Origin of the sequence: Rheinheimera riviphila, assembly GCF_004005945.1 — a bacterium.
Taxonomy (GTDB): domain Bacteria; phylum Pseudomonadota; class Gammaproteobacteria; order Enterobacterales; family Alteromonadaceae; genus Pararheinheimera; species Pararheinheimera riviphila.
Window position 1 is genome coordinate 57,672 of sequence record NZ_SACS01000009.1, and the last position, 57,671, is coordinate 115,342.

A 57,671-nucleotide genomic window follows, 5' to 3' on the forward strand; every position below is an offset into this window, starting at 1 on the left:
GGACACTGCGAGACGTCTTAGATAAGCACGCATTTCGCTTTGATAACTGTGCTCTTCGCTGTCGGTAATAAAAGGACTGGCCTGATAACCCAACTTGCTGATTTTTTGCAGTAAGTCACTGAGTTTGGCTTGCGCCGGATCCCAGCTGATCACGCAGCGCGAAGTGCCGGAATTTACTGACACTCTGCCAACGGCAGGGTGCTGGCGTAGTTGTTTTTCAATCAACCAGGCGCAGGCGGCGCAGCTCATGCCGGTAATGGATAATTCGATTTGTTGTAAGCCATCAATGTTGGCCGACAAGTCGCTTAATACTTCGTCGTTGTCATAGCTGGTTTGATTTTGTAGTTGTTCCGGTACTAACGAAGCTTTGGCGGCAGGGGCGGTGCGAAAGCGGTAATAATCGGCGAGGCCTTGGCTGATAATGGTATCAGCAACTGCCACACAGCCCGGGCAGCAAAAATTGCGCGCCGAGCCTTCAAACGACAACACAAAGTTGCTGCCTTCCGGCACCGCTTCAGCGCAATGAAAACAACGATTTAACATGCAGACCTGTCAGTAGGTTAGTTTGATGGCTTCTGCCTGAGGCAGAATAAAAGTCGCGCGTAATTTCCATTGTTCGGTCGGGTCATCGACCAGCAGATTCCATTTACCGGTCAGTGTTAACGGCAGTTCGGCAATATATAAATTTTCACCGCTGCGTTCTGCCATCACCTCAAAATCCTGCGCGGCCACCGTGTTATGCACAAAACGTAGTTTCAGCTTGGCGTCGAGAATAGGATTAGATTCGAATTTGACGATGGCTTTGTTGGCGGCAATCAGAATGCTGGCTTGTAGGTTACGGCTGGCGGCCTCGCGGTATTTCGCCAGATTCATATTAATGGCTTTACCTTCGGCATAATAGTCGTCAACCACCAGATCCGGGCTTTGTTGGTTCATCAGATAAATCGAGTGCACCGCTTTGAACATGGTGACGACTGGAATGGCGATCAGGATCCAGGGCCAGACTTGTTTATACCAGGGTTTAACTAACATGGTGTTCCTCTTTCTGCCCTGTTTCTGATAACAATAAGCCCCGCTGGCGGGGCTTATTACAGCATACTGCACCGGTACAATTCAGCTGAACTGTACCAGTTTAATCCGATGACTATTTGGTATCGTCCGGACGTGACAACCGATAGACATAAGCGGCGATGACGTGGATTTTATCTTCACCTAAGGTATCTTTAAACGCTGGCATCTGACCGTTACGGCCTTTTAATAAAGACTGTTCGATAGTGCCGGCAGAACCGCCATATAACCAGGTGTTGTCGGTCAGATTAGGTGCGCCAAATGGCAGGTTATGGGCAAGGCTGCCTTTACCGTCTGCGCCGTGACAGGCCGCACACATGCCAAACTTGGCTTTACCTGCTGCAGCGTCGTTGTCGTTGACCTTACGGCCAGACAGACTTAACACATAAGCGGTCATTTCTTTGACGCCTTGCTCGCCTAAAGCTTCGCCCCAGGCTGGCATCGCGGCTTTACGTCCATACAGCAGCGTTTCTTTAATCTTGTCGACAGTACCACCATACAGCCAGTCATTGTCAGTCAGATTTGGGAAACCACGTTGACCACGGGCATCTGAGCCATGGCACTGTGAACAGTTTTGCAGGAATAACCGTTGGCCAACTTTTAAAGCTTCCACGTCATACGCCAGCTCTTCAATCGGACGGCTGGTGTATTTTGCGAACTCTTTACCAAAGGTTTCATTAGCATGCATATATTCGCGGTCCAGCTGTGACGGCGTACCGGCAGCTTTTTGCGCTTCAATCGCCGCTTTTGATTCCGCCAGCGAAGTAATGCCCTGATTCGAGCTGGTCCAGCCTAATAAGCCTTTCCAGTTACCAAGGCCAGGGTAGGCGGCAAAGTAAAACACCGACCAGACGATGGTGGCGTAGAACATGATGGTCCACCACTTCGGCAGTGGGTTATTGATTTCTTCGATGCCATCAAATTCATGACCGGTCGGTTCCCCTTCCGGTACACCAACGTGGTTTGTCAGGTTCCAGGTTAATAACACCGTACACAGTACAATACATGCGATGGTTAAAATAATGATCCAAGCACTCCAAAAGCTACTCATGATCCGACTCCTGTTGTTGTTTTTGTTTGGGCTTTTGTTCATCCGCGAAAATCGCGTTGGCGGCCTGATCAAAATCTGGTTTGCGTTTAATCACAAACAGCCAGATCACCAGGCCGATAAAAGCCGCAAAAATAATCACGGTGTAAAAGCTATGAATGGTTGCAAAGTCCATAAGGCTTACTTCAACGCTGTGCCGAGTGATTGCAGGTAAGCAATCAGGGCTTCCATTTCTTTTTTCCCTTTGACCGCAGCTTCAGCACCGGCGATATCTTCGTCAGTGTAAGGCACGCCAAAAGACCGGAATATTTCGAGCTTCTTCGCCGTTAACTTGCCATCTAATACGTTTTCTTCCAGCCAAGGATAACCGGGCATATTAGATTGCGGTACAACAGAACGTGGATCCATTAAGTGCGCGTAGTGCCAGTCATCGCTGTAACGACCGCCAACCCGGGCTAAATCCGGACCTGTCCGCTTGGAACCCCATAAAAATGGGTGTTCCCAGATACTTTCGCCAGCAACCGAATAGTGACCATAACGCTCAACTTCATGGCGGAATGGACGGATCATCTGGCTGTGGCAGTTGGTACAACCTTCGCGGATGAAAATATCACGGCCTTCCATCTGCAGTGCAGTGTAAGGCTTCAGACCATCCACCGGTGTGGTGGTGTCTTTGATAAACATCAGCGGCGTGATTTCTACCAGGGTACCGAAGCTGATGGCGACAACCGTCAGGATTGCCAGCCAGCCAGCGCTTTTTTCAATTTTTTCATGGTAATTCTTAGACACGATAAGCTCCTTATGCCGCTTCTGGTACCGGCTCTAACACGCCTTCTTTCGCCCGGACAGTTTTGATCACGTTGTATGCCATCACTAACATACCGGTCACCACAAAACAGCCACCAATAAAGCGCATTAAGTAAAACGGATAAGAGGCTTCCAGCGACTGTACAAAGCTGTAAGTCAGGGTGCCGTCAGTGTTCACTGCACGCCACATCATGCCTTGCATAATACCGCTGATCCACATAGCTACGATATAAAGCACGACGCCGGTGGTGTGTAACCAGAAGTGGGTGTTAATCAACTTGATGCTGTACATCCGGCCTTGGCCGAAGACGTTCGGGATCACATGATACAAGGCACCAATTGAAACCATCGCGACCCAGCCTAAAGCGCCAGAGTGCACGTGACCAACGGTCCAGTCAGTGTAATGCGACAGGGCATTTACAGATTTGATCGCCATCATCGGGCCTTCGAACGTCGACATGCCGTAGAAAGACAAAGAAACGATCAGGAAGCGTAAAATCGGGTCAGTTTTCAGCTTATGCCAGGCACCGGACAACGTCATGATACCGTTGATCATACCGCCCCAGCTTGGCACAAATAGAATCACTGACATCACCATACCAACGGACTGGGTCCAATCTGGCAGGGCAGTGTAGTGTAAGTGGTGTGAACCAGCCCAGATATACAGCGCAATCAGCGCCCAGAAGTGCACGACTGACAAACGGTACGAATACACCGGACGACCGGCTTGTTTTGGTACGAAGTAGTACATCATCCCAAGGAAACCCGCGGTGAGCAGGAAACCAACGGCGTTGTGGCCATACCACCACTGCACCATCGCATCCACAGCACCGCCGTAGATAGAATAAGATTTGGTCAGGGAAACTGGGATCACCATGCTGTTGACGATATGCAGTGCAGCAACTGTGATAATGAAACCGCCGTAGAACCAGTTCGCCACATAAATATGGCTGGTGGTACGCTTAATCATGGTACCGAAGAACACCACAGCGTAGCTGATCCAGACGATGGCAATCAGCACGTCGATTGGCCATTCCAGTTCAGCATATTCTTTACTCTGACTGATGCCCTGCGGCAGCGTAATTGCAGCAGCGATAATCACTACTTGCCAGCCGATAAAGGTAAACATCGCCAGTTTTTCAGCGTAGAGCCGGACCTGACAGGTACGCTGAACGACGTAATAAGAAGTCGCGAATAACGCACTGGTACCAAAGGCGAAAATAACCGCATTGGTGTGAAGAGGACGAAGACGGCTATAAGTCAGCCAGGCAGTATCAAAGTTCAGAGCGGGCCAATATAATTGTGCCGCTAGTAAAACACCCACGCTCATGCCAACTATACCCCACAACACCGTTGTGAGAGCAAAGAGGCGGACAACCGTGTAGTTGTAGTCAACATTTAACGATTTGGTCTGGCTCATGTTGAGTTCCGCTGCAGTTTTTTGCAAGTTAGTAAAAATTACACCCTTGGGGGTGACCCTTCTTATAATAGACCGAAAGTTTAGCAAGGTTTTTCTGATATGACCTTGTCTTAGCTATCAATCTTTGGGCGCGATAATACGAGTTTTGCCCCTGAAAAGATAGGCGGACTCACCGGTTTTATGATGTAGAACAAGGTTGCTGCGCAGTTTTTAACCGGTCTGGGCTGTTTTGCGCAGAAAGGTACCGCAGGGTGTACAACATGAAGGAAAGTGGTTTGTTAAAAAGATGTTTTTCGATTGTCGCTATGCTGCTATTCGTTGTTGGGATCGGCGGCTGTGAAGGCAAAAAAGAACCTGCTGCAGCGATTGCTGATTGGCAGATTGCGCTTGGTGATATTCAGCTCACGATTAGCCCTGGTCAAATACCGGTTGAGACATTATTAAGATTGCAATTACGCAGTGAACAACCTTTGCAACTGGTATCGGCAGAAATGACCGGTGTGAGTATGTATATGGGAAAAATTCCGCTGCGTTTTACATTCGATGCCGCGACCGGACTCTGGAGCAGCGACTTTATGTTAGGTGCTTGTTCAGATCCAAAGATGATCTGGCAATTACAACTGCAATTAACTGATAGCAGTGGCACTGTCCGCCAGCTGTCGACGCAATTGCAGTCGAGCTGGCGCTGAGCACGTAAACACCGACGCTTAAATTTGCGGCTGAATGATTTGCACTAAAGCTAACGGCGCCGCCGTAACAGACAACTTTGCCGATTCGACACAAACAAAATCTGACCATTGATCTGCTGGAATATCGGCAGAAGTCGCGGCTTTCGCAGCGGCCGGGTTCCACAATACTGAGGCATCATGGCCTTGTTGGGAAATTTGTACCCTTGTCGTGCTATCAACAAGCATCAACGAATCGGCTGTTGACGGATAGACCCGGTCGATTTCACCAACGAAGTGCAACACATCGCTGCTGCTATGCTGCTGGCTGTCGCTGACTTTGTCGTAAAACTCCAATGGCAGCGGTTGCACTTGCGTCTGCCTGCTATCGGCAACGGTAAAATAACTATGCAGCGCGGCTTGCTGGGCAATTGCGGTGTCGCAACTTAAGGTCAAAGTTAATTGATGATCAAGCCGGATTTGATAACGCAGCGTTACGGTTTCGCTGGTCCAGGGCAGATCATTCACACTGATACTCAATTCAAGCATCACTGCATCGGCGGTGATTTGCTGCTCAGTTATTTGCCAGAATCGGGTGCGGACTAAACCGTGATTCGGCAATTTTAGCGTGGCTAAAGTGGCAGGGGGGATATCGGCAATCAGCCGCGCATCCACTTTACCAAACCAGGGCCAGCAAATCGGTACGCCACCACGAATGGGTTGTTGATTCTGCCAGACCGCTTTGGGCGATAGCCACAACACCGCAGGTTGTTGCTCAGCAGCTGCGTAATGCAACACATGCGCGCCATAACTGCTCACCACCACAGTGGCGCCGGCATGGCGAAGCTGCCAGCAAGGTAAATCAGTCAAATGGCCAAAGCCGGTTATTTCGGTGATCGAGGAAGTCATAGGTTTTGCTCAGCGAAAGTCAAAAATATGCGATAGCCCAAGCTTATCATTAGCTATGGATTTTAAGATCAACAAAGGCGACAGAAGTCGCCTTTGTTGCATAGTGTTCAATAGTGAAAAGTAGCAATCAGCTGTTTTTCATCATTTGCACTGTGTTATCCAGCATCCGGTTACTGAAACCCCATTCATTGTCGTACCAAGCCAGTACTTTGACTAACCGACCGTTGACGCGGGTTTCGGTGGCGTCAAAAATCGATGACATTGGATTGTGATTAAAATCAACAGAGACCAGCGGTAAATCGTTGACAGCAAGGACCTGATTCATCGGGAATTCGGCAGCCGCTTTACGAATGATACTATTTACTTCTTCAACAGTAGTGTTACGACCAGCGATAAAGGTTAAATCGACCAATGACACGTTCAGTACCGGAACCCGCACCGCTAAACCGTCAAATTTACCTTTGAGCTCAGGAACCACCAAACCAACAGCTGCTGCTGCGCCGGTTTTGGTTGGGATCATCGACATCGCCGCCGCACGGGCACGACGCACATCGGTATGATACACGTCACTTAAGCGTTGATCGTTGGTGTACGCATGAATAGTGGTCATCAGACCTGACTCAATGCCCAGCACGTCATTCAGTGGCTTGGCAATCGGTGATAAACAGTTGGTGGTACAAGAAGCATTAGAAATGATGGTCATTTCCGGGGTGATCACATCGTGGTTCACACCGTACACCACAGTCGCGTCAACGCCGCTGGCTGGGGCAGAAATAATGACTTTTTTCGCACCGGCGGTTAAATGCGCGCCAGCACTTGGACGGTCGGTGAACAGGCCGGTACATTCCAGCACCACATCAACCTGCAACTCAGCCCATGGCAAATTGGCCGGGCTACGTTCGCTTAAAGTGCGGATTTCGTCGCCGTTGACGAAAATTGCTTTGTCAGAATGTTCGACTTCAGCCGCAAAAATACCGTGGGCGGTATCGTACTTCAGTAAGTGAGCATTGATGGCGGCATCGCCTAAATCATTAATCGCGACAATTTTAATGTCGTATGACTTCTTGCTTTCATATAAAGCGCGTAAAACATTGCGGCCAATGCGGCCAAAACCATTGATTGCGACACGAATTGTCATGACTCACCCCGGATGTTTGCAAATTGTGTAGTAAACTTACATGTTTTTTGCCATTTTTCAAGCATAAAAAGCTTATGCAATCGTATTTATGTAATTTAATGACATAAAGCCGCATTTAGCCATCGTAACTAATTTATTAAGTCGTATACTGCTGTTTCAGAGCCGGACTGTGCCATTTACACACTCATAAAATAACCGGTAACGACAATATGACGCACCTGATACGGAGCCTTTATGGACAAAACACTTCTCGCTGATTTAATCCGGTTTAATGGCATTGAAACGGCTTTCACCGACGCCTGGGGCAACCCAACCACGGTGGCGGAGCAGGATCAGATTAAATTACTCAAAGCGCTGGGGTTTGATGTCGAAGACGACGCCTTGGCGCAAAGTCAGCTGGAAGAGCGGCAGAAGTTACATTGGCTGGAGCCGATTGACCCGGTGTCCGTACAAAGCCACTCCGCACAAAATGGGACCGGACAATACAATCTGCAGGTGCGGTTGCCGATTGATGAAGTGCATGCAGTGCTCACCGTCACCATCACCACTGAACAAGGTGAGTCACATCAATTTACTTTTAGCGCCATTGATGCTGAGCTCAGCGGTGTGACAGTACTGGACGGCGCTTTAGATCACGAACAAAGCGGTACTGAAATTCAACAATATGATTGGTCATTTCAGGCTGATTTACCCCTTGGCTACCACAAACTGCAATTAGCCGTGGCAGGGGATGAAGATGTCTTCGAACAATCTTTGATCATCACGCCGGACAAGTGTTTTCAGCCGGCAGATTTTAACCAGCAAAAGCAGTGGGGCGTTTCTGTTCAGCTGTATGGTGTCAAGTCTGAAACTAACTGGGGCATTGGTGATTTCGCTGACCTCGCGCGTCTGGTCAGCCATTTAGCCAAACAAGGTGCGGATTTTGTCGGGTTAAACCCAATTCATGCTTTGTATCCAGCGATGCCGGAATCGGCCAGTCCGTATAGCCCTTCTTCTCGTCGCTGGCTCAATCTGATTTATTTAAGTGTGCCGTTGCTGCCGGGTTTTGGCCAGTGTCAACAAACCGCCCATTTAGTACAAGCGCCTGGTTTTGTTGAGAAACTGGCAGCGCAGCGCGCGAAAGACTGGGTTGATTACAGCGGTGTGATGCAGCTGAAGTTACCGGTGCTGAAAACCCTGTTTCACTGGTTTAGCGAGCATCAGCAACAAGTGCCGGAACTTGTAACAGCCTTTGAAAACTTTAAACAGCAGGGCGGTGATAGTCTGCGTCAACTGGCTTTGTATGACGCATTACATCTGCAGTTGATTGCACAGAACCCGGATGCCTGGGGCTGGCCAAACTGGCCTGAGCAATATCGCAGTGCGGACAGCGAAGCGGTCAAAGCTTTTGCTGCTGAACATCAGGACGACATTGAATTTTTCAGTTACCTGCAATTTTGCGCGCAGCAACAGCTGGCGACGGTGCAACAACAAGCCAAAGACTGCGGCATGTTGCTGGGCTTATACCGCGATTTAGCGGTGGGTGTCAGCGAAGCGTCCACCGAAATTTGGGCTAATCCGGATCTGTATTGCCGTAACGCCAGTGTTGGCGCGCCGCCGGATATTCTGGGGCCAAAAGGTCAAAACTGGGGTTTGCCGCCGATGTTGCCGTATCAGTTGTTCCGTCAGGCTTATCGGCCAATGATCGAACTGTTTCGCGCCAATATGCAGGACTCCGGCGCGCTGCGTATCGACCACGTGATGGCGTTGCTGCGGTTGTGGTGGGTACCGAAAGGTGCTAAATCGGCCGGCGAAGGTGCTTATATGTATTATCCGATCATGGATTTACTCGGCATTCTGGCGCTGGAAAGTCAGCGCCAGCAGGCGGTGGTAATCGGCGAAGACCTGGGCACAGTGCCGGATGGTATTTTTGAATTACTGCAACAGTTTGGCATGTATTCGTACCGGATTTTTTTCTTTGAACAAGCTGAAGACGGCGGTTTTATTTCACCGGCGCATTACCCGGTGCAAGCGATGGCAGCGTTGACGACCCATGATATGCCAACGCTCATCGGTTTCTGGCATTGTTCAGACTTAAAATTAGGGTTGGATCTTGGCCTTTACACCGAAGACATTTTGCCAGGGCTATATCAGGACAGGCATAAAGCCAAACAGCAAATTTTGGATTCGCTCCATGGCCATCAAGCGTTGCCAGCAGATTTTGGCCGGGTGATTGACAGCATGGGCATGTCGCGGACCTTAAGTTTTGCCATGCAGCAGCACTTAGCCAAAGGCAGCTGTCAGTTATTGTGTCTGCAACTGGAAGACTGGATGGAAATGACAGAGCCAGTGAATGTACCTGGCACGAGCGAAGAATATCCAAACTGGCGGCGCAAGCTCAGCATGACGCTGGAGCAGCTTGAAGTACAACCGCATATCAATCAACATCTGCAAAATTTGACAGCGAACCGTCGTTCAGGCTTATATTCATAGAAATACCCGTCATCCTTGAAGTCGCAGGGGTGTTGGCCGCGCGATTCTCGCCCCAGTCACATAGGACAACTATGCTCCTGGGGTCGAGAACACTTGCCGCCTACCTGCAACATCAATGATTTAGGGTATTAAAAGCGCCGCGTTACTGCAACGATACAGTTCAAAGGATATGTTATGAGTCTTGCGTTATTGCCTGAAGTCCGTTGTGCCCATCCGTTTGCCTGGTTAGGTTGGCAAAAAGCCGATAAAGGCTTGTTAATTCGGGTGTATTTGCCCAAAGCTACCGCAGTAGAAGTTTTTACTTTCGCCGATGGCTTGCCAATGGGAACGATGGAGGCGCATCCCGAGATCCCGGGTGTATTTGAATTACAGCTGCCGCGCAAACGCAAACCCGAAGCTTATAAATTGCAAGTCAATCATGGCCACTATCAGTTTGAGCTGATTGACCCTTATCTGTTTAAAGACGAAGCTTTTTACGCTGTGCATTACGTCAATCTGCGTCCAGAAAATTTGTACCAGCAACTTGGTGCCCAAATCGTCACTTTGCAGGTGGGTAAAACCCAGCTCAAAGCAACCCGCTTTGCGGTCTATGCGCCACACGCCAGCAGTGTCAGTTTAATTGGCGATATGAATGAGTGGGACGGCCGTTGTCACCCGATGGAGCGCACCGAATGTGGCCATTGGGTATTAGTGGTGCCGCAAATTGCCGCCGGTGTTCGGTACAAGTTTGAAATTAAAGATGCGACCGGTCATTTACTGCCGCACAAATCCGACCCGTTAGCCTTCGCGGCTGAACAGTTCCCATCCCATGCGTCGTTGGTGTTTGATCATAGTAAATATCAATGGCAAGACAGCGCCTGGTCGCAACGCGTCCATCGGCCGTATCGCAGTGCGATGAGCATTTATGAGCTGCATGCCGGTTGCTGGCGCACCCACGCTGACGGTACGCCGTTGACCTATCCGGAACTTGCTGAGCAGTTGATCCCGTACATCAAAGACATGGGTTACACCCATATTGAATTGTTGCCAGTGATGGAACACCCGTATAGCGGCTCCTGGGGTTATCAACCTTTGGGGCTGTTTGCGGCGACCTCGCGTTATGGCACGCCTGACCAATTCAAAGCTTTTGTTGATGCCTGCCATCAGGCCGAGATTGGCGTGATCCTCGATTGGGTACCGGCACATTTCCCGGAAGATGGCCATGGTCTGGCCCGTTTTGACGGCGGCCATTTGTATGAATATGCCGATCCGCGCCGTGGTTGGCATCCAGACTGGAATTCCTGTATTTACGATTATGGCAAAGATTATGTACGGCAGTTTTTAGTCGCCAGTGCGTTGTTCTGGCTGGATCATTTCCATATCGATGGTTTGCGGGTCGATGCTGTGGCCTCGATGCTGTATTTAGATTATTCGCGCGAACATGGCGAATGGATCCCCAATGTCGATGGCGGCAATCATAATTATGAAGCCATCAGCTTACTGAAATGGCTGAACCAGGAAGTGTACGCGCAATTCCCGAAAGCGATGATGATTGCCGAAGAGTCCACCTCATTTAACGGCGTCAGCCGGCCGATTGATGCCGGTGGTCTTGGTTTTGGTTTTAAATGGAATATGGGCTGGATGAATGACAGCCTGCGTTATTTCAGTAAAGATCCGGCCTATCGCAAGTTCCACCACAATGATCTGACATTCTCGATGGTGTATGCCTTTAACGAGAATTTTATTTTGCCGTTGTCGCATGACGAAGTGGTGCACGGTAAAGGCAGTATTCTGAATAAAATGCCGGGTGATGAATGGCAACAAGCCGCTAATTTGCGTGCTTACTACGCCTTTATGTTTGCCCATCCGGGTAAAAAACTGAATTTTATGGGCAATGAATTTGGCCAGGGCACCGAGTGGAATCACAACCAATCTTTACCATGGTTTTTACTGGATTTTGAAAAACACCGGGGAATTCAGCAGCTGTTCCGCGATTTAAACCACACCTATCGTAAATGTACGCCGCTGCATCAACTTGATCACGATCCGGCTGGTTTTCGCTGGATTGACCATCAGGATGCCGATCACAGCACCTTGTCGTTTAAGCGTTATGACTGCCAGGGCGATGCCATTTATGTAGTCAGCAATTTCACACCAGTGCCACGAAACGGTTTTATATTGGCGGTGGAACAGGCTGGTGATTACGAAATTATTCTGAACACTGACAGCAGTTATTACTGGGGCAGTAATTTTGACGTTGGCATGGCGATGGCAGCCCATCAACAGCAAGGTCATGGTAACTGGTTGTTACAGCTTGATTTACCACCATTATCAACTTTGTACCTGAGAAGGCGCGTGCAGGCATGAGTGCAGGTTCGACCGGGAATTCCAACAGTGCTGCTGCTTTGATCAATACGCAAAGTGGCACTTCTGACTCTGCTGCGACAAAATATCTGAGTCTGGTCGGCACCCCGCAGCCAATGGGCCCGCATCTTCGTGGCCATCAACAGTGGAATTTTGCGGTATTTGCGCCTGATGCGACAGCACTATGGTTATGTTTGTATTGTCCGGATACTGAAGAATTGCTGGCTGAATTGCCCTTTATTGGCCGGACCGGCGAAATCTGGCATCTGCTGGTGTGTGGCATCAGCGATGGCACCTTGTATGGTTTAAAAGCCCAGGGGCCACTGTTACCAGAACAAGGCATGGTGTTTGAAGCGGATCGGTTGTTGATTGACCCTTATTGTCGTCAGCTCAACCGCGCTCAGGTGTACAACGAGCGGCTTTATCATAGTCGCAGCCATTATATGATGGCGAAAGGGGTGCTAAAGCCATTGGATTTTGACTGGCAAGGCACGGTAAAACCTTCTATTGCGCGCGAAAAAACCATTATTTATGAAGCCCATGTCAAAGGCATGACTGCACTCCATCCGGATGTACCGCTGCATCACCGCGGCACTTATGTCGGGATGGCGCATCCCAGCGTGGTGCGGCATTTAATGGAACTTGGCATTACCACAGTGCAGTTATTACCGGTTGCAGCTTTTATGAGCGAACCGCGGTTAGAAAAGCTGAAACTCAGTAACTACTGGGGTTACAACCCGGTGAACTTTTTTGCACCGGATCCACGGTATCAGGTGGAAGACGCGGTACTGGAATTTAAACAGCTGGTTCGCACTTACCATCAGCATGGATTGGAAGTGATCCTCGATGTGGTCTTTAACCACAGCGCTGAAGCCGGCGGTTATCACTTGAGTTTTCGCGGCCTCGCTAACCGCCATTATTATCTATTTGAAAACCATGCTGATTTAACTGATTTTCAGCACTACACCAATTACAGCGGCTGCGGTAATACCTTAAATGTGGCACAGCCAATGACGCAAAAACTGGTGCTGGACGCCTTGCGGTATTGGGTGACCGAGATGCAGGTGGATGGTTTCCGCTTTGATTTGGCGGTCACGTTAGCGCGTGAGCATAAAAGATTTAATCCTTATGCGACATTCCTGCAAATCGTGGCGCAGGATCCGGTGTTGTCGACCACCAAGCTTATCGCCGAGCCTTGGGATATTGGCCCTTATGGCTACCAGTTGGGACAATTTCCGGCGTTATGGTCAGAACTAAACGATAAATTCCGTGATTCGATGCGCAGCTTTTGGCGTGGCGATATGGGCACCTTGGGCGAATTTACCACCCGGTTGTTAGGTTCACGTGATATTTTCCAAAAACATCATAAACCGGCCTGCTGTTCAGTGAATTACCTGACTTATCACGACGGTTTCACCTTACAAGACGCCGTGAGCTATCAGCATAAGCATAACTGGTTGAATGGCGAGCAAAACCGCGATGGTCATGATCACAATTTAACGGTGAATTATGGCGTCGAAGGGCCTACCAGTTCAGCAGAAGTGCTGGCAAAACGCTTTTTACACAAACGTAATCTGGTGGCATGTTTGATGCTCAGCCAAGGCATGATCCACTGGCTCGGCGGGGACGAGCTTAGTCATAGTCAACAAGGTAACAACAATGCTTATTGTCAGGACAACGAACTGACCTGGCTGCATTGGAATTTAGATTACCATGCCACCCAGTTTCTGAATTTCGTCAAACAAATGATTCAGTTGCGTCAGCAATATAGCTGCCTGCAGCAGTTGTCGCTGTTGGATGACCAATACCAGAGCCATGGTGATAAACACCAGATTGAATGGTATTTGCCCAGCGGCAAAGTGAAAGCGGAAGCCGACTGGTATGACACGTCCGTCGGGCATTGCATTTTTATCATCCGCAATACCAGCACCCATCATCAGTTGTTGGTCAGTATTAATGCTGGTGGCACTGCAATTGAAATCACTTTGCCATCAAGTCAGTGGCAATGTGTGATGGATACGGCGATTGAACAGGGCTTAACGTCGGTGCTGCATGACCGCAGCCAAAGTTACCAGCAGCAGCCAGGTTCGTTGTCGATATGGCTGGAGCAGGGCGCCTATTAACATTGGGTTGGTTGTAACGCTGCTGCTTCATTTTTTAGCAAGCAGCCGCGAGCGTTTCAACAATGGTCGGAACAGCAACTTCTTTTGCCGGTACAGCTGCCTTCGCGCCCCCTTTTCCAGTATAATCACCGGCATTTTGCCGTACCGGTGTTTCGGAGAAAGCTTGAATGACAGATCTAACAGTACAATGTGATATTGGTTTTGTCGGTGCAGGGGTGATGGGGAAAAATTTAATTCTCAACCTGGCTGACCATGGTTACCGCGTAGCGGCATTTGATCTGGACCACAAAAAGCTTGAATCAGTCATTCAACAAGACCAGGCCGAAAACAACGGCAAAGCGGGTCGGGTGGTCGCCTGTAGTTCTTACACCGAGTTGTTAGCAAAGTTATCCTCCCCGCATTTAATTATCCTGTCTGTACCTGCCGGTCGTCCGGTCGATGATGTGTGTTCCAAACTGATTGATGCCGGCATTAAAGCCGATGACATTATTGTCGACACCGGCAACAGCCTGTGGACCGACACCGTGCGGCGCGAAAAAGATTACGAAGGCAAGTTTATTTTCTTCAGCACCGCAGTGTCTGGCGGCGAAGTTGGCGCCCGTTTTGGCCCTTCGTTAATGCCAAGTGGCGATCCATATGCCTGGACCCGCATTGAACCAGTGTGGCGCGCTATTGCCGCGAAAGTAGACCCTGCAACCAGCCGTCCAATTGAGCGGTTTGAACCCGGTAATCCGGTGACCGAAGGTGAGCCTTGTGCCACTTACATCGGCCCGGGCGGTTCTGGGCATTATGTCAAAATGGTGCACAACGGCATCGAATACGCCGATATGCAGCTGATTTGTGAAGCCTATCAGGTGATGCGCGATGCGCTTGGCATGACAGCGCTGCAAGTTGCTGCGGTATTTAAAGAATGGAATCAGGGCATTTTAAACAGCTACCTGATGGAAATCAGCGCTGAAGTGTTAGCAACCAAAGATTCCGAAACCGGTTTACCGCTGGTGGATGTCATTCTCGATAAAGCCGGTCAAAAAGGCACAGGTTTGTGGACAGCGGTTAGCAGTCTGGAATTAGGTTGCCCGTCGCCAACAATCGCTGAAGCGGTATTTGCCCGTTCAATTTCAACGTTAAAAGAGCAACGTGTCGCCGCTTCAACTTTGTTAGCAGGTCCGGTGCAGGAAAAACCAACCGAAGCCAAGCGCGAACAGATGATCAAACAGCTGCATGACGCTTTGTACTGCGCCAAAATCTGTGTTTATGCGCAAGGTTTTGATTTAATGAAAACCGCCGGTATTGAACACGGTTGGGCGTTGAATTTCGCTGAAATTGCGAAAATCTGGCGTGCAGGTTGTATTATTCGTGCCGTGTTCCTGCAATCGATTACCGATGCTTATGAGCGTAACGACGATCTGGCTAATTTGTTGGTGGACCCGTTTTTCTCAAAACAGATTTCGGTTTATCAGATGAACTGGCGCCGTGCTGTGGCTGACGCTACGTTACTCGGGGTGCCGGTGGCCGCATTAAGTTCGGCGCTCAGCTACTACGATTCGTATCGAACCGCGGTATTACCTGCAAATTTATTGCAGGGCCAGCGCGATTATTTTGGTGCGCACACCTTCGAGCGTACCGACAAGAGCAAAGGCAAAACTTTCCATGTGGACTGGAGCTCGGCTGCACGCACCATGGTTAAAGTGAAATAACCGGCATTTTTTTAACCAGAAGGAGTTGATGATGAAACTGACTGAACAACAATGGCGTGAGCGGTTAACGGCAGATCAGTTTCGGATCACCCGCCAGAAGGGAACCGAACAACCGTTCAGTGGTACTTTGCTGCACAACGAAGCCACTGGTTTTTACCACTGTGTTTGTTGTGCTGCACCGCTGTTTGATTCAAAAGCGAAGTTTGATTCAGGTTGTGGCTGGCCGTCGTTTAGTGAGTCGCTGTCAGGCCAGGTGAAGTATCAGCAAGACCTGAGCCACGGCATGCGGCGCACCGAGATTTTGTGTGCGCAGTGTGACGCGCATCTGGGACACGTGTTTGAAGATGGCCCGTTGCCGCAAGGGCAGCGTTATTGTGTGAATTCGGTGTCGCTGCAATTTACAGCGGGCAATAAAGATTAACCCAAAACACACCACCCGGTGACGTCAAGGATGACGAGTTACAATACCGGTGCCTGAAACCGACCCTGCTTAATACTTTCCAGCGTAGTTTCCGCCACAGGTTCAATCGCATCCGCATCAATATTCAATTCTGCCAGCTCAGTTTTAATCCGGGCAAATTCAATCCGTTCAATACCGGCATCTTCTGCAATTAACGCCCATAAATAAGACAACTGAAAATTCCGCTGTTTGTAATGAATGGTGGTTAGCGCGGTATAAATCTCAGGGTCAATGTTCGCTTCGGCCGGATATAAGCTCAGCGCATGATGCAGGATTGCAATGGTTTTTTTCACATCGCGTTTCATGTAATAACTGGCTAATGCCAGTTGCAGTTCGGGTGTTTCTAATTGCTGGTTTTTTTCAGCTTGTAAAAATTTATCCAGATGCGGTTTACTCTGATGGCGTGACCAGTGGTATTGCAATAAATTTGGATCTTCAGAGCTGACGGTTTCATCAGTTAAACGTTTAATTTCTTTCAGGCTGGTTAAAAATCCGTTTACCCGCGAGGTGGTTTTTTCTTTGAGCTTAATGTGCTGGATGCCAGAAGCCAGCTCTATACATTTTGAATATTTTTCAAATGAAATTAATAGCTTATGCTTGTTTGGGTCGGAAGGTAATTTGCCCTCGGCAAACCGGGCAAAAATAACCTCGGCCCGTTGCACATTACAATGTGAATCTTCATTTAAATCATTGCAGACCGCTGGATTTTCTTTACAGATCTGAACCACAGACAGTGGTTCGGGCTCACAGCCTGCCAACAGCAATAAGGACAAACTCAACCACACTCTTTTCATTGAAGCTCTCCAACATCACAACCATGAGCATAAACAACTTCACGGAAAAAATCTTTTGTAATTGTTGTTGTAGTATTACCAATTCAATTACAATAAGCCGCCTTATCGCCAGGCACCCTACAAATCACAGTTCCAACTTACGACGTAAAAGGCAAACTCATGACCTTATCGCACGAAGAACAGTATCAACGCAGCTGGCAAGAACGCCAGGAAATTGCTGAAAACATGCAACCGATCATTGGCCGTTTATATCGCAACAAAGCGGTAGAGCTTGTGGTGTATGGCAAGCCGCTGGTGAACGCCACCACCATTGATATCATCAAAGCGCACAAAACTGTGGAACGTTTTGAACAGCAAAAACTGCGGTTACGTGAAAGCTTCCCCGTGCTGGAAGTGATTAGTCAGCTGAATCTGGCACCAGGCCGGATTGATTTGGGTAAACTGGCGTTTGCCTACACTTATAAAAATGCTGCCGGCGATTTAAGCCTGCAACAATATCTGGAACGTGAACTTTCTGATCTATTGGATCATGATGACAATATCGTGCCTACCGACGTCGTGTTATACGGTTTTGGCCGGATTGGTCGTTTATTAGCCCGGCTCATGATTGAACGTGCCGGCCCAAGCGCCAAGCTTCGCTTACGCGCTGTGGTTGTTCGTGGTGGCCGTAAAGGCGATTTGGAAAAACGCGCCAGTTTATTACGTCGTGACTCTATTCATGGCCCTTTTAACGGTAGTATTACTGTTGATCAGGAAAACGGCGGCATCAAAGCCAACGGCACCTTTATTAAAGTCATTTATGCCGATTCACCAGAGCATGTTGATTACACCCAATATGGCATCAATAATGCCTTAGTGGTTGATAACACGGGTATTTGGAAAGACGACCAAGAATTGTCAATTCACTTTAAAGCCAAAGGCGCTGCCAAAGTTCTGCTGACTGCACCAGCCAAAGGCGACGTGAAAAACGTGGTGTATGGCGTCAACCATAAGATGATTAGTAAAGATGACAAGATTGTCTCTGCTGCTAGTTGCACCACCAATGCGATTACCCCGGTATTAAAAGCGCTGAATGATGAGTACGGCATTCGCAACGGCCACGTTGAAACTGTGCATTCTTATACCAACGATCAAAACCTGATCGACAACTACCATACCGCTGAACGTCGTGGCCGTGCCGCACCGCTCAATATGGTGATCACCTCTACTGGCGCGGCTTCGGCAGTCGCCAAAGCGTTACCGGAGCTAAAAGGCAAATTAACCGGCAATGCTATTCGCGTACCAACGCCAAACGTATCAATGGCTATTTTGTCGCTGAACCTGAATAAAGAGACCAATCGCGAAGAACTGAATGCTTATTTGCAAAAAGTGTCGTTGTTCTCTGAACTGCAAGATCAAATCGACTACACCAACTCCACTGAAATTGTATCAAGTGACTTAGTTGGCTCGCGTTACGCCGGTGTGGTTGACTCGCAAGCGACGATTGCCGAAGGTGATCGTTGTGTGTTGTACGTTTGGTATGATAACGAATTCGGTTACAGCACTCAGGTGATCCGGGTGATGAACGAAATGGCGGGTATTGCTTATCCGACGCTGCCTTTGGCGCGATAATATTCGCAGCACTCAATAAAGCCGCATTAAGCGGCTTTGTTATTTTTAAGGGAAAAGGATCTGTCCCGTTTCACCCGCTGTTGAACCAGCTTTGGCGTTCTCAGCGTACAAGGATTGTGTTAACCTCAGCTTTTTTTAATTGTTTGGAACTTTTGCTCATGAAAATTACCTGTAATTTTGACAGCGGTAATATCGACGTTATTCAGGCTGACAGCATCGACAATATTCAGCTGGCTATTCGTAAAGACCACAATTCTGATTTTTATCAGTGGTTCCATTTTCGCCTGCACAGCAATAGTTTTGAACCTCATACCATTAAAATCACCAATGTCGCGACATCGGCCTATCCAAAAGGCTGGGCTGATTATCAGGCCGTTGCCTCTTATGATCGTGAAACCTGGTTTCGGGTACCGACTGAATTTGATGGTAAAGAACTGACCATTCACCATTATCCGGAAGCGCAGTCTTGTTATTTTGCTTACTTCGCCCCTTATAGTTACGAGCGTCACCAGGATTTACTGGGCCAATCACAAAATAGCGATTGGGTGCAGCTGGTCGACCTTGGTGAAACCATTGATGGCCGCGACATGAGTTTGTTAGTGGTCGGCGAATATGAAGCCGGTAAAAAGAAAATCTGGATCACCGCCCGTCAACATCCGGGTGAAACCATGGCCGAGTGGTTTGTTGAAGGCTTGCTGGACCGTTTATTAGACGAAGACGACGGTGTGGCGCGTGAATTACTAGACAAAGCCGTGTTTTACATCGTGCCAAACATGAACCCTGATGGCAGTGTGCGGGGTCATTTACGCACCAACGCCGCTGGCGTAAACTTAAACCGCGAGTGGCAGACGCCATCGCTGGAAAAAAGCCCGGAAGTGTTTTTAGTCCGGCAAAAAATGCTGGAAGTTGGTGTGGACATGTTCCTCGACATCCACGGTGATGAAAATCTGCCGTATAACTTTGTGGCTGGTGCTGAAGGCGTACCTTCGTACAATGCCAAAATGGCGGCGCTGGAAAGCAGCTTTAAACAAGCGCTGTTATTGGTGACACCAGAGTTCCAGACCAAATTTGGCTATGAGTTAGACGCACCGGGTCAGGCCAATCTGACGATAGCTTCGACCTGGGTCGCCGAGCAATTTAAATGTCTGGCGTACACTTTTGAAATGCCGTTTAAAGACAATGCCAATTTGCCAGACGAGCAGTTTGGCTGGTCAGATGTCCGGTCAATGAAATTAGGCCAGGATACCCTGATTGCCGTACGTGCCGTGGTGGATCAGCTGTAAGCTACGACGCACAATGATGGCACCTGCGGGTGCCATTTTTTTGGTAGCATTTTCTGGTCGTATTTTTGAGTCGGTAGGGCGGTGATCCTGCCAGCCGGTTTGCAAGCGGATGCTTTTCCTTTATAGTGCGCAGATTAAATGAGGTGCTGTTGATGGCGATAATTAATTGTCCGTTTTGTAATAAGAAAGCGTCTGATAAATCAGCGGTTTGCGGAAATTGTGGTGGCAAGTTAGGCGAAATGTCGGTCGAAGAGCTGGACCGGTTGCAGCGGGATAAAAGGCTGGCGCTGGGGCAAAGTCTGAATAATCACGCCATGATGTCGTTGATTATTTTCCTTGGCAGTTTTGCCTGGTATTACTACCGCGAACCAGAAACCGACTCACTGGAAATGTACGCTATCCATGGTGCCATGTTGGTTGGTTGCGCCTGGTATCTGGTGACAAAAGTACGGCTCGTCCTTTACAAGAGAAAGTAATATGGATTTTTTCTCGTTGGTCAGCGCGATGTCTGCTGACACCTATCAAAATCTGGTTGAAGCGGTTGCGACCAAACGCTGGGCCGACGGTACTTTACTTTCCGACCAACAACATGCCCACAGCATGCAATTGGTGATGGCCTATCAGGCTAAAATTCTACGTTCGGATGAACCTTTTACCATCGGCACTGACGGTCAGATGGTGGTGAAATCCAAAGCAGAAATGAAACAACAACTCGACGCGGCACCTGCACTTCCAAAGGCCGTACCCCAGGCAGCATCCATTCCCGATGACCAGGCTGCAGTGACTATCGCAAGGTTCGCACACGATGATCTTTAAACGTTGGTTTAAGCCAAAATGGCAACATGAAAATGCCGCTATCCGCCAATTGGCGATTGCTGATCTGGACCAGAGCAGTAACGAACACAAAGAAATTCTGCATGAGTTGGCCTTTAACGACGGTGCTGAAGCGGTTCGAAAAACTGCTTTAGAACGGTTGAATGAATTTTCACTGTGGTGGCAGGCCAGCAAGCATGAGTCTGCTGATCGGTTAAAACAGTTCGCGGAGCAGCAATTAATTGCGATGTTGCTAAATAATCAGGTGTCGGCGCAGCTGAAACAGCAATTTATCGCCGAATGCCATCGCAGCAGTATTCTGGAAAAACTGGCGCATGCCGAAGCGGATGCGAGTATTAAATTCGCGTTAATTCAGCGCCTGGCGCGGGTTGATTTATACCTGAGTGGCGTGTTGGACGACGGCTTAACGCTGAGTCAGCGGCTGGAATTACTGCAACTGATCAACGACGATAAACTGCTGGAAAAACTAAGCCGGCAACTCAGCGGTGAATTGCTGACTGCAGTGCAGCAGAAAATTGCCATGCGCCTGGAACAAAAACAAAAACCAGAGCGGGTTCGCAAGCAAGTGGTGTTGTTACTGGCGAAACTGAATTCAGTGCGTGAGAGTAGCGATATTGCACAAGCACAACAAAAACTGGCGTTGTATCAACAACAATGGGCTGAATTAGCCGATGATTTGTTGTGTTTAACTGACGCTGCTGAATTTTCAGCAAAGTATCAAAAAGTTTGTGTGTTAACGGAAAATGCCTTTGCACCAAGGCTGGCAGAGCTTGCTCAGATCCAGCAGCAACAAGCCAGAGCGGCAGAGCAACAAACCCGGTATCAGGAACTTGCAGCCCAATTAATCGAGGTTGCTTCGCAAGTTGCTACAGATCTGTCTGCTGGTGATTTAGCTGCTGTCTCGGCGCAAGAACAGGTTGTGGCTTCGTTGGGTGTCGCAATCGAAACTGCAGATTTAACTGCACCGCAGCGTCAGCCGTTAGTGCAATCACACAAAGCTTTGCAACAACAACTGGATCAATTACCACAGCTCGCAGAAGCCTTAGCCCTGACAGCCCGGTTGTTAGCGGAGCAGGCGGCTGTTGGTTTACCTGCTGAAGATCAGGATATCAATGCCGCCTATCAGCAGTTTAAGCAATGGCAGCAGCAGTGGCAGCGCCAGGTCAAAGTATTAAAACAGCTGATGCCACAAAGCTTCAGTGATAGTTATCAACAATTATCAAAACAATGGCAGTTGCATTGTGAACCTTTATTGGGTCAACAGGAAAAAATGCAGCGGCAGTTTAAAAGTAAACTGGCCGAATTCAAGCGGTTACATCAAGCTGGCAAATACAATGTGTTATTTGGTCTGTTTAAAGGCATTGCTCGCGATTATCAGAGTTTAACTGCCCAAAGCCAGCAACAGCTCGCCACTGAGTTTGAGCAAATCAGCAAACAAGTTGATGATCTGGCTGACTTACAGGCCTATATCGCCACGCCGCGCAAGCAGGAACTGGTTGCTCTGATGCAACAACTGGCCGAAGCGACTGATGTGACGCCAGCTGACCGGGCGGCGCAGGTGAAGCAAAGCCGGGCGCTGTGGAATACTTTAGGCCGGGCTGAAGCCGCGCTGGATGAGCCATTAAACGATGCCTTTAATCTGGCCTGTGAACAGGCTTTTGCACCTTGCCGTGAATATTTTGCGGAACAAGATGCACTACGTTTGCAAAATGCTGCAGCAAAACTGGCTGTGATTGAACAACTTGAACAGCAAATGGCCGCTGGCGTGACGGGTAAGGCACTGGATAGTTTATTGCAACAAAGTCTGAAAGACTGGCAGCAAACTGGTTCGGTCGAAAAAGCGCAGTTTGAACAGCTGCAACCAAGATTTTCGCAGCTGGTAAATCAGCTGAAGCAACAACAAAAAACTGAACAACAACAAAATGCGCAAGCCAAGCAACAGCTGATTGCCATGGCGACGCAGTTGAGTGCCGGTGAAGGAGTTGACCAGGTCGCGGCGCAGCTGAAAGTGCTGCAGCAACAATGGAAAAACATCGGTTTTGCCGGTCGTACTCAGGATCAACAGTTATGGCAGCAATTCAGAGCCGTTTGTGATCAATGGTTTGCCAATCGCGAAGCGGCGAAGCAACAGCAACAATCAGCTCAGGCGCTGCTTAAAGTGCAACAGCAGGATCAATTGTCTGCACTCAGTACTTTGCTTGCTGATGCCAGTAGTCAAGGCGCTTTACACCAAGTGCTGACTGAACTGAATCAGCTGTATGTCAGCGAAGATAAAGAGTTACTGGCGAAAAAGCGGCAGTTGCAGCAACAAACCGAACAGAAAATCGCCGAAGTACAGGTTGCTTCTGCGCACTCGGTTTATCGCCAATTGTTTGATGCGCTTGCGGTCAGCGAACCGCAACCAGCCGATTTACCACCGATCTATCGGTTGGTGTTTAATCAGCAGCAAGAAAAAACACTCAGCCGTGCCGATTTAACCCTGGCGTTGGAATGGGCGGCCGGTCAGGCGTCACCGCCGGTAGAATCAAGCCGTCGCCAGCAGGTTCAGATGTTGTTATTAACCGATAAGCACAACAGCGGCGAGTCAATTAATCAGGAACAGCTGCTGGCGCGTTGGTTGCAATTTGGCCCGGTTATGGCAGACGAAGCTGCGTTATTACAGCGGGTTCGGGCTTTGTATCTGGCTGATTAACTACAGCTTTGTACTAGAAACAAGCAGGGGCAGAACTTAGGTTCTGCCCCTGCTTGTTTTAGGCGTTGGCCTGATTGCTTAACAGACGGAGTCGTTTAGCTGGTCAGTTCACCCCGTAAATTGCACTGCATCAGCCGGCGTATTTCGGCAGGTGCTATTGGCTGACTCAGCAAATAATGCAGCTTGGTCAAAGTTGCTTCGAGTGTCATATCAAAACCACTAATCACACCGCTGGTTTTTAACGCGTTACCAGTAGCATAACCATCCATATTCACCTTGCCTTTAAAACACTGAGTACAGTTGACGATCACAGTGCCACGCTCTGATGCTTCCCGCAGTGCTGCCAGCAATGGCTCAGCTTGCGGCGCGTTGCCCACACCATAAGATTTGATAATTAACGCCCGCACCGGCGCTGCAGCCATATTACGAATTACGTCCACGCTGATCCCTGGATACAAAGTCACCACGCTGATCGGTTGCGGGGTGATTTGTGCGACTTGTAGCGGCACATGACTTTGATGCTGCAAAAGTTGACCCGCCAGCACTTCAATATGAATACCGGCTTGCAGCAGCGCCGGAAAGTTAGGTGAGGCAAAAGCATTAAAGCCATCGGCATCGGCTTTGGTGGCACGGTTGCCACGAAACAGCTGATTGTTAAAATATAACGCCACTTCGGCAATCGGATAATAGGCCGCCAGATAAAGCGAATTCAGTAAATTCACCTGACCGTCTGAGCGCAACTGTGCCAGCGGAATTTGGGAGCCGGTAACGATCACCGGTTTTGTCAGATTTTCCAGCATAAACGACAACGCCGAAGCGGTATAGGCCATGGTATCGGTACCGTGCAACACCACAAAACCATCGTAGTCATCATAATGATCGCGGATATCCATGGCGATTTCCAGCCAGTGCGCCGGCGTCATGTCGGATGAATCAATCACCGGATGATATTCATGAATATCAAACTCCGGCATTTCCGGGCGATAGAATTCCGGCATGCCTTTGACGGTATCGGACAAAAATCCCGGTACCGGAATATAACCATGATCGGACTTTTGCATACCAATGGTGCCGCCGGTATAAGCGACATAAATACGTTTTGCTGACATCAGGGTAAGACTCATGTTTTTTTCCATTGTAAACCCTAACTTAGCGCTTTGTCAGGCTGGTTGGTGCAGCGGTGATGGATCTGCCGGTTTTAGCGGCAATTAACGCCGGTCTGGCGAAAAGCTGAGCAAACAGACGTTGTTGTCATAAAAAGCGCTTTACAAGTTTTGTCAGAGTTTTTATTATGCCGTCCATCGCGGAGAGATGGCAGAGTGGTTTAATGCACCGGTCTTGAAAACCGGCGAGGGTTAGTAGCCCTTCAAGAGTTCGAATCTCTTTCTCTCCGCCACTTCCTACACAGCCACCTTTGGGTGGTTTTGTTGTTTCTGGGCTGTTGAGTTTTAATGTCGGCCAGCCAAAAAACCATGCTTTTATTTCCGTGCCCACTTACCTCGTCGTACATTTGATCACGCTACTTTGCCATAGCAATCTGTAGTTTGCTCAGCTATGCTAGCCGCAATTGATTCACGGCGTTTCTTCGACCCTTTCGGTGGTATTGCAATTGATTAACATTTTGTTGGTTGACGATCATGAGTTGGTCCGAACCGGGATCAGCCGCATTTTAAAAGATGAACGTGGCCTGCGGGTCGTGGCGGAAGCCAGTTCCGGCGAGCAAGCCGTGCAATATTGTCGCAACGAAACCACTGATGTGATCCCACCCGATGTCGTGCTGATGGATATGAATATGCCCGGCATTGGCGGTATGGCGGCGACCAAACGCATTTTGCATTATTGCCCGGATATTAAAATTCTGGCGCTATCGGTGTCGTTTGAAGAGCCGGTGCCGACCAAAGTGATGCAAATGGGCGCTGCTGGTTTTATCTCTAAAAACGCTGCGCCAAAAGAAATGATCGATGCTATTCGTAAAGTAGCCGCTGGCCAGCGTTACATTTCAGACGAAGTGGCGCAAAAAATGGCATTGAGCAAAATTCAATCGAACAGTCAAAACCCTTTTGATGAATTATCTGAACGTGAATTACAAATTATGTTGATGATTACCAAAGGCGGTAAGGTCAACGATATTGCCGATCAGCTCAACGTCAGCGCTAAAACCGTCAATTCTTATCGTTATCGGATGTTTGAAAAATTAGGGATCAGTGGTGATGTCGAGCTGACGCATCTCGCGCTGCGCCACGGTATGATCGATATTGTTTAAAATAAGCGTGTTTAAGTTGTTGTTTTTGCTATGACCACATTTGATGCCAAAGCTTTTTTAGCCACAGTGCCACAACAACCCGGGGTTTACCGGATGTTGAACAAGCAAGATGTGGTGATTTATGTCGGCAAAGCCAAAGATTTAAAAAAGCGGCTGGCCAGTTATTTCCGCAGCAATGTACCTGGTGCAAAAACCCGGGCCTTAGTCAGCCAGATTGCAGCGGTTGAATTGATTGTCACCCATAGCGAAACTGAAGCGCTGATTTTAGAAAACAATCTGATTAAGCAGTTCATGCCCAAATACAATGTGCTGCTGCGTGATGATAAATCCTACCCATTTATTCTACTGACCGATCATCAACATCCCAGACTGACGTCGCATCGTGGTCCTCGCAAAAATGCCGGTCAGTATTTTGGGCCTTACCCAAGTGCCGGTGCGGTTTGGGAAAGCCTGAAACTACTTCAAAAAATTTTTCCGGTGCGCCAGTGCGAAGATGGTTTTTATCGCGCCAGAACCCGGCCTTGTCTGCAATATCAGCTGAAACTCTGCTCAGCGCCTTGTGTTGGTAAAATCAGTGATGAAGCTTACGCCGAACAAGTACGCTTAACCCGGCTGTTTTTAAGCGGCAAAAATCAGCTGGTGATTGATGATTTAGTGGCACTGATGGACAAAGCCAGTCAGAGCCTGGAGTTTGAACAGGCAGCGCAGTTACGTGACCAAATTGCCGCCCTGCGTAAAGTGCAGGAGCAGCAAACAGTCAGCGGCGATCAGGATGAAATGGACGTCATTGGCTACCATTATTCGCACGGCGTGGCGGCGGTACATGTGCTATTTGTGCGGGACCGCAAAATTCTCGGCAGTAAAACCTATCATCCAAAAGTCCCTGCCGACACCGATCCGGACGAAATACTACCGGCCTTTATCCTGCAGTTTTATTTAAATGGCATCAGCGGCCAGACCATTCCGCGCGACATTGTGCTGGGGCAGGAGCTCGCAGATGCGGAAGCGATTGCCAACGCGATCGGTGAATTGGCCGAACGCAAAGTGAATTTACTGGCAGTGAAGCGCGGCGAAAAAGCCCGTTATTTGTCGTTGGCGGAAAAAAATGCCAAAACTGCCTGCGATAGTAAACTCTCTTTTGGCTTGCAGATGGCGGTGCGGTACTCACAGCTGAAGAAGTTGCTGCAACTCGATGATATTCAGCGGATGGAATGTTTTGATATCAGCCACACCATGGGACAACAAACCATCGCTTCTTGTGTGGTGTTTAATGGCGAAGGGCCGGATAAAGGCGAGTATCGGCGTTTTAATGTCGAAGGCATTACGCCAGGCGACGATTACGCCGCGATGCAATTTGCAATGAATAAACGCTACGGCAAATTGCAGGACGAAAGTAGGGTGCCGGACATCGTGTTGATTGACGGTGGTTTAGGCCAGCTCAATCAGGCGGTCAGTTTTTTTGAGACCTTTGCCTTACAGAAAAAACCTTTGTTGCTCGGTGTTGCCAAAGGTACCAGTCGTAAACCAGGGCTGGAAACACTCATTCTACCAGGTGGTAAAGAGATGAGTTTACCGCCTGATGCACCAGCGCTGCATCTTATCCAACAAATCCGCGATGAAGCTCATCGCTATGCCATTACTGGCCATCGCAATAAACGTGGCAAAAAGCTGTTGCAAAGCCCGTTAGAAAATATTGTCGGTATAGGTGAGAAACGCCGGCAAGCTTTGTTACAATACCTCGGCGGTTTGCAAGGCGTAATGAAAGCGACAGTTCAGGAACTGGCGACCGTTCCCGGCATTTCCAAAGTGCAGGCCGAAGTTATATACTCGGCTTGTCATAATAAGAATTAAAAAATATCTGAGAGCCCGTTGATGTGGAATGTGCCGAATATACTCACTTTGTTTCGAATTTTTTTAATCCCGGTTTTTGTATTTTGTTTCTATTCTACTCATGAACATGCCCGTTTCCTGGCTGCTTTTGTGTTTTGGCTGGCAGCAATTACTGATGCGCTGGACGGCTATCTCGCTCGTAAATTACAACAATCCACTGCTTTTGGTGCCTTCCTTGATCCGGTGGCTGACAAAACCATGGTGGCCGCGGCGCTGGTACTAATTGCGGTTGATATGCAAACCTTGTGGGTGACAGTGCCAGCCTTTCTGATGATTAGCCGCGAAATTATTATTTCTGGTCTACGCGAGTGGATGGCGGCAGTAGGGCGCAGCGCACAGGTCAAAGTGTCGGACATGGGCAAATGGAAAACTGCGGTACAGATGCTGGCTCTGATCGGTCTCATCTGGCAACCGATCAGCTGGATCACAGATTTAGGCATGGCCTTGTTGTATTTCGCAACGTTACTGACACTGTGGTCGATGGTGGTTTATTTACGCGCGGCCTGGCAAGATTTAAAACAATAATCAACAGCTTGCTGCTTTATCCGGCAAGCCTGTTAAAAATTGAGCAAACGATTTGCAATCTGCAAGTTTCTGGTTGACGGATTGATTAAACTCAGTAGAATGCGTCTCGTGTTAGGGCGTAAGCCTTTCTGGATGCGGGCATAGCTCAGTTGGTAGAGCGCTACCTTGCCAAGGTCGAGGTCACGAGTTCGAGTCTCGTTGCCCGCTCCAAATCACAAATTTACGACAAGAAAGCGCAGGCGGGTTGGCAGAATGGCCATGCAGCGGATTGCAAATCCGTCCACCTCGGTTCGACTCCGGGACCCGCCTCCATGTTGTAAAGGCAGTTGCTGAAACAGCTGCAAAAAAGCTAAAGAAAGTTGTCTGCCCGGGTGGTGAAATCGGTAGACACAAGGGATTTAAAATCCCTCGCTCGAAAGGGCGTGCCGGTTCAAGTCCGGCCCCGGGCACCATTTACTGACCTGCCAAGCAGAAGTAAATGCGCAACAGCAAATTAAGAAGATTTACTAAAAGTTTTATGCGGGCATAGCTCAGTTGGTAGAGCGCTACCTTGCCAAGGTCGAGGTCACGAGTTCGAGTCTCGTTGCCCGCTCCAAAATGGCTTTATCGATAAGCAGTTTTCTGCAACATCGATAAACAAAAGAATAAACAAAACGCCGCTTAATCGCGGCGTTTTGTTTTTTGCAAAGCAGCATAATTGCTGCCTGATCCCTAAATCCTTGAAGTTACAGAATGGCGCTAAAGTAGCCAGAAACGATGTAGCTTCAAGGATGAAGGGTATGCCCTAAATCATTAGAGTTGCAGGTAGGCGGCAACTGAGCGAGACCCCAGGAACATAGTTGTCCTATGTGACTGGGTCGGACTGGCGCCCCAGCGAGTGAAGGCGGCCAACAACCCTGCAGCTCTAATGATGACGGGCATAAATCAAGCTGTCTCATGGATTTGAGAACCGTCCTACCCAAGGAAAGGGCCAGCCTGTTTTGGACGACTTCAGCTTGTTCTGGATTTACTCAATATGATCAATATTATTGCAGACATCGTCGGCATGGCAGGTACCTGCCTGGTCGTTGGCGCGTTCTTTTTACTTCAACTGAATAAAGTGTCACCCAAAGGTTTGTTGTACAACCTGATGAATCTGTCCGGCGCGTTATTTTTGCTGTTTAGTCTTTGTATTAACTTTAATCTCGCCAGCTTTGTCATCGAAATCTTCTGGATTGTGGCATCGCTGATTGGGCTTTATGGTTATCTGAAGCAAGATCGCAGCGCCGGGAACCCGACGTCGTGACGAATACGGGATCAGTGCTGTGCATTGATCCCGTTTTCTATTTACTGATTGCTGTTTACTGCAGCATCGGACCCAGCCAGCTGCTGGCCACGCTGATCGCGACAATGCCAACTAAATTCAATACCAACCCAGCTTTCACCATATCTTTAATCTGCAATTTGCCACTGGCAAATACAATCGCATTGGGTGGGGTTGCCACCGGCAGCATAAAGGCAAAACTCGCGGCCAGTGCGGCAGGCACAACTAAATAGAGTGGTGATAAGTCCATCGAAACCGCGACCGGCCCAAGCAAGGGTAAAAACGCCGCTGCCGTCGCTGTGTTGCTGGTCACTTCGGTTAAGAAAATAATCATCGTGGTGACGGTCAGTAAAATAAATACCGGCGGCACGCCTTGCAGCAAACTTAATTGTTGCGCCAGCAATTCAGAAACACCGGTTTTCTGAATTTGATCGGCCATGCTGAGACCTCCACCAAACAGCAATAATACGCCCCATGGCAGCTGCTGGCTGTCTTTCCACACCAATAAACGTTGTTGTTGCTCGCCGGGCAGCACAAATAACAAAGTTGCTGCGATCAATGCAATCATGGTGTCGCTCAGGGGTAAACCGGTCCATTTCACCAGCCATTGCTGGCTGATCCAGCTCATAGCCGCCAGAGTGAATACCAATAACACCAAAGCTTCTGAGCGCCGTAGCGGGCCAAGCGCCGCCAATTCCTGTTTAAAATTATGCTGACCGTCGCTGCTGGCCGGTAATTTAAAGTGGAACTTACACAACCATAACCAACAAACCGCCAGCATCACCAATGCCAGTGGTACACCGAGTAACATCCAATCTGCAAAACTGATCTGAATTTGATAACTTTTACTTAAATAGGCTGCCAGCAGTGCATTGGGTGGCGTGCCAATTAAGGTTGCGATGCCGCCGATACTGGCGCTGTAAGCTATTGCCAGCAATACTGCACGGCCAAAGCTGTCCTGACTGCTTTCATGCGCCATTTTGATCATCGACAAGCCAATCGGCAGCATCATCACGGCGGTGGCGGTATTGGACATCCACATTGATAAAAACGCCGTCACCGCCATCAATCCAGCCACCTGCGCCGCTGGTTTCTGGCCGGTGAACTGCAAGGCTTTTAACGCAATCCGTTGGTGCAGGCCGGTTTTTTCCATCGCAATTGATAAAAAGAACCCACCGAAAAATAAAAAGATCAGCGGATGGGCATAAGGTGCAGTGGCGGCATCCATCTTGTCGATGCCAAGCAGTGGAATAAAAATCATCGGCAAAATGGAAGTGACCGGTATGGGCATCACTTCACTGATCCACCACAAAATCATCCACAGCATTAAACCGGTCACATGCCAGGCAGGTTCCGACATTCCCACAAGCGGCGGCGCCGTCAGCAAGGTCAGCAGTAATAACGCCGGACCTGCCAGCAGTAGTGTGTAACTTTTGATCTTCATCTAGATTCCTTGCTCGGCCAGGGGGCGATGTCAGAAACTATACTTTATCCCAATGGCGAGTGCATGATCTTGATCTGTTTCCAGTTTTAGCCGACTGGCTAAGCCGTAAAGCGTAACGTCAGAGCGTAGCTGGTAATCAACACCAACACTTTGCAGCGTCGCCGCTTCCTGTTGGCGAAGTCGGCTATGGTCTTGTTGCCACTGCAGCTTGGTGGTCCAGCTACTTTGCTGATAACTGAGCTGCGCCAGCCGCGCCGTACCTGACTTACCATTGATCTGGTGTTCACTATGCTGCCACATCACGGCCGCCGCCCATAAACTGTCTGCGCCGCGCCATAACGGCCATTGCAGCAACACCCGTTCGGCATTGAGGTTATTCAATTCCTTCGCCAATGATACCGACAGAAACAGCGGATACTTTTTCAGCGCGCTATCGCCATAACTAAGGCTCAGATCATGGCCACCAGCTTGTTCTTTGTCAACAGCGGTCTGATAACTGGCGGCTACGGAAAAACCAGCCCATTGTGGCGATTGATAACCAATGATGTTTTTTAGCCGATCTTGCCCGGCGGTCAGCTGCGCGATATCGGCGATATATTCATTAAATAAGTCGGCTTTGCCTTCGGATTTTTTGAATTTGGTATCGTTTTTACCAAATATCAGTTCGCCAAAACTACCACTCAGCCCAATATAGGTGTTACGGGCGCCAAGCCGGTGTTCACGGTTGGCATCATCCAGACCATTGACTTGCCATTCGTAGACAAAAATCAGCGCCAGATCGTCGGTCAAGGCTTGTTTGCCTTTGAGCCCAAGTCGACTGAATGGCATTTCCAGCTGATGGCCTTGATCAGCGTAGCGGAACAAACCTTGGTCGACCGACAAGGCTTGGACGTCCAGTTTGCCGTACCATGCGAGCTTTGGGTTGAATTCAGCCGCCGGAGCGGCGCCACTGCACATCAAAAGGGTGGCGACCGCCCCAAGTTTAAACTTTGGCATGCGACACCTCAGGCGCAGGGTTTGTGGCGGCAGGGGTTTTATTTAGCTCGTTATGCAGCTGCTGCTCATCCAACTCGCCACACCATTTCGCTACTACCAAAGTCGCCACGCCATTGCCAATCAGATTGGTTAAAGCGCGGGCTTCTGACATAAAACGGTCAATCCCCAGAATAAGCGCAATCCCAGCCACCGGGACCGAGCCAACCGAAGCCAGGGTTGCCGCCAGCACAATAAAACCACTACCGGTCACACCAGCAGCGCCCTTGGACGTTACCAGCAGCACCGCGAGCAAAGTTAATTGCTGAGTTAAATCCATTGGCGTGTTGGTGGCTTGCGCGATAAATACCGCCGCCATCGTCAGGTAAATTGCGGTGCCGTCGAGGTTAAAAGAATAGCCGGTTGGGATCACCAGGCCGACAGTCGACTTACCAGCGCCGGCTTGTTCCAATTTCGCCATCATCCGCGGCAAAACCGATTCTGAGCTTGAAGTGCCGAGCACAATCAATAATTCTTCTTTGATGTACCGAATAAACTTGCTGATGGAAAAACCATGTAACCGACAAATACCGCCCAGCACGATAAAGATAAACAGCAGGCAGGTCAGGTAAAAAGTCGCCATCAGATTCGCCAAGGACAACAAAGACGCGATGCCATATTTACCGATGGTAAACGCCATAGCGCCAAAAGCACCAACCGGCGCCACTTTCATGATCATCTGCACGATGGTGAACAGCAGCTCTGAGCTTTTTTCAATATAGCCAAACAATAGATTCTGCCGGCCGCCCATCCGCTGCAGCGCAAAGCCAAAAAATACCGAGAAAAACAGCACCTGCAGCATATCGCCACGGGCAAAAGCGTCAAACACGCTACTTGGGATCACGTTGAGCAGGAAGTCGACGGTGCCGGTCATCTGATCCGGCGCGGTGTATTTGCTGATGGATTGTTGGTCAAGACTTGCCGGGTCGATGTTCATGCCAACGCCTGGCTTCACTACATTAATCACCACCAAGCCGATAATCAGCGCTATGGTCGACACCACTTCAAAATACAGCAGGGCGTAACCACCGGTTTTACCGACTTTTTTCATATCCTCCATCCCGGCGATACCAATCACCACGGTGCAGAAAATGATCGGGGCGATGATCATTTTGATCAGTTTAATAAAGGCGGTACCAAGGGGTTGCATGGCGGCACCGGTGTCAGGCCAGAAGTGGCCGAGCAGGATGCCGATAGAAATGGCGATCAGAACTTGTACATACAAACTGGATAACAAACGACCTGTTGCTTGTTTCATGATGATTGCTCTTATAGGCGGAGGAAATCTCCTTGTCAGCAATGATGTAGCAAGCAAAAGGCCAGTTAGATTATTTGTTTAATTGGCTATTAAAACAGATGGTTATGTTGTTTTCCATTTGATTGGACAATGCGGGTGGGTGGATATCCACCCAAAGCTAACTCTGGGTTGTCACCAAACCCACCCATTTGCATCTGGCGGATGTGGGTAGGTCAGCTAACAGCAATCCGTTTCAAGCTTGCAGGATAGGGTCACAGCCTGATCGATTAATCCGAGTTGTCACTATCCAGGCTGTCATCCGCTTTATCTAAAAAATCGCGGCGGATGATTTGGTATTTGGTCATTTTGTCGTACAGCGTTTTACGCGCTAAGCCAAGCTCAGACATCACGTTTTTAATCGAGCCTTTATGCTGATTTAACGCTTCTTCCAGCAAGCTTTTTTCGTAAAACTCGACCCGTTGCTGCAAGGTCATATGGCCGGTAATGCCATGCTCGGCGCTGATCCCTGACGTGGCAAAAGCTACTTGTGGCCCCAGCAGCACATAACGCTCGGCCAGATTGCGCAGCTCCCGTACATTACCTGGCCAGTCATGTTGTTGTAATTGCTGCAACTGCGACACCGCCAGCGGTAGATATTCTTTGTGAAAACGCGCGGCGGCAATCCGTGCAAAATGGGCGAATAACAGCGCTAAGTCTTCGCGCCGCTGCCGCAGGGGTGGCAATTGCAATTGCAATAAACTTAAGCGGTAATATAAATCGAGCCGGAACTCGCCGGTCTTGGCCAGCGCCTGTAAATCCACTTTGCTGGCGGCAATTATCCGGATATCCAAATCAATCGCCTGATTTGAGCCCAGCCGGGTGACTTTGCGCTCTTCCAACAACCGCAACAATTTCACCTGCAGCGACAGCGGGGTACTTTCAATTTCGTCCAGCAGCAAAGTACCGCCATTGGCGAATTCAAACTTACCAATCCGTTTTTTATCGGCGCCGGTAAAAGCTCCTGCTTCAGCGCCAAATAACTCACTTTCAATCAGCTGCTCTGGAATAGCGCCGCAGTTAATCGCGACAAAATTACGCTGTTTGCGACTGCTTTGTTCGTGCAGGTAACGGGCGATCAGCTCTTTACCACAACCGGTTTCGCCGTACAGCAGCACGTCGGCGGGGGCGTCGATGATCTGATCGATCAGTTGCCTTAGTTGTTGCATCGGCGGGCTTTGCCCTAAAATACGCTGACCAGGCTGTTGCTCGCGCGCGACTGCCGCTTTGAGTGCCCGGTTTTCCAGCGTCAACCGGCGTTTTTCCAACGCGCGCTGCACCACTTCCAGCAAGTGGCTGTTATCAAAAGGTTTTTCCAGAAAATCATAAGCGCCGGCCTGCAGAGCTTTTACCGCCAGCGCCACCGCGCCGTAGCCGGTTAGCACCACCACCGGCAACTCGGGGTCAATGGCTGTGATTTTTTCCAGCAGCTGCAAGCCGTTGATTGCTGGCATATGGATATCGGTCAGTACAATGCCGGCATAGTCAGGCGACAACTGTTTCAGCACTTCAAAAGGGTTAGCGCTGGTGCGACAAGCAATACCTTCGAGCTGAAACAACTGCGCCACCGCTTCGCGGATCTCGGCTTCGTCATCGACAAACCAAAGCTGTAATAGGGGTTCAGGCATCGGAGGCTCCGGCATAAGGTTCAGGCTGCTGCAGTGGCGCTGGTAATGGCGCTTGTAATGGTGAGTGCAGCGGCAAACGGATGGTAAATTCAGCGCCTTGTGGCGGATGATTGGCGACCTGCAAACTGCCACCAAACGACTGCATAATGCGCTGCGAAATCGATAATCCAAGGCCGAGACCATCACGCTGCTTGGTGGTGAAAAAGGCTTCAAAAATCCGTTCCAGATGATGCGGTTCAATGCCAGGGCCGTTGTCGCGAATTCGGATCAACGCTTGTTGCTGATCCGACTCCAGCACAATAGAAAATCCGGGCTCCGGCGTCTGTAACATGGCGTGCAGGCCATTGGTCAGAATATTCACCAGCACCTGTTCAAGTTGGATTGGATCAACCAATACCCACAGCGGCTGCTCCGGTTGTTTCAGCCGGGTTTTAACGCCTTGACGCTGACATTGATGTTGCACAATGCCAAGGGCGTCCAACAGAGTTTTTTGCAGCTCAACCGGCTGGTTTTTACCGCTGCCGGGGCGGCTGAAATCTTTAAACTGGGCGATGATATTCGATAGTCGCTGGATCAGTTTCAGCATCGCGCCAAGATTGGCTGTTGCTTCAGTCACCATCGACTTTTCCAGCATCCGCTGGGTATTTTGGGTGTAACTTTGCAGCGCGGTCAGCGGCTGATTTAGCTCGTGATTGAGCGAAGCTGACAAACTGCCGATAGTCGCAAGTTTTGCTGCTTGCACCAGTTCCTGTTCGGTTTGCGCCAAAGCGGATTCAGTTTGTTCACGCCTGGAAATTTGCAGCACCAGCCGTTGATTGGTGTCAGCCAGTTCTGCGGTACGTGCCAGCACCCGTTGTTCTAACGCCTGATTGTGCTGCAGTAGCTGTAATCGGCGTTTACGGCGTTCGCGCAGCCACAACCAACCGAGCGCGCTGCCGAGATAACATAAAGTGCCAAACAACAGCAGCCAGCCAAGCGGGGCGTTTTGTGGTCGCTGCAATAACACCAGTTGCCAGCCAAACTCAGGCAACTCCAGCGAAAAAGGCAAAAACGATTGATGAGAGCTGGCAACCGGCATTTGCCACAATCCATACGCAGGCGCCAACAGCGCAGCTTGCTGCTGTTGGCCAAGCGGGCTCAGCGGTTGGGTCAGATAACGCTCTTTTTCCGCCGCGCTTAGGTGCTGTTGCTGTAAAGTTTTAAAACGCCAATCGGGCTTATCTGATAAAAATACTTCCTGACTCTGACCCGTCACCAGAAAGTGCCAGCCGTTTAAGCCAGCGATGGCTTGTTGTTGCTGCTCTATAGGCTCTAAATCGATTTTTAACGCAATGATCGCAATGAGACGTTGCTGCTGATAAACCGGTGCGCTGTAATAATAACCACGGCGGCCGCTGGTATGACCCAGCGCATAATATTGGCCGTTTTCACCCTTAACAGCGGCCTGCACATAAGGCCGGAATCCAAAATCCCGTCCAACGTATGAGCTATCACTCTGGTAATTACTGCTTGCCAGCACCAGGCCTGCCGGGTCCAGCAGATAGACATCGGCGCTTTGCGAGGCTTGTTGTAAATCATACAGATAACGATTGAGTGCCGGAAAGTCAGCTTGTTGTACCAGCGCTACCAGGGGCTCGGATTTAGCAATAGTTGCGGCAACATCGGCATAACGACCAATTTCATAGCGGATAAATGCCGCCAGCCGCTCGGCCTGTGCGGCACTTTGTTGTTGCTGGCGCGCAAATACCCAATGTTGACCGAATATGGCCAACAGCAGCATCCACAGCAGATAGCCGGACACGGCGCGCCACCACCAATGTGGCAGGCGTGACTTTTCGCTCAAAGTAAGTCCCTGAAAATTGGCGATCATTTTAATTAGAGGCAGTGTAAGTTGAGAAGTGAGCTGCGGCAAGTTTGGCGAGTACAGCGCGAGGAGACTGATTTAGAAAAGTGATTGGGCAAGCTCGCTGTTTTCGCTACACTGCTGTTTTGTTTTTCCTAACCGGTATTTTTTGATGCAACCACTTTTAACAACATATCCAACGGCAGGCGCCATGGTGTTTGGCTGTATGGGGCTGGGCGGTGACTGGAATGTTCCTGACATTAGCGCTGATGCGCGCCGTTTGTCGTATCAGGCTTTGGACAGTGCGCTGGAGCAGAATTTCACCTTGTTTGACCACGCTGATATCTATACCCGCGGCAAAGCCGAACAAGTATTCGGCGACTATCTGGCGCTGCAGCCGGGTTTACGGGAAAAAATTCTGATCCAAACTAAATGCGCCATTCGTTTCAAAGACGACGAAGCCGTTGGCCGTTACGATTTTTCTGCCGGTTATATCCGCCAACAAGTCGAGCTGTCGCTAAGGCAGTTACAATGCGGTTATATCGATGTGTTGTTGTTACACCGGCCGGATCCGTTAATGGACGTGTATGAAGTTGCTGCAGTGCTGGACGCGTTACGACAGGAAGGCAAAATTCGCAATGTCGGCGTTTCAAATTTTGGTGTGCCGCAACTGCAATTACTGCAATCGGCGATGACGCAGCCCATTTTAGTCAATCAACTGGAAATGAGCCTGGCGAAAATCGATTGGTTAGAGCAAAACGTGTTAACCGGCATGACAGAGGGCGCCTCGCACTTTTTTGGCTACGGCACGGTCGAATATTGTCAGCAACATCAAGTGCAAATTCAGGCCTGGGGTAGCTTAGCGCAAGGGTTGTTTACCGGCGGCAAAGCACCACAAACTCCGGCCCAGCAACAGACTGCTGCACTGGTCTTAAAACTGGCGGCACTGTATCAATGTTCACCTGAGGCAATAGTGCTGGGATGGTTAATGCGCCATCCGGCTGGTATTCAACCAGTGATTGGTACCACCAACCCAGCAAGGATCAAAGCTTGTGCTGAAGCCCGGAATATCCAACTGAGCCGTGAGCACTGGTACGCGCTTTATGTGGCAAGCCGTGGCCAGCCATTGCCGTAATATGTTAATTCTATTCAGCGTGCTGGCGGACTACCTTCGGTGAGTCCGCCCGACGCTTTACCTAAATTCATCTATTTTCGTAGGGCGTCACTCACCGCGTCAGCGGTAGTGCGCCGGATGATCACGCGAAATTTTGTCACCTAACGGCGGACTACCTTCGGTGAGTCCGCCCTACAATTTCTATTGATATTCAGTGCTTTGCAAGGGAGTTAATCACCGAGACTGCGGTAGCTTTAGAAGCCACGCAGATATTGCTGTTTTGGTTGATTCAGGATGGTGTCCCATGAACCATACGTTGGGTTTGGCAGCATAAAGAACCTGGAGCCCCAATGCGTCTGATATTGATCCACTAATGCTGCGCGTTGTGCTGGTGTGATGTTCTTCTTCACATTCGGCAGGAAATCGCCAAAATCATCACCGACCGACATAATCACCCGATAACTTTGCATCGCCAGTTGACGGCGGCTTTCTTTTTCACTGCTCCAATCCGCTTGTTCGGCTTTTAACCAGAGCTGTGCCGCGCTAATTTGTTGAATACCAACGGCTTTTAAGTTATTCAACGTATCGTCTTTTTGTGGACAAGTGCGATTATCGCCAGCACGCACAGTACAGGCGCGGTTACTGATATACAGCACCTTAATGCCCATAGCCTCAGCTGCGTTGACAAAAGCCACTGCACCCGGCACTGCATCGGCTTTAGCCAGACTGACCCAGCGATCCCAGCTGGCATCACTAAAAGCGGCGTTTGTCAGCACATCCTGCGCTGCGGCTGGTGAGTTATCTAAAATCGTCTCGTCGATATCAACAATAATGGCTGCGGGTAAATTCGCGGCATTGGTTTGCGGCCACACCGTCCAGCTTGGGTCACTTTTGGCCTTGCTCAATAAATCAGTCGCCTGACGATAAGTTTGGATGGCGTTCGCGCGAAATTCGGCAGAAGTCTGATACCACAACACGCTATTAAAATTATTGTGTGCTGTTGGTTGAGCAGCCCCTGAGTTTGACGGCACCACTGGCGCTGCAGTTTGGCAAGCGGTTAAATTGACGATGAGTAGGGCAGACACAGCGATTTTGCCGGGAAGCGTATTAAATACCAAAGACATAAGCACCTCAATGCAACTAAAACGCAGATGATAATGCCATTTTGCTAAATTACAATCTTTGGCGGGATGAACCTGAGTATTAAGGCGTTACTTTATGTTGCGAATGGATAACACCAATAAACGAAATCAGGCAGCGATAAGCTGCCTGATGGATGTATAAACTCCGCTCAAATTACATATTCGGATAATTCGGACCACCAGCGCCCTCTGGCGTCACCCAGCGAATATTCTGACTGGGGTCTTTAATATCGCAGGTTTTACAGTGCACACAGTTTTGCGCATTGATCTGCAACCGTGGCTCGTTCGTCTCAATGCCAACCACTTCATAGACACCCGCCGGGCAATAGCGCTGCGCCGGTTCGGCGTATTTTGCGAAATTCACCGCAATCGGAATGCTGGCATCCAGCAATTGCAAATGGCACGGCTGCTCTTCTTCATGGTTAGTGTTGGATAAAAATACCGAGGTCAGCTTATCAAAACTCAGCACATTGTCTGGTTTAGCGTATTGCAGCTGCACCGAGTCTGCAGCAAGCTTTAGGCTGGCATGGTCAAGCGTATTATCTTTCAGAGTAAAAGGTAATTTACCACCAAACACATTCTGATCCAGGGTGTTAAAAGCACCACCAAGTAAGGATCCAAACTTATGCATCGCCGGCCCAAAGTTACGCGAGCAGTATAATTCGTCATATAACCAGCTTTGTTCAAATAAGCTTTGGAACGACGTTAAATCGCTGCCACCTTGTTGATCGGCAGCAAGTTTGGCAAATACCGCTTCAGCGGCCAGCATGCCGGATTTCATCGCCGTGTGGTTGCCTTTGATTTTGGCGAAGTTCAAGGTGCCGGCGTCACAACCAATCAGTAAACCGCCAGGGAAACTCATTTTCGGCAGGCTATTCAAACCACCTTTGGCGATAGCACGCGCACCGTAACAGACCCGTTTGCCGCCTGTTAAATACTGGCTGATCACCGGGTGATGTTTATAGCGCTGGAATTCATCAAACGGGCTTAAATATGGGTTGCTGTAATTTAAGTCGATGATTAAACCGACCACCACCTGATTATTTTCAGCGTGATACAGATAACCGCCGCCACTGGTGTCACTTTGGAGTGGCCAGCCGGCCGAATGCAGCACTAAACCAGGTTGATGTTTGTTTGGATCAATGTCCCAGATTTCCTTAAAACCAATGGCATAATGCTGCGGCGATTTACCGGCATCCAGCTGATAATGGTTAATGAGCTCTTTACCCAAATGACCACGGCATCCTTCGGCAAATAACGTGTATTTGGCGCGAAGCTCCATGCCTGGGGTAAAGCTGTTTTTTTGTTGGCCGTGTTTATCCAGTCCCATGTCGCCGGTGACGATGCCTTTCACCACATTGTCTTCAATAATCAGACTGGCAGCGCTAAAACCCGGGAAAATTTCGACACCGAGATTTTCAGCCTGGCTGGCCAGCCAACGACAGATATTGCCCATCGACACAATATAGTTGCCGCTGTTATGCATGGTTTTAGGCACCAGCAGATGCGGGATTTTACGCGCCTGTGTATCAGATTGCAGAAAATAGATATCATCATGGCTGACCGCGGTACCGAGTGGGGCGCCAAGCTCTTGCCAGTCCGGTAACAACTCGTTCAGGGCTTTGGTTTCAAACACCGCGCCAGATAAAATATGGGCACCAACTTCTGAGCCTTTTTCCACCACGCACACTGTTAATTCAGTATTGGCAGCTTTTGCTTGCTGCATCAGACGGATCGCTGCCGACAGGCCTGACGGTCCGGCCCCGACAATTACCACGTCAAACTCCATTGATTCGCGTTCCACGGCGGTCCCCTTCATTATTATTTTGTGTATGATTGATTACCGTCAGCTGCTGGTCTTGCATGCAGCAGCAATAGCTGTTCAACTTATGTTTTTACCCGTCATCCTTGAAGTTGCGGGGGTGTTGGCCGCGTGTTCTCGCCCCAGTCACATAGAACAGCTATGCTCCTGGGGTCTCGCTCACTTGCCGCCTACCCGCATCTTCAATGATTTTGGGTAAACGGCAAGTATCGGATCTAGATCGCAGATAAATTTCTACACCTTTGTGCTGCTTGCAAGGGTATTTCAGGTTGACGTTAACGTCAACAGTAGTTAGATTGTCCGGCATCAATAACAGCTGAAGTTTACCTTCACGTCAACCTGACCAATGCAGACAGGGGTTCCTATCCATGAAAATATTAGTACCGGTAAAACGGGTCGTCGATTATAACGTGAAGGTCCGGGTCAAAGCAGACCAAACCGGCGTTGATTTAGCCAACGTCAAAATGTCACTGAACCCGTTTTGTGAAATCGCGGTGGAAGAAGCAGTCCGTTTAAAAGAAGCGGGTATTGCGACTGAAGTGGTGGTGGTTTCCATCGGTCAAACCGGTGCCCAGGAGCAATTACGCACCGCATTGGCTTTAGGTGCTGATCGCGCCATTCTTATTGAAACCGAACTGAACCTCGATTCATTACAAGTGGCGAAACTGCTGGCCAAAGTTGTTGGTAATGAGCAGCCACAGCTGGTGATTATCGGTAAACAAGCCATTGATTCTGATAATAATCAAACCGGCCAGATGCTGGCGGCTTTAACCGGCATGGGTCAGGGCACTTTTGCGTCAAAAGTTGTGGTGGCAGACGGCAAAGTTGCAGTTACCCGCGAAATTGACGGTGGTTTACAGACGGTCTCGTTAAAACTTCCGGCGGTGGTTTCTACCGATTTACGCCTGAACGAACCGCGTTATGCGTCGTTACCAAACATTATGAAAGCCAAGAAAAAGCCGCTGGACATCGTTGCTGCTGACAGTTTTGGCGTGGCGTTACAAAGCCAGGTAAAAACTCTGAAAGTTGCAGCGCCAAAAGTACGTCAGGCCGGAGTGATGGTTGACAGCGTTGACGCGCTAGTCGCGAAATTAAAGCAAGAAGCAAAGGTGATCTAATGGCTATTTTAATTATTGCAGAGCACAACCAGCAGGCATTAAAAGCTGATACCGCCAAAACAGTGGCCGCTGCTGCCAAAATTGGTGGTGATATTCATCTGTTAGTGGCCGGTTTTCAATGCGCCGCTGCTGCGGCCGAAGCAGCGACTTTAGCTGGTGTCACCAAAGTGCTGTTGGCCGATGCCGTTTGTTATCAGCATCAGCTGGCAGAAAACGTGGCGGCGCTGGTGGTTGAATTAGGTCGTGATTACAGTCATATCCTGGCTGCTGCGACTACGCATGGTAAAAATTTCCTGCCGCGCGTTGCTGCACTTTTGGATGTGGCGCAGATTTCTGACGTGATTGCCGTTGAAAGTGCAGATACCTTTGTGCGTCCAATCTACGCTGGCAACGCCATTGCTACAGTGCAATCTGCTGATGCCATTAAAGTATTAACTGTGCGCAGTTCAGCCTTTGATGCAGTGGCAACTGGTAACGCGGCACCGATTGCAGCGGTAGCACAAGCAACAGATGCTGGTTTATCGCTGTTTGTCAGCGAAGAGCTGACCAAATCTGAACGGCCAGAGCTAACTGCAGCAAAAATCATCATTTCTGGTGGTCGTGGCATGCAAAACGGCGACAACTTCAAATTACTGGAAGGCATTGCCGACAAATTAAACGCGGCCATTGGTGCCAGCCGTGCTGCCGTTGACGCCGGTTTTGTGCCAAACGACATGCAGGTTGGCCAGACCGGTAAAATTGTGGCGCCGGATCTGTATATTGCCGTCGGTATTTCTGGAGCTATCCAGCATTTAGCTGGCATGAAAGATTCGAAAGTGATCGTTGCCATTAACAAAGACGCTGAAGCGCCAATTTTTCAAGTGGCGGATTATGGTCTGGTGGCCGATTTATTTGTGGCTTTACCGGAACTTGAAGCCAAACTTTAGCGCTGCACCAACATAACCAAACCTAAAAGCCAGTTTCATACTGGCTTTTTTTATATATGCGCTGGAAAAACGGCAACGCAGGTTGTTCAGCGGCTATCCAGCTGCGAATGAGTTTACTGAGGTGATTGATGCTGGTGTGATATAAGTAACAGGCTGACGGAACAAAGGTTTCTGGGCTTCGCTCACGCGATACTTGTGATCCATGCTGCATTCGTTACAATACGGTAACTTTTTCAGGGAGAACACTGTGAAGAACGCCAAAATTTCGTTGTTAATGTTTGGATTTTCGCTGCTCGTCAGCGGTTGTACCACAATTCCCAAGCAAACCGATGGCCTGGTCAATCAGCTGGATGGCCCTTTGGCGCAGCTGCAAGTCGATACCAAACAGCTGCATCAGCGGATGCAGCGTCTGACGGAAGACAAAAGCTGCCGCGAAACTGCCGAGTGTAAAGTGCTGGCGGTTGGCAATCGTCCTTGTGGTGGGCCGGAGCAATATCTGCCGTATTCAGCAGTAAATACCGACGAAAAATTACTGGCGATCACCAACGACCGTTATACCAAACTTAAACAGCAACAACAGCAGCGGCTAGGAATGCGTAGCACCTGTCAGATGCTACCAACACCGTTACCCCAGTGTAAGTTGCGCCAGTGCAGTCTTGTTGAGTAACAAGGTCTGTGTGGCGGCCTTAAAGTGAATGGAAGGGTAAAACCACCAACGCTGGCCAGGAGATAGTTTAAAAAGCAAAAAAGGCGCTTTAAGCGCCTTTTTACATTGCTGCAGTAGTTGAAACCAGGTTTCAGCTTTTCTCTTTGAATTTATTGCAACTGACTTTATCGACACATTCGCCATATAAATACAAGCTATGGTGAGTCAGTTTTATGCCATTCTGTTCGGAAATTTCCAGCTGTTTGCGTTCAATTTCATCATCTTCGAATTCGATGACTTTACCGCAATTTAAACAAACTAAATGATCGTGGTGATCAATCCGGCTTAGTTCAAACACCGATTTACCGCCTTCAAAATGATGACGGGTAACAATGCCGGCATCATCAAACTGGTTCAGTACACGATAGACGGTGGCAAGGCCAATATCTTCGCCGATTTCCAGCAGGATTTTGTAAACATCTTCAGCACTAATATGCTGATGTCCGGGGTCCTGCAAAATTTCCAGGATCTTCACCCTTGGTAAGGTCACTTTCAGGCCGGCTTTGCGTAGTTCGCTGTTGTGATCTGACATCTGCTTTAGTACTCATAATTGGAGATGAATGGATTATAAGGCTATTTTCTTTGATAGGAAAAGCAAAATCTACCTTTGTCTGAGGACACTACTTGGTTGGAGTGGCAATTTCGGGTATATTTGCAAAATCAGGTCATACCAGTTGGAGGTATTATGCGGTGGGCGTTTAATCCGGCAGTGATGCGGCATTTGTTAAATTTCTGGCCACCATTTTTCTTTAATGGTATTAAAATTGTCGAACTCGCGACAGATTACCGATATGCCAAGGTCAGGCTCAATGATCGGCCGTGGCGGCGGAATATCAACAGCAGCCAATTTGGCGGCGCGATGTTTGCGATGACCGATCCGATGTATCCATTGATGCTGATGGGCGCGCTGGGCAAAGAATATCTGGTGTGGGACAAAAAAGCCGATATCGATTATATCAAACCCGGTCATGGCAAGCTTATTGCCGAATTTTGGCTCGGTGATGCAGTTTTAGCGGAAATTAAGGCCGCGACCGAGCAGGGTGATAAGTACTTTCCACAGTTTCTGGTGCATTTAAAGAACCAACAAGGCGAAATCGTTTGTGAAGTAAACCGTACGGTTTATATCCGGAAAAAGCGCAAGCACCGTCCCGGCGAGAACCGGAAAATGGCAGAGCAAACAGGCGCGGACGATTAATGTCAGGGCTGGCGTGGGTCTGCCAGGCTAGAAACTGCAAAAAAACCAAATAAAAAACCACTGCCAATCATCAGATCCAGCAGTGGTTTTTTATGCAAATCAGAAATCTTATAAACCAGCCAATTCCGCCAGGCTCAGCTCATCATAAATCTGCTTACACCATTGTTTAACACGGGTTTCAGTCAACTCTGGCTGACGGTCTTCGTCGATGCCTAAACCAACAAAGTGGTCGTTGTCCGCTAACGCCTTAGAAGCCACGAAATTGTAGCCTTTGGTCGGCCAGTGACCGACGATAATAGCGCCACGTGGTTCAATAATGTCACGTAAAGTGCCCATCGCATCGAGGAAGTATTCAGCGTAATCTTCCTGATCACCACAACCAAAAATAGCGACTAACTTGTTGTTAAAATCGATATTTTCCAGTTCAGGGAAGAAATCATCCCAGTCACACTGCGCTTCGCCGTAATACCAGGTTGGGATCCCGAACATCAGCAGGTCATAACCGGCGATATCTTCTTTGGTGCTTTTGGCGATGTCATGCACAGCCAGTAAATTTTTACCCAGTTCTTTTTGGATCATTTTCGCGATATGTTCGGTGTTACCGGTATCGCTGCCAAAAAATATACCTACAGTTGCCATAATTAGAGCCTTCCTACTTTGCGAGAGCTTCAGCTAACAGTTGTTCAATCAATGCGCTGCGGGTGAGTTGCAGCGCCTGTGCTTTGGTGTCGAGCTGCTGATATAGTTGCTCGGAGACTTTGCACTCAATGCGTTTCAGACCTTTAGTTTTATCCCGGCGGATCTGGTTTCGTTTATTCAGCCTTAACTGTTCTTCCCGCGGTAGCGGATTCGTTTTTGGCCGACCGGGCCGTTTTTCTGCTGCAAAAAGATCGATAGTGGTGCGATCGGTGGCAATCTTCGCCATTAACCTAACCCTTTTGACTCGTAAATAAACTGAATGACGCCTTTGGCCAGGAAACCTGCACAGCCAACAAACAACACAATCCAGACAAAAATCCGGCCAAACTTAGGTACGTCACCCTTTTTAAGTACGTCCTGAATGGCCATTCCAATCAAAAAAAACAACACTGAAAGAAAAAACCAAAGACTTGCCGCTTCGATTTGTTCCATATATTCATTGAGCATGGTGATGACCTTCAAAAAAACCGGCGCACTATAGCATAACGCGGCAAAATTTTTATGCGCTAACGCAATAAAAAGTCAGAGACTATTTTACTGAAGGCCGCAGGTTTTTCTGCATGCAGCCAGTGGCCGGTGCCCTGAATAATTTTGGCCTTAGCGTTTGGAAATAATTTCAAGATAAGCGGCTGATGCGCAGCCTGAATATAATCAGAATTGCCACCTTTGATAAACAACGTATCGCCCTTGTAGGGCTGGGTGGATTCAGGAGCCGCCAGGAGCTGCTGATAGTTGTCGATAAGGGCGGTTAAATTAAAGCGCCATTGGAACTGGTCTGTTGGGTCTTTGTATAAATTCTTGAGTAAAAACTGCCGTACGCCCAGTTCATCAACAAAAGGCTGTATCAATAAATCAGCCTGTTTACGATCGTTGAGCGCGGTTAAATCAATCGCGGCCAAACCTTGTAATATCCGCTGATGACGCGGCTCGTTTACCACCGGCGAAATATCGGCCAGGATCAGTTTGCTCACTCGCGTAGGCTCTGACAAGGCCATTTGCATTGCGACTTTGCCGCCCATCGAATGCCCCAATACCGCGCATTGGGTGATTTGTAGACTATCCAGCGTCTCAAATACATCCGCCGCCATTTGTGGATAATCCATGCGGTCAGCACGTGGCGAGCGGCCATGGTTACGCAAATCGACATTCATCAGCTGAAAATCGGGCTGCAACGCCCGGGCGATGACACCTAAATTTTCGTAACTGCCAAATAAACCATGGATTAATACCAGTGGTTGACCTTGGCCTGTTATGTCAGTATGTAATATCATGATTTTCCTTCGGCGACGAAATCAGCACGGCTAAACAGCAGCACCCAACAGCATTGAAGGGTAATGTTAACAAATTGCCGGGCTGGCGTCAGCCGTCGTCCATTTATATAATGCCGGTCTTTCGTTTGGGTTTTAAGGTAGCTTTATGAAAACAATAGAGATAGATGAAGAGCTTTATCATTACATTGCCAGTCAGACCCAGCAGATCGGGGAAAGCGCTTCGGAAATTTTACGCCGTTTGTTACTGCCGGATGCAGTCGCCACCGCAGAAGCTATCGTCGGTCAAGTCAGCACCCCAGCTGCCGTCAAAGCGACTACAGAGCCTAAAGTCGCCGCTGAACCAGCAGCTAACCATCAGAAAGTATTCGACATTTTAAGCAAGCAAGACTTACAAGCCGAACAAAGCGTGGTCGGGCGGTTTTTAATTATTTTGTCGGCGTTGGCTCGTGCTCACAAAGGAAAATTTGCTTTAGTCGCTGAAATCAAAGGCCGCAACCGGTTGTATTTTGCCCGTAAACAAGCTGATTTGTTGGAGGCGGGCAGTAGCACCAATCCAAAACCTATTCCCAACAGCGAGTTTTGGGTGATTACCAATTCCAACACCACCCGTAAAAAGATGATGTTGACCGAAGCCGCTTTAAAACTCGGTTATAGCCAGATCGAAGCCGAACAAATCAGAGATTTTTTATAAGGCAAATTAGATTTTTTTATAGGGCACGTCAGACATTTTTAAAAGGAGAGAGTATGTCAGTTCATCCGCAAGCCGGACAAGTTGCGACCAGGGACAAATTAGCCAACATCCCGTTATTGTGTTCAGAGTATTACGTGCTGGCACCGGATGTTTCGCAGCAAGCTCAGCGGGTGAGTTTTGGCACCTCCGGCCATCGTGGCAGTGCTGCCTTGGCATCTTTTAACGAAGCGCATATCAAGGCTATTAGCCAGGCCGTTGCCGAATATCGCGCGGCGCAAGGCATCAGTGGTCCGCTGTTTTTAGGTAAAGACACCCATGCGTTATCAGAGCCGGCGTTTATTTCTGCGGTGCAGGTGTTTATTGCCAACGGTGTGCAGCTCAAAGTACAAACCGGTGGCGGTTACACGCCAACGCCGGTGATTTCGCACGCGATTTTACGCTACAACGCCAGTAAGCAACCGGCGCTGGCTGATGGCATCGTCATTACCCCTTCGCACAATCCGCCGGAAGATGGCGGTATCAAATACAATCCACCGCATGGTGGTCCGGCTGACACGGATGCCACGTCCTGGATTGAACAACGCGCGAACCAACTGATTGCGGATGGTTTGCACGCTGTCAAACAACTGTCATTTGCTGATGCTATAACAAGCCCACTTTATCAGCTGCATGATTACGTGAAGCCCTATGTTGATGATTTAGAACAAGTCATCGATATGGCAGCGATTGCCAAGGCTAAAGTAAAAATTGGCGTGGATCCGTTAGGTGGTTCTGGCATTGCCTTCTGGCCGGAAATTGCCAAACGGTATGGCCTTGATATTACGGTGGTAAATGAGGTCGTCGACCCGACTTTTGGTTTTATGCCGCTGGATAAAGACGGCAAAATCCGGATGGATTGCAGCTCAGCTTATTCGATGGCCAACCTGATTAAACTCAAAGATCAGTTTGATTTAGGTATTGGTAACGATCCGGATTTTGACCGGCACGGCATTGTTACCCGCAGCGGCGGTTTACTCAATCCAAACCATTATTTGGCAGTGGCGATAAATTATTTAATCAGCAACAGACCACAATGGGGATTGGATAAAAAAATCGGCAAAACCCTGGTCTCCAGCGCCTTGATTGACCGGGTGGTGGCTGGCCGTGGCCGTACTTTGTTTGAGGTGCCGGTTGGCTTTAAGTGGTTTGTTGACGGTTTGTATGACGGCAGTTTGGTATTTGGCGGTGAAGAATCAGCCGGCGCCAGCTTCTTACGCTTTGATGGCAGCGTCTGGTCTACCGATAAAGATGGCTTTATTTTGGGGTTGTTAGCAGCCGAAATGATTGCCAAAACCGGTGTTGACCCTTATTTGCAATATCAGGCTTTGACCCGCGAATTTGGCGCGCCGTTGTACCGTCGGTTAGATGCGCCTGCTGATTTTGCCCAGAAAAATGCGCTGAAGAATTTAAACGTGGCCAGCGTGACGCAAACTGAGCTCGCTGGTGACCCTATTCTGGCGGTGCTGAGCAAAGCGCCGGGCAATAATGCGGCCATTGGCGGGGTGAAAGTGGTGACGCAAAACGGCTGGTTCGCAGCCAGGCCATCAGGCACCGAAAACAGCTACAAAATTTATCTGGAAAGTTTTGTTGATCAGGCGCATTTAGTGCGGTTAGAAACAGACGCCAAAGCCTTTGTGCAAAGTGTTTTTGACCAGATCTAAGTCCTGTCAAGCGACTGCATTCGTATGTAATTAAATTACGGTATGCAGTCGTAATAGTCTGTTTCCTTGACGAATAGCCGTACATTCTGTAATTTTACTACAAGAATAATAAAAGCAGCATCGACCTCCCGCGTCTCAAGCTGTGGTCATTGTCGCCTGGCGATAATCGGATCTGGCAAACTGGAAATAGATCATGAAACCAATATCATCAAATGCGACGGTTGCAGTGGCAGCGTTGCCCACGGCTGCAGAATTAAAAGATAGAATTATCCGCCACTTACACGGCACTTTGGGCACCGATGTCAATAAAGCCAGCCCTCAGGCCTGGTGGCGCGCGACTTGCGCCTCAATCAACGAATACGTATTTGACGGTCTGCGTAACACCCAGCGCACGCACTATCAGCAAAATACCCGCGCTGTGCATTATTTCAGCCTCGAATATCTGATGGGCCGACTGTTTAGCAATAACCTGCACAATCTCGGTTGTTACGACGCCGCCAAACAGGCGCTGGCCGAACTTGGCATGGACATCGCCGATTTAGAAGAACAAGAAGAAGACATGGCGCTTGGCAACGGCGGTTTAGGCCGGCTGGCAGCCTGTTTTATCGATTCGTTAGCGACGTTAAATTACCCGGCCATTGGTTATGGTATTCACTACGAACATGGCCTGTTTAAACAAGAATTCCAACATGGTTTCCAGATTGAACGCCCGGATAGCTGGCGTGAATATGGTAATCCGTGGGAAATTTGCCGACCAGAATCGGCGCAGGAAATCTCCGTTTACGGCTACGTTGAAACTGTGTACGACCTGCAAGGCAAAATGAAAAAAGTCTGGCACCCCGGTCGCATCATCAAAGCCGTGCCATGGGATATACCAGTGGTGGGTTACAACGGTAGTTCAGTGAACGTGTTACGTTTGTGGGAAAGCCGCGCCAGTGACTTTTTTAACTGGGACGTGTTTAACTCAGGTGGTTATGTCGATGCTGCGCGCGAAAACATCGAAGCGGAAACCATTTCTAAAGTGCTGTATCCAAATGACGATACCGATGCCGGTAAAGAACTGCGCTTAATCCAGCAGTACTTTTTCTGCTCAAGTTCGCTGAAAGACATCATCCGCCGCTATAAACGCGCGCATGGCGATGATTGGAGTTACTTTGCCAAACAAGTGGTGATCCAGCTCAACGATACGCATCCGGCAGTCGCAATTCCTGAACTGATGCGGGTATTGGTCGACCGTGCGGAAATGAACTGGGAAGACGCCTGGAACATTTGTCAGCATGTGTTTGCCTACACCAACCACACCTTGCTGCCAGAAGCGCTGGAGCGTTGGCCGGTGCGATTGTTCGAAAAAGTGTTACCGCGCCATATTGAAATTATTTATGAAATCAACCGCCGCTTCTTAGTTGAGCAGGTTGATGTGCGTTGGCCGGGTGATGTCGAGAAAAAACGTAAACTGTCGATTATCGAAGAAGGCCACGAGCCAATGGTGCGGATGGGGCATTTGTCGGTGGTTGGATCGTTTCGGGTCAACGGCGTGGCCGAAGTGCATTCTGCCTTGGTAAAATCCGATTTATTCCCGGAAATGGTCGCGTTATGGCCGGATAAGTTCACCAACATTACCAATGGCGTGACGCCGCGGCGCTGGTTAAAAGCCTGTAATAAGCGGTTATCAAAACTGCTGGATAATACCATCGGCACTGATTGGCCAACTGATTTAACCAAATTATCAGCGCTACAAGCCCATGCCGATGATCCAGCGATGCAAGATGCCTTTATGGCGATCAAGCAACAAAACAAAGCCGATCTGGCCGAAGTGGTGAAAAACCTGACCGGTATCGCCATTGACCCGCATGCGCTGTTTGACGTGCAAATTAAACGTCTGCATGAATACAAACGTCAGCATCTGAATTTATTGCATATTCTGGCGTTGTATCGTCGGATTTTGCAGGATCCGGATTATGACATGGTGCCACGCGTATTCTTCTTTGGTGCCAAAGCGGCGCCTGGCTATAAATTGGCCAAAGATATTATCTACGCTATCAATAAAATCGCCGACAAAATTAACCACGATAAACGGGTGAAGAACCGGATTAAAGTGGTGTTTATGCCGAACTACCGGGTCAGCCTGGCCGAGAAGATGATCCCGGCGGCCGATGTATCAGAGCAAATCTCGACCGCCGGTAAAGAAGCCAGCGGTACCGGCAATATGAAGCTGGCGCTGAACGGCGCCATCACGGTTGGTACTATGGACGGCGCGAATATTGAAATCGCCGAAGAAGTAGGCAGTGATAATATTGCGATCTTTGGTTTGTCCGTGGATGAAGTGAAAGCGCTGTACGCCAAAGGCTACGACAGTCGCGATTACTACTACAACAATCCGGAATTAAAAGCGATTCTGGACTGGCTGGAAACCGACTATTTCACCCCAGGTAAACCAGGTGAACTGGCGGCGATTAAACGCAGCCTCATTGAAGGTGGCGACCATTATCTGGTGATGGCGGACTTTGCATCTTATGTCAAAGCGCAGGAAACCATTGATGGCTGGTACCGCGATAAAGCGGGCTGGGCGAAAAAGGCCATTCTCAACACCGCCAGTGTTGGCAAGTTTACCTCAGATCGTTCGATTGAAGATTATGTGGCGCGCGTTTGGCAATTGACCAAATGCGAAGTGGGTAACGTCTGACGATCGACGCTTAACCACAGCTTTTAATTAAGTGTTGAATCAAAAAGCCCGGGCAATTGCCTGGGCTTTTTACTTTGAAGCCTTTAAATATTAAAGACTTTCTGACGCTTGTTCCGGCAAAGTTTCAGCGGCATTCTTTTGCTGATAGCGCTGCGCGTAGCTGAAAATCAGCATACTGATACAACTAAACACTAAAAAGCCTCCGGTCACCGGAAACAAAGTCCCGTTATACATTTGCCCAATCACGGTGCCAATCACCATCGACATAATTGACGAGGTCGAACCAATAATGGCTGCAGCGATACCGGCGACATGCCCCATCGGTTCCATCGCCATGGCATTGATATTGCCAAACACCAGCCCAAAACAGAAAAACAGCACTGATGCATAAATCACAAACATCCATAGCTGCACTTCGACACTCAGGTGTACCACTAAAAACAGCGCTGAGCTGCCAATAATGCCCCAAATAGCCAGCTTGGCTAAGTGTTGCATCCCCAGTTTTTGCACCAGCTGAGAATTCACCAGCGAGGCCGCGCCAAACACAATCGCCAATAACCCAAAGTAAAATACAAACATCTCGCCGGTTTTAAATAAGTCCTGGAATATTTGCTGTGACGAATTCAGATAACCGATAAAACTGCCAAAAAACAAGCCCATACAAATCATGTAGCAAACCGTAGGCACGTTGCTGATGACTTCTTTAAAACCTTCGGCGAATCCCTTGCTACTCATCGGAATGCGGTGCGCTTTGGGCAAAGTTTCTTCCAGTCGGAAGAAAATCCACACCGCAATCATCAAGGCGTAAAACACATACAGCACAAAAATGTCGCGCCAATTGCTGATCCACATCACGGCCTGACCCAGACTCGGCGCCAACGCTGGCACCATCACAAAAATCATCATCACCAGTGACATAATCCGCGCCATATCATTGCCGGCGTATTTATCACGCACGATTGAAATCGCTGACACATAAGGCCCTGATACACCGAGCCCCTGGATAAACCGACCGAGCAATAAGGTATTGATATCGGTGGCAACATAACAAAGTACGGTGCCGGCTAAAAACAGCAATATACCGCCATACAGCACTTTTTTGCGGCCGGTGGCGTCCGATAACGGGCCACAAATCAGTTGGCCGATGGCCATCCCAAAAAACAACGCACTCACCACATACTGCGCCTGATTCGGATGCGCCAGCACGATGTAGGCGCGAATGGCGTCCAGTGCTGGTAATAATGCATCAATCGATATCGCGACAATCGACATCAATAGCGCCACCAACAAGGTAAATTCGCCGGTCGAAATGCGCGAGGTAGGCGCATGGGTAGAATAATCAGCCATCAGCAGTGTTCCGTTAGATTGATAAAACAGGGGATCCAGCAAAATGCCATGATATACCCAAAAGGATGGCAGTTGCATGGTGTTCAATCGCAGCAGGACTGGTCATGGTCGACGCCGCAGGGGCAGCACGGACCCGCTATTTTATTCAGCGGTAATTTTTACTCGATGACATGGGGCCATAAATCAGCCTTTTGCAGTTCAATGATGGCTTGATTAATTTCTTCCTGGCGTTGAAACAGTGATGATTTTCGGCTTAACGCCAGATAAACCGGGGTTTTTGACAACATCAGCGGTGTAATGACGATATTTTGATAATTCGAAAAGTTTTCGATGGCATAACGCAGGTAATCCTGCTCTTCAATTACCCCTTGCGCCCGGCCTTTAACAACCAGTTCATTTTTAGCGCGTCGATCAGCAACTTCAATAAACTTTTCAACGTAGCGGGGGTCAAATCTGATTTTTTCAAAAGCAACGCCAAGATAACTGCCTTTGGTCAACGCAATGCGGCCAGGGAAGTGCAACAGCTCCGCCAGTGAATTGACCCCAAGCCATTCCGGATAGGATTTATGTACACCGACCACCAGCACTTCCAGTTGATGCGGTGCCAGAAATAACATGGTTTTGTTGCGGCTGTCGGTTTTGGTCAGATTAAAAATAAAGTCCAGTTCACCTTGCTCGACCAGCTTTAAAGCCCGGCCAAAAGGGGCATCGAGGTATTCGACCTGACAATTCAGCTTGGCGGCGAGCCGCTCTGACAACACCACACGACTACCTTGCCATGCTTGATCCTGAAAATATGAATACGGCGGAAATTCGTTGACCTGCACCTTCATCACGCACGCTGACAAGGGCGCAAAATGTAACAAGGTGAAAATAATCAGCCAGAATTTCATCAAATCGCGGCATCAGAAAAGAGCGGATAACTGCAACTTAGCAGAGCGAACGCGATGATACAAGCCCGTGGTACCAGCTGGTTGGCAGCTCATATCAGCATTGAAATGAGGGAATCTTCTGTTGACACTGGAAATTTCCGGCAGCAGTCCCCATAACCTATGTTTCGGAACCTATCTACCCACACAAGGTCAGATAGCCAGCAGTTAATTTTTGAGGTAGATAATGAAAGGATCCTGGCAAAGTGGTGCGCCACGTATGCAGTTTCAGTTTGGGCAGGGCAAAAAGCCCGGATTTTTAAGTCTGATTGTTATCGCCTTAGCACTAGGCTTATCTCTGGTGTTCGGTATTGGTTTACTGATGATCGCCGCGACTTTACTGGTGCTGATGTTGCCGTGGCTGTGGTGGAAAAAACGTAAGTTAATCGAACGGATGCGACAAGCGCAGGCTGCTTATCAGGCGCAGCAACAAGATCCGGCTGCTTCCGGTGTGATCATCGAAGGCGAAGTTATTGCAAGTGAAGGGGGGCAGCGTGAGACGTCAGGTTCGGCGTCCACCGCCAAATCGCAGACGCTTTATGTGCAGGGCGTAACGATTGAGCAAGATAGCTCCGATCCTGTCAAATAACAGTGCAGACACCTCAAAAACAGCGGACCCAAAGCTTGCTATGCGTGGGTCTATCGCTGTCGTTACCGGTCTTTTTTATCTGTAAAAGCCTTAAAATCAGCGCGCTGCCAATGATATACTCGGGGCAACTTCACTAAGTTGCAGTAACCAGAGCGATGATCCCAAAGTTAACTCCTGAACAGTCCTTGCCAGCTTGTGTATTGGCGTTTCGTGATGCGTTAGTCGCCGCTGGTTTTAGCGGTGATATTGAAACCAGTTACGCCGCACGGCTGGCAGTTGCAACCGATAACAGTGTCTATCAGGCGTTACCGCAGGCGGTATTACTGCCGAAAACCTTATCAGACTTACAAACCATCACCACACTTGGTCAAAGCCCGGCTTTTAGCGGCTTAAAATTCAGTCCACGTGGCGGCGGCACCGGCACGAACGGTCAGGCATTGACCGAACACCTGGTGGTTGATGTATCGCGCCATCTGCGGCAAATTCTGGAGTTTAATCCAGAAGAGCGTTGGGTGCGGGTGGAAGCCGGGGTGATTAAAGACCAGCTGAACGCCTTTTTAAAACCACATGGTTTTTTCTTTGCGCCGGATCTGTCAACGTCCAACCGGGCGACGATTGGCGGCATGGTCAGCACCGATGCTTCAGGGCAAGGCTCGTTAGTGTATGGCAAAACCAGTGATCATGTGCTGGCACTAAAATCAGTACTTGTTGACGGTACCGTGCTGGATACCGCGCCAATGCCTCGCGCAGAGGCTGAAACGCTCGCGGCTGAGCCAAACCGTATTGGCGCCATTTATCGTCAGGTTTTACAAAGTACGTTGGATTATCGCGAGCAAATCCAAACCAAATTCCCCCGTTTAAACCGTTTTTTAACCGGCTACGATTTAGAACATGTCTGGAATGAACAGCTTACCGAATTTGATTTAGGCCGGGTGATCACCGGCGCAGAGGGCTCGTTGGGGTTTGTGGTCGAAGCCAAACTGAATATCACGCCAATTGCACCTTACAAGTGTTTGATTAACGTTAAATATGACAGCTTTGAAAGTGCCTTACGCAACGCGCCGTTTTTGGTGGCAGCCCGCGCCACGTCGGTTGAAACCGTCGACAGTAAAGTACTGGATTTAGCCCGTAACGATATCATCTGGCATCAGGTCAAAAGCTACATCGAAGATGTGCCGGGTAAAACCATGTTTGGCCTGAATATGGTCGAATATAACGCTGAAAACGAAGCTGACATGCAAGACAAAGTGCAGACGCTGGAGCTGCGTTTGCAACAAGCGGTCGCCAATGGCGAAAGTGGCATCATTGGTTATCAGCTGACCTACGATTTAAACGGCATCTCGCAAATTTACGCGATGCGTAAAAAAGCGGTGGGATTACTCGGTAACGCCAAAGGTACGCAAAAGCCGGTGCCTTTTACTGAAGATACCGCAGTGCCACCAGAAAACCTGGCTGATTTTATTATGGAATTCAGGGCGCTGCTCGATAGTCATCAGCTGACATACGGCATGTTTGGCCATGTCGACGCCGGCGTGTTGCATGTGCGGCCAGCGCTCGATATGACCGATCCGGCACAGGAAGTCTTGCTACGCCAGGTTTCCGATCAAGTGGTCGCGCTGACTGCCAAATACGGTGGTTTGATGTGGGGCGAACACGGTAAAGGTTATCGCAGTGAATATGGCCCGGCGTTTTTTGGTGAGACCTTATTTAATGAACTGCGGAAAATTAAAGCGGCCTTTGATCCGGACAACCGAATGAATCCGGGTAAGATTTGTACGCCCTGGCAGAGTAATGACGAATTAGTCAGTGTTGATGGCGTGAAACGCGGTTATTTCGACCGGCAAATTCCGGTAACGGTGCGGCAGAGCTTTGACAGCGCCGCCAATTGTAACGGTAACGGCCTGTGTTTTAACTACGAAGAAAACTCGCCGATGTGTCCGTCGAGCAAAATCACCAAAGATCGCCAGCATAGCCCAAAAGGTCGTGCTGGTCTGATGCGCGAGTGGCTGCGTTTGATGTCAAAGCAGGGCGTCGATGTGCTGGCACAAGAGCAACAGTTGCTGGAGTGCGGAACTGGAATAGGAAATCTTTGGCAAAAAGCCCGCAACAGCTGGCGCAAACAACGGGGCGAACAGGATTTTTCGCACGAAGTGATGGCGGCGATGGAAGGATGTCTGGCCTGTAAAGCCTGCGCCGGGCAGTGTCCCATCAAAGTGGATGTGCCTTCGTTCCGATCAAGGTTTTTGCAGCTGTATCACAGCCGTTATCTGCGACCGCTGAAAGATTATGTGGTGGCTGGCATCGAGCAATCAGCACCGAAGCTTGCGAAATTTCCAAGGTTGGTTAATGGCGGTTTGAATCTGGCGCCAACCAAGTTTTTACTCGAAAAAACGGTGGGTTATGTCGATTCACCACTATTGTCGGTGCCGACCTTGGCGCAGCAGCTGGATGGCCAGTTTGCGTTTGATTTAGTCAAGCTGCAGGCCATGTCCGAAGCCGAACGGCAACAAGTGGTGCTATTGGTGCAAGACCCTTTCACCAGTTTTTATGAAGCAGAACTGGTGGCTGACGCGTTGGCGTTGTTGCAAAAACTTGGTTTTAAGCCACAGTTGCTGCCGTTTTTACCCAATGGTAAACCACAACATGTGAAAGGCTTTTTACGCGAGTTTGCAAAAACAGCAGCGACTGCGGCGCAGTTTCTGAATCAGTTGTCGGTGCTGAATGTGCCTTTATTGGGGCTCGATGCTTCTTTGGTGCTGGTGTATCGCGACGAATATGTCAAAGCGCTGGGTCAAAAACGCGGCGACTTTAGCGTCCAGTTGTTTCATGAATGGCTGGTGCAGCAAGCGTTGCCGGCGGTGCAGCAATCCGGTGATGGTCAGGTGCCCTTTAAGTTGTTTGCACATTGCACTGAAAAAACCGCTTTACCCACCACCGAAAAAAACTGGCAACAAATTTATCATGCCTTCGGTGTCAAGCTGGACGTGGTAGCCGTCGGTTGTTGTGGGATGGCCGGCACTTATGGCCACGAAGTACAAAATCAGGCCAATAGCAGGGCATTATATGATTTAAGCTGGCAACAACATGTGCAGCAATCCAATGTATCCAGGATGTTGGTGACTGGTTTTTCCTGTCGCAGCCAGGTGAAACGCT

The 57,671-nt window shown here is 49.1% G+C and carries 49 protein-coding genes and 5 tRNA genes (2 of these 54 cut by a window edge); 30 read left to right on the plus strand and 24 right to left on the minus strand.

Going from position 1 to position 57,671, the window contains the following annotated elements:
- The 6 genes from EOE67_RS09840 to ccoN form a co-directional block, all read right to left on the minus strand.
- A protein-coding gene (locus EOE67_RS09840) for a heavy metal translocating P-type ATPase (protein WP_127698923.1) crosses the window boundary here: on the minus strand, nucleotides 1-543 show its 5' portion. The gene continues 1,860 nt to the left of window position 1, outside the view; 543 of the gene's 2,403 nt are visible here — the first part of the coding sequence; the start codon lies at nucleotides 541-543; its stop codon lies off the left edge, out of view.
- A 9-nt stretch (nucleotides 544-552) separates the two neighbouring features.
- A complete protein-coding gene (locus EOE67_RS09845) occupies nucleotides 553-1,032 on the minus strand; it encodes a FixH family protein (RefSeq protein ID WP_127698924.1) in 480 nt (159 codons plus the stop codon).
- Between the two features lie 112 nt (nucleotides 1,033-1,144).
- The gene (gene ccoP, locus EOE67_RS09850) at nucleotides 1,145-2,119 is read right to left on the minus strand and encodes a cytochrome-c oxidase, cbb3-type subunit III (protein ID WP_127698925.1); all 975 of its coding nucleotides are present in this window, start codon (nucleotides 2,117-2,119) and stop codon (nucleotides 1,145-1,147) included.
- Complete coding sequence (locus tag EOE67_RS09855) at nucleotides 2,112-2,291, minus strand: cbb3-type cytochrome oxidase subunit 3 (RefSeq protein ID WP_127698926.1); 180 nt, start codon at nucleotides 2,289-2,291, stop codon at nucleotides 2,112-2,114. Before EOE67_RS09855 ends, ccoP begins: the two co-directional genes overlap by 8 nt.
- Before the next feature lie 5 nt (nucleotides 2,292-2,296).
- On the minus strand, nucleotides 2,297-2,905 hold the full coding sequence (ccoO, locus tag EOE67_RS09860; protein WP_127698927.1) for a cytochrome-c oxidase, cbb3-type subunit II: 609 nt from the start codon (nucleotides 2,903-2,905) through the stop codon (nucleotides 2,297-2,299).
- 10 nt (nucleotides 2,906-2,915) lie between these two features.
- Complete coding sequence (ccoN, locus tag EOE67_RS09865; RefSeq protein ID WP_127698928.1) at nucleotides 2,916-4,343, minus strand: cytochrome-c oxidase, cbb3-type subunit I; 1,428 nt, start codon at nucleotides 4,341-4,343, stop codon at nucleotides 2,916-2,918.
- Nucleotides 4,344-4,603: 260 nt separating this feature from the next.
- On the opposite strand from ccoN, the gene EOE67_RS09870 reads away from it, so the two are divergent.
- On the plus strand, nucleotides 4,604-5,032 hold the full coding sequence (locus EOE67_RS09870) for a hypothetical protein (protein WP_127698929.1): 429 nt from the start codon (nucleotides 4,604-4,606) through the stop codon (nucleotides 5,030-5,032).
- A gap of 18 nt (nucleotides 5,033-5,050) precedes the next feature.
- On the opposite strand, the gene EOE67_RS09875 is transcribed toward EOE67_RS09870, so the two are convergent.
- Together EOE67_RS09875 and gap are read right to left on the minus strand one after the other, a co-directional pair.
- Nucleotides 5,051-5,917: an aldose epimerase family protein gene (locus EOE67_RS09875; protein WP_127698930.1), complete on the minus strand. Its 867-nt coding sequence runs from the start codon at nucleotides 5,915-5,917 to the stop codon at nucleotides 5,051-5,053.
- Nucleotides 5,918-6,044: 127 nt separating this feature from the next.
- Nucleotides 6,045-7,055, minus strand: coding sequence for a type I glyceraldehyde-3-phosphate dehydrogenase (gap, locus tag EOE67_RS09880; RefSeq protein ID WP_127698931.1), 1,011 nt, complete (start codon nucleotides 7,053-7,055; stop codon nucleotides 6,045-6,047).
- Nucleotides 7,056-7,289: 234 nt separating this feature from the next.
- Between gap and malQ the strand changes: the two genes are divergently transcribed.
- The 5 genes from malQ to msrB all read left to right on the plus strand — a co-directional run bounded on the left by malQ (nucleotide 7,290) and on the right by msrB (nucleotide 16,111).
- On the plus strand, nucleotides 7,290-9,527 hold the full coding sequence (gene malQ / locus EOE67_RS09885) for a 4-alpha-glucanotransferase (protein WP_127698932.1): 2,238 nt from the start codon (nucleotides 7,290-7,292) through the stop codon (nucleotides 9,525-9,527).
- 174 nt (nucleotides 9,528-9,701) lie between these two features.
- Nucleotides 9,702-11,873, plus strand: coding sequence for a 1,4-alpha-glucan branching protein GlgB (gene glgB / locus EOE67_RS09890; protein WP_127698933.1), 2,172 nt, complete (start codon nucleotides 9,702-9,704; stop codon nucleotides 11,871-11,873).
- Entirely contained in the window at nucleotides 11,870-13,993 is a 2,124-nt protein-coding gene (gene glgX, locus EOE67_RS09895; protein WP_240652776.1) for a glycogen debranching protein GlgX, read from the plus strand. Before glgB ends, glgX begins: the two co-directional genes overlap by 4 nt.
- 167 nt (nucleotides 13,994-14,160) lie before the next feature.
- Nucleotides 14,161-15,690 carry an NADP-dependent phosphogluconate dehydrogenase gene (gndA, locus tag EOE67_RS09900; protein ID WP_127698934.1) on the plus strand — a complete coding sequence of 510 codons (1,530 nt, stop codon included), beginning with the start codon at nucleotides 14,161-14,163 and terminating at the stop codon, nucleotides 15,688-15,690.
- Nucleotides 15,691-15,721: 31 nt separating this feature from the next.
- On the plus strand, nucleotides 15,722-16,111 hold the full coding sequence (msrB, locus tag EOE67_RS09905) for a peptide-methionine (R)-S-oxide reductase MsrB (RefSeq protein WP_127698935.1): 390 nt from the start codon (nucleotides 15,722-15,724) through the stop codon (nucleotides 16,109-16,111).
- A 38-nt stretch (nucleotides 16,112-16,149) separates the two neighbouring features.
- Here msrB and EOE67_RS09910 read toward each other — a convergent pair whose 3' ends face one another.
- Nucleotides 16,150-16,944 carry a DUF2989 domain-containing protein gene (locus EOE67_RS09910; protein WP_127698936.1) on the minus strand — a complete coding sequence of 265 codons (795 nt, stop codon included), beginning with the start codon at nucleotides 16,942-16,944 and terminating at the stop codon, nucleotides 16,150-16,152.
- 159 nt (nucleotides 16,945-17,103) lie between these two features.
- Between EOE67_RS09910 and EOE67_RS09915 the strand changes: the two genes are divergently transcribed.
- The 5 genes from EOE67_RS09915 to EOE67_RS09935 all read left to right on the plus strand — a co-directional run bounded on the left by EOE67_RS09915 (nucleotide 17,104) and on the right by EOE67_RS09935 (nucleotide 23,364).
- Entirely contained in the window at nucleotides 17,104-18,555 is a 1,452-nt protein-coding gene (locus EOE67_RS09915) for a glyceraldehyde-3-phosphate dehydrogenase (protein WP_127698937.1), read from the plus strand.
- A 158-nt stretch (nucleotides 18,556-18,713) separates the two neighbouring features.
- A complete protein-coding gene (locus tag EOE67_RS09920; RefSeq protein ID WP_127698938.1) occupies nucleotides 18,714-19,838 on the plus strand; it encodes a M14 family metallopeptidase in 1,125 nt (374 codons plus the stop codon).
- A gap of 152 nt (nucleotides 19,839-19,990) precedes the next feature.
- Complete coding sequence (locus tag EOE67_RS09925) at nucleotides 19,991-20,314, plus strand: zinc ribbon domain-containing protein (RefSeq protein ID WP_127698939.1); 324 nt, start codon at nucleotides 19,991-19,993, stop codon at nucleotides 20,312-20,314.
- A 1-nt stretch (nucleotide 20,315) separates the two neighbouring features.
- Entirely contained in the window at nucleotides 20,316-20,654 is a 339-nt protein-coding gene (locus EOE67_RS09930; protein WP_127698940.1) for a YeaC family protein, read from the plus strand.
- A complete protein-coding gene (locus tag EOE67_RS09935; protein WP_127698941.1) occupies nucleotides 20,644-23,364 on the plus strand; it encodes a DUF349 domain-containing protein in 2,721 nt (906 codons plus the stop codon). Before EOE67_RS09930 ends, EOE67_RS09935 begins: the two co-directional genes overlap by 11 nt.
- A gap of 95 nt (nucleotides 23,365-23,459) precedes the next feature.
- Here the strand turns inward: EOE67_RS09935 and ansA are convergent, their stop codons facing one another.
- Entirely contained in the window at nucleotides 23,460-24,488 is a 1,029-nt protein-coding gene (gene ansA, locus EOE67_RS09940; RefSeq protein ID WP_240652777.1) for an asparaginase, read from the minus strand.
- Between the two features lie 181 nt (nucleotides 24,489-24,669).
- Between ansA and EOE67_RS09945 the strand changes: the two genes are divergently transcribed.
- From EOE67_RS09945 to EOE67_RS09985, 9 genes are all read left to right on the plus strand, one after another.
- Nucleotides 24,670-24,760 (plus strand) — tRNA-Ser (locus tag EOE67_RS09945).
- A 213-nt stretch (nucleotides 24,761-24,973) separates the two neighbouring features.
- On the plus strand, nucleotides 24,974-25,627 hold the full coding sequence (gene uvrY / locus EOE67_RS09950) for a UvrY/SirA/GacA family response regulator transcription factor (protein ID WP_068066700.1): 654 nt from the start codon (nucleotides 24,974-24,976) through the stop codon (nucleotides 25,625-25,627).
- Between the two features lie 30 nt (nucleotides 25,628-25,657).
- Nucleotides 25,658-27,478, plus strand: coding sequence for an excinuclease ABC subunit UvrC (uvrC, locus tag EOE67_RS09955; protein ID WP_127698942.1), 1,821 nt, complete (start codon nucleotides 25,658-25,660; stop codon nucleotides 27,476-27,478).
- 21 nt (nucleotides 27,479-27,499) lie between these two features.
- Nucleotides 27,500-28,042 (plus strand): CDP-diacylglycerol--glycerol-3-phosphate 3-phosphatidyltransferase, encoded by a 543-nt coding sequence (pgsA, locus tag EOE67_RS09960; RefSeq protein ID WP_127698943.1) that lies wholly within the window; start codon nucleotides 27,500-27,502, stop codon nucleotides 28,040-28,042.
- A 134-nt stretch (nucleotides 28,043-28,176) separates the two neighbouring features.
- Nucleotides 28,177-28,252 (plus strand) — tRNA-Gly (locus tag EOE67_RS09965).
- A 28-nt stretch (nucleotides 28,253-28,280) separates the two neighbouring features.
- A tRNA-Cys gene (locus EOE67_RS09970) sits at nucleotides 28,281-28,354 on the plus strand.
- Nucleotides 28,355-28,407: 53 nt separating this feature from the next.
- Nucleotides 28,408-28,494 (plus strand) — tRNA-Leu (locus EOE67_RS09975).
- A 67-nt stretch (nucleotides 28,495-28,561) separates the two neighbouring features.
- Nucleotides 28,562-28,637, plus strand: a tRNA-Gly gene (locus tag EOE67_RS09980).
- Nucleotides 28,638-29,057: 420 nt separating this feature from the next.
- Nucleotides 29,058-29,327, plus strand: coding sequence for a CBU_0592 family membrane protein (locus EOE67_RS09985; protein ID WP_127698944.1), 270 nt, complete (start codon nucleotides 29,058-29,060; stop codon nucleotides 29,325-29,327).
- Between the two features lie 55 nt (nucleotides 29,328-29,382).
- Here EOE67_RS09985 and EOE67_RS09990 read toward each other — a convergent pair whose 3' ends face one another.
- The 5 genes from EOE67_RS09990 to EOE67_RS10010 all read right to left on the minus strand — a co-directional run bounded on the left by EOE67_RS09990 (nucleotide 29,383) and on the right by EOE67_RS10010 (nucleotide 36,586).
- The gene (locus EOE67_RS09990; protein ID WP_127698945.1) at nucleotides 29,383-30,789 is read right to left on the minus strand and encodes an SLC13 family permease; all 1,407 of its coding nucleotides are present in this window, start codon (nucleotides 30,787-30,789) and stop codon (nucleotides 29,383-29,385) included.
- Nucleotides 30,790-30,819: 30 nt separating this feature from the next.
- Nucleotides 30,820-31,785, minus strand: coding sequence for a porin (locus EOE67_RS09995; RefSeq protein ID WP_127698946.1), 966 nt, complete (start codon nucleotides 31,783-31,785; stop codon nucleotides 30,820-30,822).
- On the minus strand, nucleotides 31,772-33,079 hold the full coding sequence (locus EOE67_RS10000) for a dicarboxylate/amino acid:cation symporter (RefSeq protein ID WP_127698947.1): 1,308 nt from the start codon (nucleotides 33,077-33,079) through the stop codon (nucleotides 31,772-31,774). The genes EOE67_RS09995 and EOE67_RS10000 overlap by 14 nt, the downstream gene beginning before the upstream one ends.
- Before the next feature lie 266 nt (nucleotides 33,080-33,345).
- The gene (locus EOE67_RS10005; RefSeq protein ID WP_127698948.1) at nucleotides 33,346-34,743 is read right to left on the minus strand and encodes a sigma-54-dependent transcriptional regulator; all 1,398 of its coding nucleotides are present in this window, start codon (nucleotides 34,741-34,743) and stop codon (nucleotides 33,346-33,348) included.
- Nucleotides 34,736-36,586 carry a sensor histidine kinase gene (locus EOE67_RS10010; RefSeq protein WP_164852281.1) on the minus strand — a complete coding sequence of 617 codons (1,851 nt, stop codon included), beginning with the start codon at nucleotides 36,584-36,586 and terminating at the stop codon, nucleotides 34,736-34,738. The genes EOE67_RS10005 and EOE67_RS10010 overlap by 8 nt, the downstream gene beginning before the upstream one ends.
- Nucleotides 36,587-36,758: 172 nt before the next feature.
- Between EOE67_RS10010 and EOE67_RS10015 the strand changes: the two genes are divergently transcribed.
- Nucleotides 36,759-37,721, plus strand: a complete 963-nt coding sequence (locus EOE67_RS10015; RefSeq protein ID WP_127698950.1) for an aldo/keto reductase — start codon at nucleotides 36,759-36,761, stop codon at nucleotides 37,719-37,721.
- A 233-nt stretch (nucleotides 37,722-37,954) separates the two neighbouring features.
- Here EOE67_RS10015 and EOE67_RS10020 read toward each other — a convergent pair whose 3' ends face one another.
- Both EOE67_RS10020 and EOE67_RS10025 read right to left on the minus strand, forming a co-directional pair.
- A complete protein-coding gene (locus EOE67_RS10020; RefSeq protein WP_127698951.1) occupies nucleotides 37,955-38,824 on the minus strand; it encodes a 5'-nucleotidase, lipoprotein e(P4) family in 870 nt (289 codons plus the stop codon).
- 172 nt (nucleotides 38,825-38,996) lie between these two features.
- A complete protein-coding gene (locus EOE67_RS10025) occupies nucleotides 38,997-40,631 on the minus strand; it encodes an electron transfer flavoprotein-ubiquinone oxidoreductase (RefSeq protein ID WP_206099556.1) in 1,635 nt (544 codons plus the stop codon).
- Between the two features lie 401 nt (nucleotides 40,632-41,032).
- Between EOE67_RS10025 and EOE67_RS10030 the strand changes: the two genes are divergently transcribed.
- From EOE67_RS10030 to EOE67_RS10040, 3 genes are all read left to right on the plus strand, one after another.
- The gene (locus EOE67_RS10030; protein WP_127698953.1) at nucleotides 41,033-41,782 is read left to right on the plus strand and encodes an electron transfer flavoprotein subunit beta/FixA family protein; all 750 of its coding nucleotides are present in this window, start codon (nucleotides 41,033-41,035) and stop codon (nucleotides 41,780-41,782) included.
- Nucleotides 41,782-42,708: an FAD-binding protein gene (locus tag EOE67_RS10035; protein ID WP_127698954.1), complete on the plus strand. Its 927-nt coding sequence runs from the start codon at nucleotides 41,782-41,784 to the stop codon at nucleotides 42,706-42,708. The genes EOE67_RS10030 and EOE67_RS10035 overlap by 1 nt, the downstream gene beginning before the upstream one ends.
- 247 nt (nucleotides 42,709-42,955) lie before the next feature.
- Complete coding sequence (locus EOE67_RS10040; RefSeq protein WP_127698955.1) at nucleotides 42,956-43,375, plus strand: hypothetical protein; 420 nt, start codon at nucleotides 42,956-42,958, stop codon at nucleotides 43,373-43,375.
- A gap of 130 nt (nucleotides 43,376-43,505) precedes the next feature.
- Here EOE67_RS10040 and fur read toward each other — a convergent pair whose 3' ends face one another.
- On the minus strand, nucleotides 43,506-43,946 hold the full coding sequence (fur, locus tag EOE67_RS10045) for a ferric iron uptake transcriptional regulator (RefSeq protein WP_068065227.1): 441 nt from the start codon (nucleotides 43,944-43,946) through the stop codon (nucleotides 43,506-43,508).
- Between the two features lie 153 nt (nucleotides 43,947-44,099).
- On the opposite strand from fur, the gene EOE67_RS10050 reads away from it, so the two are divergent.
- On the plus strand, nucleotides 44,100-44,609 hold the full coding sequence (locus tag EOE67_RS10050; RefSeq protein WP_127698956.1) for a DUF4442 domain-containing protein: 510 nt from the start codon (nucleotides 44,100-44,102) through the stop codon (nucleotides 44,607-44,609).
- A 108-nt stretch (nucleotides 44,610-44,717) separates the two neighbouring features.
- Here EOE67_RS10050 and fldA read toward each other — a convergent pair whose 3' ends face one another.
- The 4 genes from fldA to EOE67_RS10070 are packed head-to-tail and all read right to left on the minus strand — an operon-like array spanning nucleotide 44,718 to nucleotide 46,579.
- Nucleotides 44,718-45,248: a flavodoxin FldA gene (gene fldA / locus EOE67_RS10055; protein ID WP_127698957.1), complete on the minus strand. Its 531-nt coding sequence runs from the start codon at nucleotides 45,246-45,248 to the stop codon at nucleotides 44,718-44,720.
- 13 nt (nucleotides 45,249-45,261) lie between these two features.
- A complete protein-coding gene (gene ybfE / locus EOE67_RS10060) occupies nucleotides 45,262-45,534 on the minus strand; it encodes a LexA regulated protein (RefSeq protein WP_127698958.1) in 273 nt (90 codons plus the stop codon).
- Nucleotides 45,534-45,755, minus strand: coding sequence for a DUF2788 domain-containing protein (locus EOE67_RS10065; protein ID WP_068065231.1), 222 nt, complete (start codon nucleotides 45,753-45,755; stop codon nucleotides 45,534-45,536). The genes ybfE and EOE67_RS10065 overlap by 1 nt, the downstream gene beginning before the upstream one ends.
- Before the next feature lie 59 nt (nucleotides 45,756-45,814).
- On the minus strand, nucleotides 45,815-46,579 hold the full coding sequence (locus EOE67_RS10070; RefSeq protein WP_127698959.1) for an alpha/beta fold hydrolase: 765 nt from the start codon (nucleotides 46,577-46,579) through the stop codon (nucleotides 45,815-45,817).
- A gap of 145 nt (nucleotides 46,580-46,724) precedes the next feature.
- Between EOE67_RS10070 and seqA the strand changes: the two genes are divergently transcribed.
- The 3 genes from seqA to EOE67_RS10085 all read left to right on the plus strand — a co-directional run bounded on the left by seqA (nucleotide 46,725) and on the right by EOE67_RS10085 (nucleotide 51,653).
- Nucleotides 46,725-47,270, plus strand: a complete 546-nt coding sequence (seqA, locus tag EOE67_RS10075) for a replication initiation negative regulator SeqA (protein WP_127698960.1) — start codon at nucleotides 46,725-46,727, stop codon at nucleotides 47,268-47,270.
- A 53-nt stretch (nucleotides 47,271-47,323) separates the two neighbouring features.
- The gene (gene pgm, locus EOE67_RS10080; protein WP_127698961.1) at nucleotides 47,324-48,970 is read left to right on the plus strand and encodes a phosphoglucomutase (alpha-D-glucose-1,6-bisphosphate-dependent); all 1,647 of its coding nucleotides are present in this window, start codon (nucleotides 47,324-47,326) and stop codon (nucleotides 48,968-48,970) included.
- 193 nt (nucleotides 48,971-49,163) lie between these two features.
- A complete protein-coding gene (locus EOE67_RS10085) occupies nucleotides 49,164-51,653 on the plus strand; it encodes a glycogen/starch/alpha-glucan phosphorylase (RefSeq protein ID WP_127698962.1) in 2,490 nt (829 codons plus the stop codon).
- Nucleotides 51,654-51,743: 90 nt separating this feature from the next.
- Here EOE67_RS10085 and EOE67_RS10090 read toward each other — a convergent pair whose 3' ends face one another.
- Nucleotides 51,744-53,000 (minus strand): multidrug effflux MFS transporter, encoded by a 1,257-nt coding sequence (locus tag EOE67_RS10090; RefSeq protein WP_127698963.1) that lies wholly within the window; start codon nucleotides 52,998-53,000, stop codon nucleotides 51,744-51,746.
- Between the two features lie 158 nt (nucleotides 53,001-53,158).
- Nucleotides 53,159-53,893 (minus strand): substrate-binding periplasmic protein, encoded by a 735-nt coding sequence (locus EOE67_RS10095; RefSeq protein ID WP_127698964.1) that lies wholly within the window; start codon nucleotides 53,891-53,893, stop codon nucleotides 53,159-53,161.
- A 223-nt stretch (nucleotides 53,894-54,116) separates the two neighbouring features.
- On the opposite strand from EOE67_RS10095, the gene EOE67_RS10100 reads away from it, so the two are divergent.
- Both EOE67_RS10100 and ydiJ read left to right on the plus strand, forming a co-directional pair.
- Nucleotides 54,117-54,518: a hypothetical protein gene (locus tag EOE67_RS10100; RefSeq protein WP_127698965.1), complete on the plus strand. Its 402-nt coding sequence runs from the start codon at nucleotides 54,117-54,119 to the stop codon at nucleotides 54,516-54,518.
- 155 nt (nucleotides 54,519-54,673) lie between these two features.
- On the plus strand, nucleotides 54,674-57,671 hold the 5' portion of the coding sequence (ydiJ, locus tag EOE67_RS10105; RefSeq protein WP_127698966.1) for a D-2-hydroxyglutarate dehydrogenase YdiJ. The gene runs 56 nt beyond the window's last position; only the first 2,998 of its 3,054 coding nucleotides appear in the window; its start codon is at nucleotides 54,674-54,676; the stop codon falls past the right edge of the window.

What these genes read in the sequence shown, in the direction of transcription:
- EOE67_RS09875 (WP_127698930.1), bottom strand. Translation starts at nt 5,917, where the DNA reads ATGACTTCCTCGATCACCGAAATAACCGGCTTTGGCCATTTGACTGAT.
- EOE67_RS10015 (WP_127698950.1), top strand. Translation starts at nt 36,759, where the DNA reads ATGCAACCACTTTTAACAACATATCCAACGGCAGGCGCCATGGTGTTT.
- ccoN (WP_127698928.1), bottom strand. Translation starts at nt 4,343, where the DNA reads ATGAGCCAGACCAAATCGTTAAATGTTGACTACAACTACACGGTTGTC.
- EOE67_RS09910 (WP_127698936.1), bottom strand. Translation starts at nt 16,944, where the DNA reads ATGAAAAGAGTGTGGTTGAGTTTGTCCTTATTGCTGTTGGCAGGCTGT.
- EOE67_RS10070 (WP_127698959.1), bottom strand. Translation starts at nt 46,579, where the DNA reads ATGATATTACATACTGACATAACAGGCCAAGGTCAACCACTGGTATTA.
- EOE67_RS10065 (WP_068065231.1), bottom strand. Translation starts at nt 45,755, where the DNA reads ATGCTCAATGAATATATGGAACAAATCGAAGCGGCAAGTCTTTGGTTT.
- EOE67_RS09930 (WP_127698940.1), top strand. Translation starts at nt 20,316, where the DNA reads ATGGATTTTTTCTCGTTGGTCAGCGCGATGTCTGCTGACACCTATCAA.
- EOE67_RS10050 (WP_127698956.1), top strand. Translation starts at nt 44,100, where the DNA reads ATGCGGTGGGCGTTTAATCCGGCAGTGATGCGGCATTTGTTAAATTTC.
- pgsA (WP_127698943.1), top strand. Translation starts at nt 27,500, where the DNA reads ATGTGGAATGTGCCGAATATACTCACTTTGTTTCGAATTTTTTTAATC.
- malQ (WP_127698932.1), top strand. Translation starts at nt 7,290, where the DNA reads ATGGACAAAACACTTCTCGCTGATTTAATCCGGTTTAATGGCATTGAA.
- ccoP (WP_127698925.1), bottom strand. Translation starts at nt 2,119, where the DNA reads ATGAGTAGCTTTTGGAGTGCTTGGATCATTATTTTAACCATCGCATGT.
- EOE67_RS10030 (WP_127698953.1), top strand. Translation starts at nt 41,033, where the DNA reads ATGAAAATATTAGTACCGGTAAAACGGGTCGTCGATTATAACGTGAAG.
- gap (WP_127698931.1), bottom strand. Translation starts at nt 7,055, where the DNA reads ATGACAATTCGTGTCGCAATCAATGGTTTTGGCCGCATTGGCCGCAAT.
- fur (WP_068065227.1), bottom strand. Translation starts at nt 43,946, where the DNA reads ATGTCAGATCACAACAGCGAACTACGCAAAGCCGGCCTGAAAGTGACC.
- EOE67_RS09870 (WP_127698929.1), top strand. Translation starts at nt 4,604, where the DNA reads ATGAAGGAAAGTGGTTTGTTAAAAAGATGTTTTTCGATTGTCGCTATG.
- EOE67_RS10025 (WP_206099556.1), bottom strand. Translation starts at nt 40,631, where the DNA reads ATGGAGTTTGACGTGGTAATTGTCGGGGCCGGACCGTCAGGCCTGTCG.
- EOE67_RS09925 (WP_127698939.1), top strand. Translation starts at nt 19,991, where the DNA reads ATGGCGATAATTAATTGTCCGTTTTGTAATAAGAAAGCGTCTGATAAA.
- glgX (WP_240652776.1), top strand. Translation starts at nt 11,870, where the DNA reads ATGAGTGCAGGTTCGACCGGGAATTCCAACAGTGCTGCTGCTTTGATC.
- ansA (WP_240652777.1), bottom strand. Translation starts at nt 24,488, where the DNA reads ATGAGTCTTACCCTGATGTCAGCAAAACGTATTTATGTCGCTTATACC.
- gndA (WP_127698934.1), top strand. Translation starts at nt 14,161, where the DNA reads ATGACAGATCTAACAGTACAATGTGATATTGGTTTTGTCGGTGCAGGG.
- EOE67_RS10005 (WP_127698948.1), bottom strand. Translation starts at nt 34,743, where the DNA reads ATGCCTGAACCCCTATTACAGCTTTGGTTTGTCGATGACGAAGCCGAG.
- EOE67_RS09855 (WP_127698926.1), bottom strand. Translation starts at nt 2,291, where the DNA reads ATGGACTTTGCAACCATTCATAGCTTTTACACCGTGATTATTTTTGCG.
- fldA (WP_127698957.1), bottom strand. Translation starts at nt 45,248, where the DNA reads ATGGCAACTGTAGGTATATTTTTTGGCAGCGATACCGGTAACACCGAA.
- glgB (WP_127698933.1), top strand. Translation starts at nt 9,702, where the DNA reads ATGAGTCTTGCGTTATTGCCTGAAGTCCGTTGTGCCCATCCGTTTGCC.
- EOE67_RS10095 (WP_127698964.1), bottom strand. Translation starts at nt 53,893, where the DNA reads ATGAAATTCTGGCTGATTATTTTCACCTTGTTACATTTTGCGCCCTTG.
- EOE67_RS09935 (WP_127698941.1), top strand. Translation starts at nt 20,644, where the DNA reads ATGATCTTTAAACGTTGGTTTAAGCCAAAATGGCAACATGAAAATGCC.
- EOE67_RS09990 (WP_127698945.1), bottom strand. Translation starts at nt 30,789, where the DNA reads ATGAAGATCAAAAGTTACACACTACTGCTGGCAGGTCCGGCGTTATTA.
- EOE67_RS09915 (WP_127698937.1), top strand. Translation starts at nt 17,104, where the DNA reads ATGACCTTATCGCACGAAGAACAGTATCAACGCAGCTGGCAAGAACGC.
- EOE67_RS10035 (WP_127698954.1), top strand. Translation starts at nt 41,782, where the DNA reads ATGGCTATTTTAATTATTGCAGAGCACAACCAGCAGGCATTAAAAGCT.
- EOE67_RS10085 (WP_127698962.1), top strand. Translation starts at nt 49,164, where the DNA reads ATGAAACCAATATCATCAAATGCGACGGTTGCAGTGGCAGCGTTGCCC.
- seqA (WP_127698960.1), top strand. Translation starts at nt 46,725, where the DNA reads ATGAAAACAATAGAGATAGATGAAGAGCTTTATCATTACATTGCCAGT.
- EOE67_RS09920 (WP_127698938.1), top strand. Translation starts at nt 18,714, where the DNA reads ATGAAAATTACCTGTAATTTTGACAGCGGTAATATCGACGTTATTCAG.
- uvrC (WP_127698942.1), top strand. Translation starts at nt 25,658, where the DNA reads ATGACCACATTTGATGCCAAAGCTTTTTTAGCCACAGTGCCACAACAA.
- EOE67_RS10020 (WP_127698951.1), bottom strand. Translation starts at nt 38,824, where the DNA reads ATGTCTTTGGTATTTAATACGCTTCCCGGCAAAATCGCTGTGTCTGCC.
- ybfE (WP_127698958.1), bottom strand. Translation starts at nt 45,534, where the DNA reads ATGGCGAAGATTGCCACCGATCGCACCACTATCGATCTTTTTGCAGCA.
- EOE67_RS10000 (WP_127698947.1), bottom strand. Translation starts at nt 33,079, where the DNA reads ATGAAACAAGCAACAGGTCGTTTGTTATCCAGTTTGTATGTACAAGTT.
- msrB (WP_127698935.1), top strand. Translation starts at nt 15,722, where the DNA reads ATGAAACTGACTGAACAACAATGGCGTGAGCGGTTAACGGCAGATCAG.
- pgm (WP_127698961.1), top strand. Translation starts at nt 47,324, where the DNA reads ATGTCAGTTCATCCGCAAGCCGGACAAGTTGCGACCAGGGACAAATTA.
- EOE67_RS10100 (WP_127698965.1), top strand. Translation starts at nt 54,117, where the DNA reads ATGAAAGGATCCTGGCAAAGTGGTGCGCCACGTATGCAGTTTCAGTTT.
- EOE67_RS10090 (WP_127698963.1), bottom strand. Translation starts at nt 53,000, where the DNA reads ATGGCTGATTATTCTACCCATGCGCCTACCTCGCGCATTTCGACCGGC.
- EOE67_RS09845 (WP_127698924.1), bottom strand. Translation starts at nt 1,032, where the DNA reads ATGTTAGTTAAACCCTGGTATAAACAAGTCTGGCCCTGGATCCTGATC.
- EOE67_RS09995 (WP_127698946.1), bottom strand. Translation starts at nt 31,785, where the DNA reads ATGCCAAAGTTTAAACTTGGGGCGGTCGCCACCCTTTTGATGTGCAGT.
- EOE67_RS09985 (WP_127698944.1), top strand. Translation starts at nt 29,058, where the DNA reads ATGATCAATATTATTGCAGACATCGTCGGCATGGCAGGTACCTGCCTG.